General features: G+C 70.6%; 46 protein-coding genes, 1 tRNA gene and 5 pseudogenes (2 of these 52 running past the window's edge). 32 read left to right on the forward strand and 20 right to left on the reverse strand.

Going from position 1 to position 57214, the window contains the following annotated elements; translation table 11 throughout:
- A protein-coding gene (locus tag P3G67_RS19715) for a SpoIIE family protein phosphatase (RefSeq protein ID WP_276094617.1) crosses the window boundary here: on the forward strand, positions 1 to 1287 show its end. Its footprint begins 1344 nt before the window's first position; only the last 1287 of its 2631 coding nucleotides appear in the window; its start codon lies beyond the left edge, outside the window; its stop codon occupies positions 1285 to 1287.
- 31 nt (positions 1288 to 1318) lie between these two features.
- On the opposite strand, the gene P3G67_RS19720 is transcribed toward P3G67_RS19715, so the two are convergent.
- The 4 genes from P3G67_RS19720 to P3G67_RS19735 form a co-directional block, all read right to left on the reverse strand.
- Entirely contained in the window at positions 1319 to 1915 is a 597-nt protein-coding gene (locus P3G67_RS19720; protein ID WP_276094618.1) for an NADPH-dependent F420 reductase, read from the reverse strand.
- A gap of 14 nt (positions 1916 to 1929) precedes the next feature.
- On the reverse strand, positions 1930 to 2745 hold the full coding sequence (locus P3G67_RS19725) for an inositol monophosphatase family protein (protein ID WP_276094619.1): 816 nt from the start codon (positions 2743 to 2745) through the stop codon (positions 1930 to 1932).
- Positions 2746 to 2886: 141 nt separating this feature from the next.
- Positions 2887 to 3900: a zinc-dependent alcohol dehydrogenase family protein gene (locus P3G67_RS19730; RefSeq protein ID WP_276094620.1), complete on the reverse strand. Its 1014-nt coding sequence runs from the start codon at positions 3898 to 3900 to the stop codon at positions 2887 to 2889.
- Positions 3901 to 3907: 7 nt separating this feature from the next.
- The gene (locus P3G67_RS19735) at positions 3908 to 4759 is read right to left on the reverse strand and encodes a PhzF family phenazine biosynthesis isomerase (RefSeq protein WP_276094621.1); all 852 of its coding nucleotides are present in this window, start codon (positions 4757 to 4759) and stop codon (positions 3908 to 3910) included.
- 84 nt (positions 4760 to 4843) lie between these two features.
- On the opposite strand from P3G67_RS19735, the gene P3G67_RS19740 reads away from it, so the two are divergent.
- Positions 4844 to 5734, forward strand: coding sequence for a LysR family transcriptional regulator (locus tag P3G67_RS19740; protein ID WP_276094622.1), 891 nt, complete (start codon positions 4844 to 4846; stop codon positions 5732 to 5734).
- A 137-nt stretch (positions 5735 to 5871) separates the two neighbouring features.
- On the opposite strand, the pseudogene P3G67_RS36070 reads toward P3G67_RS19740, so the two are convergent.
- Positions 5872 to 6129 (reverse strand): annotated as a pseudogene (locus P3G67_RS36070) (DUF3089 domain-containing protein); the annotation flags it as partial.
- Positions 6130 to 6459: 330 nt separating this feature from the next.
- Complete coding sequence (locus P3G67_RS19745) at positions 6460 to 7017, reverse strand: DinB family protein (RefSeq protein ID WP_276094623.1); 558 nt, start codon at positions 7015 to 7017, stop codon at positions 6460 to 6462.
- Positions 7018 to 7112: 95 nt separating this feature from the next.
- Here P3G67_RS19745 and P3G67_RS19750 point away from each other — a divergent pair, with 95 nt between their 5' ends.
- Both P3G67_RS19750 and P3G67_RS19755 read left to right on the forward strand, forming a co-directional pair.
- The gene (locus tag P3G67_RS19750; RefSeq protein ID WP_276094624.1) at positions 7113 to 8072 is read left to right on the forward strand and encodes a helix-turn-helix transcriptional regulator; all 960 of its coding nucleotides are present in this window, start codon (positions 7113 to 7115) and stop codon (positions 8070 to 8072) included.
- A gap of 235 nt (positions 8073 to 8307) precedes the next feature.
- On the forward strand, positions 8308 to 8574 hold the full coding sequence (locus tag P3G67_RS19755) for a hypothetical protein (RefSeq protein WP_276094625.1): 267 nt from the start codon (positions 8308 to 8310) through the stop codon (positions 8572 to 8574).
- Positions 8575 to 8633: 59 nt separating this feature from the next.
- Here P3G67_RS19755 and P3G67_RS19760 read toward each other — a convergent pair whose 3' ends face one another.
- Positions 8634 to 10295, reverse strand: a complete 1662-nt coding sequence (locus P3G67_RS19760) for a sigma-70 family RNA polymerase sigma factor (RefSeq protein ID WP_276094626.1) — start codon at positions 10293 to 10295, stop codon at positions 8634 to 8636.
- 542 nt (positions 10296 to 10837) lie between these two features.
- Between P3G67_RS19760 and P3G67_RS19765 the strand changes: the two genes are divergently transcribed.
- On the forward strand, positions 10838 to 11821 hold the full coding sequence (locus P3G67_RS19765) for a C1 family peptidase (RefSeq protein ID WP_276094627.1): 984 nt from the start codon (positions 10838 to 10840) through the stop codon (positions 11819 to 11821).
- A gap of 771 nt (positions 11822 to 12592) precedes the next feature.
- Positions 12593 to 14467, forward strand: a complete 1875-nt coding sequence (locus P3G67_RS19770) for a hypothetical protein (RefSeq protein WP_276094704.1) — start codon at positions 12593 to 12595, stop codon at positions 14465 to 14467.
- Positions 14468 to 14752: 285 nt separating this feature from the next.
- On the opposite strand, the gene P3G67_RS19775 is transcribed toward P3G67_RS19770, so the two are convergent.
- Both P3G67_RS19775 and P3G67_RS19780 read right to left on the reverse strand, forming a co-directional pair.
- Positions 14753 to 15283 (reverse strand): DUF6083 domain-containing protein, encoded by a 531-nt coding sequence (locus tag P3G67_RS19775; protein ID WP_276094628.1) that lies wholly within the window; start codon positions 15281 to 15283, stop codon positions 14753 to 14755.
- A 275-nt stretch (positions 15284 to 15558) separates the two neighbouring features.
- Positions 15559 to 16002 (reverse strand): MarR family winged helix-turn-helix transcriptional regulator, encoded by a 444-nt coding sequence (locus P3G67_RS19780; RefSeq protein ID WP_276094705.1) that lies wholly within the window; start codon positions 16000 to 16002, stop codon positions 15559 to 15561.
- A gap of 239 nt (positions 16003 to 16241) precedes the next feature.
- Between P3G67_RS19780 and P3G67_RS19785 the strand changes: the two genes are divergently transcribed.
- Positions 16242 to 18251 (forward strand): MFS transporter, encoded by a 2010-nt coding sequence (locus tag P3G67_RS19785; RefSeq protein ID WP_391858301.1) that lies wholly within the window; start codon positions 16242 to 16244, stop codon positions 18249 to 18251.
- 129 nt (positions 18252 to 18380) lie between these two features.
- Positions 18381 to 19508, forward strand: coding sequence for an NADH:flavin oxidoreductase (locus tag P3G67_RS19790; protein ID WP_276094629.1), 1128 nt, complete (start codon positions 18381 to 18383; stop codon positions 19506 to 19508).
- Positions 19509 to 19701: 193 nt separating this feature from the next.
- On the opposite strand, the pseudogene P3G67_RS19795 reads toward P3G67_RS19790, so the two are convergent.
- The 4 genes and pseudogenes from P3G67_RS19795 to P3G67_RS19810 all read right to left on the reverse strand — a co-directional run.
- Positions 19702 to 19968 (reverse strand): annotated as a pseudogene (locus P3G67_RS19795) (PepSY domain-containing protein); the annotation flags it as partial.
- Positions 19969 to 20064: 96 nt separating this feature from the next.
- A complete protein-coding gene (locus P3G67_RS19800) occupies positions 20065 to 20280 on the reverse strand; it encodes a hypothetical protein (RefSeq protein WP_276094630.1) in 216 nt (71 codons plus the stop codon).
- Between the two features lie 273 nt (positions 20281 to 20553).
- A complete protein-coding gene (locus P3G67_RS19805; RefSeq protein WP_391858302.1) occupies positions 20554 to 21225 on the reverse strand; it encodes a sigma-70 family RNA polymerase sigma factor in 672 nt (223 codons plus the stop codon).
- Positions 21226 to 21418: 193 nt separating this feature from the next.
- Positions 21419 to 22222: a hypothetical protein gene (locus P3G67_RS19810; protein ID WP_276094632.1), complete on the reverse strand. Its 804-nt coding sequence runs from the start codon at positions 22220 to 22222 to the stop codon at positions 21419 to 21421.
- A 195-nt stretch (positions 22223 to 22417) separates the two neighbouring features.
- Here P3G67_RS19810 and P3G67_RS19815 point away from each other — a divergent pair.
- From P3G67_RS19815 to P3G67_RS19825, 3 genes and pseudogenes are all read left to right on the forward strand, one after another.
- Positions 22418 to 24094: pseudogene (locus tag P3G67_RS19815) on the forward strand (NAD-dependent malic enzyme); the annotation flags it as partial.
- Positions 24091 to 25557, forward strand: coding sequence for a class II fumarate hydratase (gene fumC, locus P3G67_RS19820; protein ID WP_276094634.1), 1467 nt, complete (start codon positions 24091 to 24093; stop codon positions 25555 to 25557). The pseudogene P3G67_RS19815 and the gene fumC, both read left to right, overlap by 4 nt.
- 316 nt (positions 25558 to 25873) lie before the next feature.
- Entirely contained in the window at positions 25874 to 28651 is a 2778-nt protein-coding gene (locus P3G67_RS19825; protein WP_276094635.1) for a hypothetical protein, read from the forward strand.
- Between the two features lie 306 nt (positions 28652 to 28957).
- On the opposite strand, the gene P3G67_RS19830 is transcribed toward P3G67_RS19825, so the two are convergent.
- Positions 28958 to 29028, reverse strand: a tRNA-Gly gene (locus P3G67_RS19830).
- Between the two features lie 464 nt (positions 29029 to 29492).
- Here P3G67_RS19830 and dcd point away from each other — a divergent pair.
- Together dcd and P3G67_RS19840 are read left to right on the forward strand one after the other, a co-directional pair.
- Complete coding sequence (dcd, locus tag P3G67_RS19835) at positions 29493 to 30068, forward strand: dCTP deaminase (RefSeq protein WP_269855553.1); 576 nt, start codon at positions 29493 to 29495, stop codon at positions 30066 to 30068.
- A 5-nt stretch (positions 30069 to 30073) separates the two neighbouring features.
- On the forward strand, positions 30074 to 30571 hold the full coding sequence (locus tag P3G67_RS19840) for a phosphoribosyltransferase (RefSeq protein ID WP_276094707.1): 498 nt from the start codon (positions 30074 to 30076) through the stop codon (positions 30569 to 30571).
- A gap of 66 nt (positions 30572 to 30637) precedes the next feature.
- Here P3G67_RS19840 and P3G67_RS19845 read toward each other — a convergent pair whose 3' ends face one another.
- Together P3G67_RS19845 and P3G67_RS19850 are read right to left on the reverse strand one after the other, a co-directional pair.
- Complete coding sequence (locus tag P3G67_RS19845) at positions 30638 to 31546, reverse strand: Yip1 family protein (RefSeq protein WP_313880774.1); 909 nt, start codon at positions 31544 to 31546, stop codon at positions 30638 to 30640.
- Between the two features lie 166 nt (positions 31547 to 31712).
- Positions 31713 to 34007 carry a (Fe-S)-binding protein gene (locus P3G67_RS19850; protein ID WP_276094637.1) on the reverse strand — a complete coding sequence of 765 codons (2295 nt, stop codon included), beginning with the start codon at positions 34005 to 34007 and terminating at the stop codon, positions 31713 to 31715.
- Positions 34008 to 34274: 267 nt separating this feature from the next.
- On the opposite strand from P3G67_RS19850, the gene dnaK reads away from it, so the two are divergent.
- The 4 genes from dnaK to P3G67_RS19870 are packed head-to-tail and all read left to right on the forward strand — an operon-like array spanning position 34275 to position 38462.
- Complete coding sequence (gene dnaK / locus P3G67_RS19855) at positions 34275 to 36134, forward strand: molecular chaperone DnaK (protein ID WP_276094638.1); 1860 nt, start codon at positions 34275 to 34277, stop codon at positions 36132 to 36134.
- Complete coding sequence (gene grpE, locus P3G67_RS19860; protein WP_269858627.1) at positions 36131 to 36793, forward strand: nucleotide exchange factor GrpE; 663 nt, start codon at positions 36131 to 36133, stop codon at positions 36791 to 36793. Before dnaK ends, grpE begins: the two co-directional genes overlap by 4 nt.
- 39 nt (positions 36794 to 36832) lie before the next feature.
- Positions 36833 to 38014 carry a molecular chaperone DnaJ gene (gene dnaJ / locus P3G67_RS19865; protein ID WP_269858628.1) on the forward strand — a complete coding sequence of 394 codons (1182 nt, stop codon included), beginning with the start codon at positions 36833 to 36835 and terminating at the stop codon, positions 38012 to 38014.
- 1 nt (position 38015) lies between these two features.
- Positions 38016 to 38462 (forward strand): heat shock protein transcriptional repressor HspR, encoded by a 447-nt coding sequence (locus P3G67_RS19870; RefSeq protein ID WP_269858629.1) that lies wholly within the window; start codon positions 38016 to 38018, stop codon positions 38460 to 38462.
- 112 nt (positions 38463 to 38574) lie between these two features.
- Here the strand turns inward: P3G67_RS19870 and P3G67_RS19875 are convergent, their stop codons facing one another.
- A complete protein-coding gene (locus P3G67_RS19875; protein ID WP_276094639.1) occupies positions 38575 to 38979 on the reverse strand; it encodes a pyridoxamine 5'-phosphate oxidase family protein in 405 nt (134 codons plus the stop codon).
- 151 nt (positions 38980 to 39130) lie between these two features.
- Here P3G67_RS19875 and P3G67_RS36335 point away from each other — a divergent pair.
- The 3 genes and pseudogenes from P3G67_RS36335 to P3G67_RS19885 form a co-directional block, all read left to right on the forward strand.
- Positions 39131 to 40637: pseudogene (locus tag P3G67_RS36335) on the forward strand (Clp protease N-terminal domain-containing protein); the annotation flags it as partial.
- 95 nt (positions 40638 to 40732) lie between these two features.
- A pseudogene (locus tag P3G67_RS36340) lies at positions 40733 to 41773 on the forward strand (AAA family ATPase); the annotation flags it as partial.
- Positions 41774 to 41843: 70 nt separating this feature from the next.
- The gene (locus P3G67_RS19885; RefSeq protein ID WP_269858632.1) at positions 41844 to 42380 is read left to right on the forward strand and encodes a type III secretion system chaperone family protein; all 537 of its coding nucleotides are present in this window, start codon (positions 41844 to 41846) and stop codon (positions 42378 to 42380) included.
- 79 nt (positions 42381 to 42459) lie between these two features.
- Here P3G67_RS19885 and P3G67_RS19890 read toward each other — a convergent pair whose 3' ends face one another.
- On the reverse strand, positions 42460 to 43551 hold the full coding sequence (locus tag P3G67_RS19890) for a glycosyltransferase family 39 protein (RefSeq protein ID WP_276094640.1): 1092 nt from the start codon (positions 43549 to 43551) through the stop codon (positions 42460 to 42462).
- A gap of 301 nt (positions 43552 to 43852) precedes the next feature.
- Positions 43853 to 45022, reverse strand: a complete 1170-nt coding sequence (locus P3G67_RS19895) for a pyridoxal phosphate-dependent aminotransferase (protein WP_276094641.1) — start codon at positions 45020 to 45022, stop codon at positions 43853 to 43855.
- Between the two features lie 140 nt (positions 45023 to 45162).
- On the opposite strand from P3G67_RS19895, the gene P3G67_RS19900 reads away from it, so the two are divergent.
- From P3G67_RS19900 to P3G67_RS19955, 12 genes are all read left to right on the forward strand, one after another.
- The gene (locus P3G67_RS19900; RefSeq protein ID WP_276094642.1) at positions 45163 to 45324 is read left to right on the forward strand and encodes a hypothetical protein; all 162 of its coding nucleotides are present in this window, start codon (positions 45163 to 45165) and stop codon (positions 45322 to 45324) included.
- 307 nt (positions 45325 to 45631) lie between these two features.
- A complete protein-coding gene (locus P3G67_RS19905; protein WP_269858636.1) occupies positions 45632 to 46183 on the forward strand; it encodes a DUF2617 family protein in 552 nt (183 codons plus the stop codon).
- Between the two features lie 131 nt (positions 46184 to 46314).
- Positions 46315 to 47841 (forward strand): polyamine aminopropyltransferase, encoded by a 1527-nt coding sequence (locus tag P3G67_RS19910; protein ID WP_276094643.1) that lies wholly within the window; start codon positions 46315 to 46317, stop codon positions 47839 to 47841.
- Between the two features lie 131 nt (positions 47842 to 47972).
- The gene (locus P3G67_RS19915) at positions 47973 to 48833 is read left to right on the forward strand and encodes a CoxG family protein (RefSeq protein WP_276094644.1); all 861 of its coding nucleotides are present in this window, start codon (positions 47973 to 47975) and stop codon (positions 48831 to 48833) included.
- 20 nt (positions 48834 to 48853) lie between these two features.
- Positions 48854 to 49657, forward strand: coding sequence for an aldose epimerase family protein (locus P3G67_RS19920; protein ID WP_276094645.1), 804 nt, complete (start codon positions 48854 to 48856; stop codon positions 49655 to 49657).
- 4 nt (positions 49658 to 49661) lie between these two features.
- Positions 49662 to 50207 (forward strand): orotate phosphoribosyltransferase, encoded by a 546-nt coding sequence (gene pyrE / locus P3G67_RS19925; RefSeq protein WP_269858640.1) that lies wholly within the window; start codon positions 49662 to 49664, stop codon positions 50205 to 50207.
- 185 nt (positions 50208 to 50392) lie between these two features.
- A complete protein-coding gene (gene fbaA, locus P3G67_RS19930; protein ID WP_269858641.1) occupies positions 50393 to 51415 on the forward strand; it encodes a class II fructose-bisphosphate aldolase in 1023 nt (340 codons plus the stop codon).
- Between the two features lie 111 nt (positions 51416 to 51526).
- Entirely contained in the window at positions 51527 to 51940 is a 414-nt protein-coding gene (locus tag P3G67_RS19935) for a DUF3151 domain-containing protein (protein WP_276094646.1), read from the forward strand.
- A gap of 188 nt (positions 51941 to 52128) precedes the next feature.
- The gene (locus P3G67_RS19940; protein WP_276094647.1) at positions 52129 to 52971 is read left to right on the forward strand and encodes a tryptophan 2,3-dioxygenase family protein; all 843 of its coding nucleotides are present in this window, start codon (positions 52129 to 52131) and stop codon (positions 52969 to 52971) included.
- On the forward strand, positions 52964 to 54178 hold the full coding sequence (gene kynU / locus P3G67_RS19945; protein ID WP_276094648.1) for a kynureninase: 1215 nt from the start codon (positions 52964 to 52966) through the stop codon (positions 54176 to 54178). Before P3G67_RS19940 ends, kynU begins: the two co-directional genes overlap by 8 nt.
- Positions 54175 to 54885 (forward strand): alpha/beta hydrolase family protein, encoded by a 711-nt coding sequence (locus tag P3G67_RS19950; protein WP_276094649.1) that lies wholly within the window; start codon positions 54175 to 54177, stop codon positions 54883 to 54885. Before kynU ends, P3G67_RS19950 begins: the two co-directional genes overlap by 4 nt.
- 29 nt (positions 54886 to 54914) lie before the next feature.
- Entirely contained in the window at positions 54915 to 56114 is a 1200-nt protein-coding gene (locus P3G67_RS19955; protein WP_276094650.1) for a cytochrome P450, read from the forward strand.
- Between the two features lie 4 nt (positions 56115 to 56118).
- Here P3G67_RS19955 and P3G67_RS19960 read toward each other — a convergent pair whose 3' ends face one another.
- On the reverse strand, positions 56119 to 57214 hold the 3' portion of the coding sequence (locus P3G67_RS19960; RefSeq protein WP_276094651.1) for an ABC transporter permease. It continues 497 nt past the right edge of the window; 1096 of the gene's 1593 nt are visible here — the last part of the coding sequence; its start codon lies beyond the right edge, outside the window; it ends in the stop codon at positions 56119 to 56121.

A 57214-nucleotide genomic window follows, 5' to 3' on the forward strand; every position in this document is an offset into this window, starting at 1 on the left:
TGCTACGCCGCCTTCGACGTGTACGCGAACCCGAAGTACGGCGTGACCTCGGTCCACGTACCGCTGGTGGGACAGGTCGGCGGGGTGACCGTGGTGGGCCTGGGCGCGCTGCTGCTCGGCGTCGTGCTGATGCTGGTCATCACCCGTGAGCACACCTCGGCGCTCAGGCTCCAGCGCAACCTGCTGCCGCAGCGGCTGCCGCCGCAGACGGCCGTGGAACTGGCCAGCCGGTATGTGCCCGCCGACAGCGGGTCCGGGGTGGGCGGCGACTGGTTCGACGTCATCCCGCTGTCCGGTACGCGGGTCGGCTTGGTCGTCGGCGACGTGCTCGGCCACGGTCTGCGCGCCGCCGCCACCATGGGCCGGCTGCGTACCGGCGTACGGGTGCTGGCCCGGCTGGACCTCGCCCCGGACGAGGTGCTGTCCAGGCTGGACGACCTGGTGGCGCTGAAGGACTCCGAAGACGGCGTCGCCGACGCCCGGCAGGGAGACGACGAGGCACGCGGGGTGACCTGCCTGTACGCGGTGTACGACCCGGTGTCCGGGCGGTGCAGCATGGCCCGGGCCGGACACACGCTGCCGGCGGTGGTCACCCCGCACAGCGGCGTCGCCAGCTATCCCGAGCTGCCGCCCGGGCCGCCGCTGGGCGTCGGCGGTCTGCCGTACCAGAGCACGGAACTCCAGCTTCCGCCGGGCAGTCTCATCGCCCTGTTCACCGACGGGCTGGTCCAGGCCGCCGACCGCACCGACACCGGGCTCGCCCAGTTGGCCGAAACCCTCGCCCAGCACAAGCGCCCACTGGAGGAGCTGTGCGACCGGGCGGTCGCGACCCTGCTGCCCGGGCCGGTGGACGACGACGCGGCGCTGCTCCTGGCACGCACCCGGGTGCTCGGCGAGCATCAGGTGGCGGTGTGGGAACTCCCCGCCGACCCCGAGAAGGTCGGTCGTGTCCGCTCCGCGGTCGCCGCCCAGCTCGCCCAATGGGGCCTGGAGGAGCTGGCGTTCACCACCGAACTCATCGTCAGTGAGTTGACCACCAACGCCATCCGGTACGCCGACGGCCCGATCCACGTCCGGCTGATCCGGGACCGGACCCTGATCTGCGAGGTCTCCGACACCGGCCACACTTCCCCCCACCTGCGCCATGCCGCCACCGACGACGAGGGCGGCCGTGGGCTGTTCATCATCGCCCAGATGGCCCAGCACTGGGGCACGCGTTACACACCCACCGGCAAGACCATCTGGGCCGAGCAGGGGCTGCCGGTGGGCGAGGCCGACGGCGCCTGAACCAGTACGCGGTGGGGAGCCGCCGCCGAGTTCAGTCCGCCACCGTGATCGCGAACGGCCGCAGCCCCCGGTTGCGCAGCAGAGCGGGTACGAGCAGCATCACCGCCTCGGTGCCGCGGGCCGTGGTGATGTCGCCCAGGTCCTCGATCCAGTCGGGAGGCCAGCCCAGGTCGGCGAGGAGCGCGGCGACGGCCGACTTGGCGGCCGGATCGTCACCCGAGACGAAGGCCCTGGGTGCGGAGTTCAGGGCGCGGGGGTCGGCCATGACGGCGAAGTGCATGGTGTTGAGCGTCTTGACCACGCGGGTTCCCGGCAGGGCCAGTTGGAGGGGTTCGGCGACGCCGCGGCCCGGCGCGTTGGAGACGTCGACGAGGATCCTGCCGTGCAGCGCCTCGCGTAGCGCGCTCAGGTGGTCCAGTGAACTGCCGCCCGGGGTGGCGTTGATGACGATCGGGGCGCGGCGTACGGCTTCCTCGGGGAGGGCGAAGGCGACGGGGCGGCCGGTCCAGGTGGCCGGTGCGGCGGTGGGGTTTCGGGTGCCGATGACGATGCGGTGGCCGGCGGCGGACAGCTTGTCCGCCAGTGTGGCCGCGACGCGGCCCGATCCCAGGATGGCGAGGGTGTTCACGGTGCTCCCGGTGGTCAGTTGACGGAGGACAGGACGCGGACGACGGCGGTGTGCAGGGCGGGCGCCGCCGCCAGGAAGTCCTGGCTGGCCACGGTCCAGGGGTCGCCGTGGGTGTCGGTGACCGTTCCACCGGACTCGGCCACCAGCAGCGCGCCCGCCAGCAGCCCGGAGCGCACGTCGCTGTACTGCCAGAAGGCGTCCATGCGCCCCGCCGCGACCTGGACGAGTTGCAGCGTGGCGGGCACCGACACCCGGGTGACCAGGGCGGATTCGAGCATCGCGGTCAGCGACCGGCCGATGCGCCGGAACGTCCGCGCGTCCTCACCGGGCTTTGCCTGGCCGGTGCCCACGTAACCGTCGGCCAGTCGTTCCTTCGCCGAGGCGCGCAGCCGCACCCCGTTGTGGAAGGCACCGCCGCCGCGCACCGCGGTGTAGGTGTCGTCGGTCAGCGGCAGGTGCACCGCGGTGACCACGGGCTGGTTGTCGCGCACCAACGTGGCGGTCACGGACCACTCCGGCATGCCGTGGACGTGGTTGATGTTGCCCTCGGCCGGATCGGTCACCCACCACTCGCCGTCCGGCAGCGCCCCGCCCTCCAGTTCGTTCACCACCCAACCGGCGTTCGGCCGGGCGGCGTGCAGCGGTGCCCGCAACTCCCCCAGTGACGCCTGGTCGTTGGCGAGCAGCGCGGCGATGAGTTCCTCGTGGCCGCCGGGGCGCGCGTCGGGGGTGAAGCGCTCGCGCAGCTTCGCGCCCGCGGCGCGGACCGCGGCGACGGCCTCGGGCAGCAGCGCCCGGTCGGTCGCGAGGGTTACGGCATGCGTGGACATGGGTGTCCCGTCCTTCGGAGTCGGGGAGTCACCGCGGGACGGTTCTCATCGCGGCAGATGCCACGCTAGGAAGGGCGGCACATATCGGCAAATGCATGTTCGTAAGCTCTGGTATTACTCGCGTGCAACTGGGCCCTCCGGTCATTCGTCCGTGATGACGACCTTGCCGAAGTGGCCCCTGCGTTGGAAGTGGCGGTAGGCGGCGAGGGTGTCCGAGAACGGGAAGGCGCTGTCGATGACCGGGCGGAGCCGGTGCTGCTCGATGGCGCGGTTCATCTGCTCGAACATCTCGCGGCTGCCCACGAACATCCCTTGCAGGGTGAGGCCCTTGCGCAGTACCGGGGCGGGATCGATCCCGCTGCCTTCGGCGAGTACGCCGATGAGGCTGATGCGGCCACCCGTGCGTACCGCCGTGATCGACTGCGGCAACGTGCCGGCGCCGCCGACCTCGACGACGTGGTCGACGCCGCCCCCGGTCAACTCGCTTACCACTGCGCCCCATTGGGGGGTGCGGGAGTAGTTCACCCCGTCCGTGGCGCCGAGTTGGCGCAGCCGCTCCAGCTTGGCGTCGCTGCTGGAGGTGGCGATCACGCGGGCGCCGGCCAGCGCGGCGAACCGCAGCGCGAACAGCGAGACGCCGCCGCTGCCCATGGTCAGGACGGTCTGTCCCGGGGCGGATCGGCCGCGGACCGCCACCGCGTGCCATGCGGTCACCGCGGCGCACGGCAGCGTCGCGGCCTCGGCGAAGTCCAGATGCGAGGGCGCGGCGACGATGGCGTCCTGGTCGAAGACCACGTACTGCGAGAGGACGCCGTCCGTGGTGGCGCCCAGCGCGCCCGAGGTCTTCTCCGCGGTGGGCGGGCCGCAGAGCCAGCCGGGCATGAAGACGCTCACGACCCGGTCTCCCGGCCGCCACCGTGTGGCCTCGGCCCCGGTCTCGACCACTTCGCCCGCACCGTCGGACAGGGGGACCACTCCGGGCTTCAGAGTGCGTCCGTAGACGTCGTCGGCGATCATCAGGTCGCGGTAGTTCAGCGACCACGCCCGCATCCGGACCAGCACCTCACGCGGCCCGGGAGCCCGCAGGTCGCGTTCGTCCAGCCGTAGTGAGTCGACTCCGGTGAAGTGCGGCAGGTGGTAGTAGCTCGTCCTCATCGTGGTCTCACTCCTGCGGGATCCGGACGGCCTGGCCGGTGACGCGGACGCGAGGGTCGTCAGCGGACACTTCCACCAGGAGGTCGCTGGGGCGGCCCATGTCCTCACCCTGACGGATACGGACCCGCGTCGGCTCGGTGACCACGCCCAGGGACCGCAGGTAACCGCCGAAGGCGGCGGCCGCGGCGCCGGTGGCCGGATCCTCCACGACACCGCCGACCGGGAACGGGTCACGTGCGTGGAAGTCGAAGGCGCCCTCCCGCCACACAAGGTGGACAGTGGTCCAGCCGTGCCGCCGCATGACCGCCTCCAGCGCCGCGAAGTCGTAGTCGAGGGCGGCGAGCCGCTCCCGTGTGCGAGTGGCGAGGACGAGGTGGTCGTTGCCCGCGAAGGCGACGTGCGCGGGGAGGGCCGGATCCAGGTCGCCCTCGGCCCAGCGCAGTGCGTCGAGCGTCTGCTCGATCTGCGTGCGGTCCGCCGGGCGGGAGCGGGCGGGGACGCTGGTGAGGGTCGCGCCGCCGCTGCCGGTTGCCACCGGGACGGCGCCTGCCCGGGTGTCGAAGACCAACTCGCCGTCACCGGCGTGTTCGGCGAGGGCGACGGCCGTGGCGACGGTGGCGTGCCCGCAGAAGGCGACTTCGGCGCGGGGACTGAAGTAGCGCAGCCGGTAGCTGCGCGCCGCGTCGTCCCGCGCCGTGACGAACGCGGTCTCGGAGTAGCCGATCCGGGCGGCGATGGACAGCATCTCGTCGTCCCCGAGGGTTTCGGCGTCGAGGACGACACCGGCGGGGTTGCCGCCCGAGGGGTCGGTGGTGAAGGCGGAGTAGCGCAGTACTCCGACGGTGTTCAGTGCGGTCATGGACCAACCGTCGCAGCCGTTGCGATATCGCGTCCAACGATTCTTTTCGCTTGGTGCGATCGGATATCCCGATACCATCGGAGGGTGGACACCCGACTCCTGAGAACGTTCACGGCCCTGGCGAAGACCGGGAGCTTCACTGCCGCGGCGGCCGAACTGCATCTCGCCCAGTCCACCGTCACCGTGCAGATCCGGTCCCTGGAACGGGAGTTGGGCACCCGGCTGTTCGACAGACTGCCCACCGGCGCGCTGCTGACCAGCACCGGACGGCGGCTGCTCGAGGAGGCCGAGGCGATGCTCGACGCCGAGGCCAGACTGCGCGCCGCGGCGACGGCCGGGAACGGCGGCGGAACGGTGGAGGGGCAGGTCACCGTCGGCGCGGGCGAGTCGCTGTGTTCGTCACGACTGCCCGGGGTGATCGCCTCGCTGCGGCGCACCCACCCCGGAATCGACGTCCATCTGCGCGCCGTTGGCAGCGCCGCGGCCGTGGAGGGGCTGCGGCAGGGGCGGTTCGACATGGTGCTGCTCCTGGAGCCCGAGGTGAACCTCGCCGACCTGGCCGCTCGGCCCATCGCCCGCGAACCGCTGGTGTACCTGGCGTCCCCCGACCACCCGCTCGCCGGGCGCGAGGCCGGTTGGGACGAACTGGCCGGAGAGAGCTTCTTCGTGCACGAGGAGGGCTGCTCGTACAGCGACCACCTTGTGCGCACCCTGCTGGCACTGCCCGGGGCCCGGCCCCGGCTCACCCGCTTCGGCAGCATCGAGGCCGCCCGCTCCTGCGTGGCCGCGGGACTCGGGCTCACCCTGCTGCCTCGGGCGACGGTCGACCGGCAACTGCGCGACGGGGTCCTGGCGGTGGTCCGGGGGCCGGAAGTTCCCCCGGTACCGGTGCAGTTGACCCGGCACCGGCGGCGCTGGGTGGCCCCGGCGGCGCGGGTCGTAGCCGACGAGATCGCGCGGCTGGTCGGCGGTTGAGGCCGCGCCAAGAGCGAGGGGGGCGTACCGCGCGGACGCGGACGGCGGGCCCCGGCGTCGAGGGTGCGCCCGGTGGGCATGTAGGCGTCGAGGGGGTGCCGCTGGCCGTTCGGCCTGCCGTCGAGGAGCGCGGCGGGATCGACGCACAGCACATGGTCGTCCGGCGAGCCGGTGTGGCCGAACATGTCCTTCGCGGCGGGGGGTTGGGCGTAGCTGGAGTAGGCCACGACGCAGCCGGTCGGCATCGGTGCGCTGCTGCCCGTCCGCTCGCAGGCGGGGATGTGGCGGAACGTCGTGGTCGTCACGTCGCCGCCCAGCAGGAACGCGGAGACCAGGGTTGCGGGTTTCCCCGGACGTCCTGGTCGCACGGGTTGTCGGCCAGTCCGGGCCTGCACAGCCAACTGGTCGATGACGGCGACCGGTTGGGCGCTGCGGCGGTCGCGGACGTACCCGAAAGCAGCGCGAGGGACAGCAGGGTGAGGGACAGCCGGGAGTGCCGCCGCATGTTACGCCGCCCCCAACGAGAGCCGATGCCGCCAGGTGGCGGTTCGCACCATTCCGTCACCCTTGCCGGGGGCCCGGGTGCCCTCGCGGAGTCGCGTTCGTTGACCCCCGCTCCGTGACACGTGAACGGCTGGACCGCGAGGGCCGGTGGCATCCCCAAGGCCGTCAGGTGTGGGACGCAGTACCACGGCGGGAGTGGCAGCGGTGCGTCGTGCCGGCGGTCAGCCCATGCTCTTGGCGCCGTCCAGGGACTCGCGGATGATGTCGGCGTGGCCTGCGTGCTGGGCGGTCTCGGCGATGACGTGCATCAGCACCCGGCGGGCCGACCACCGCGCGTCCGGCTCGAACCACGGGGCCTTCGGCAGCGGGTGCGACGCGTCCAGGTCGGGCAGGGTGGTGACCAACTCGTCGGTGCGGCGGGCCACTTCGGCGTATTCGGCCAGCACACCGGCCAGCGTCTCACCGGGCAGCATCCGGAACTGGTCGGCCCGCCGGGCCCAGTCGGCCTCGGTCATGGCGGTGTAGTCGGGCATCGCCGACGCGCCCTCCACGATGAAGTTCGCCCAGTTCCGCTCGGCCGCGGTGACGTGCTTGATCAGGCCGCCCAGGCACAGCTCGCTGGCGGTGGTCCGCTGCCCGGCCTGCTCGTCGGTGAGGTCGCGGGTGGTGAAGCGCAGGAAGTGCCGGTGCTTGGCCAGGACCGCCAGCAGGTCGGCACGCTCGCCGGTGGCGGCCGGGGCGCCAGCCTGGTCCTGGTTGGTCAGCTCGTTGACGGTCATGTTTCGCCTTCCGTTGTTCCTCTTCCTCGGACAAGCACCACGCTAGGAGCCATAGCGGCCAGTTTCTGACCTGAATTCGAGAGAGAATCGCAGGTATGGCGAACACCAGTAACCGGACGCTGCGGCTGCTGTCCCTGCTCCAGACCCACCGGTACTGGCCGGGCACCGAACTGGCCGAGCGGCTGGGGGTCTCGGTCCGCACCCTGCGCCGGGACGTCGACCGGCTGCGCGAGCTGGGCTATCCGGTCGAGGCGCAACGAGGTGTGGACGGCGGCTACCAGCTCGCCGCGGGCGCGGCGCTGCCGCCACTGGTGATCGACGACGAGGAGGCGGTCGCCCTGGCGGTGGGCCTACAGGCCGCCGCCCAGGGCGCGGTGGAGGGCATCGCCGAGTCCTCGGTCCGGGTGCTGGCCAAGGTGGCGCAGGTGATGCCCGCCCGGCTACGGCACCGGGTCGAGGCGCTGCGCGCGATGACCGTGCCCGCCGACTGGGGCGGCCCGCCCAGGGCGGCCATCGACCCGGGGGCGCTCACCGCGGTCGCGCTGGCCTGCCGGGACGGCGAACAACTCCGCTTCTCCTACACCGCGGCCGACGGCCAGTACACCGACCGGCACGTCGAACCCCATCGGTTGGTCTGCCTCGGCCGCCGCTGGTACCTGGTCGCCTACGACCTCGCCCGGCACGACTGGCGCAACTTCAGGGTCGACCGGCTCACCGCCCCGCACGGCACCGGGTCCCGGTTCCGCCCCCGCGACCTGCCCGCCGCCGACGCCGCCGAGTTCGTCCGCGCCAGCCTGGAGAACCTACCGCGCCCGTACCAGGTGGAGGCTCTGGTGGACGCCCCGGCGGCCACCGTGCGCGAACGGATCGGCCGATGGAGCACGGTCGAGGAGGTCGACGCCGAACACTGCCGGGTACGCATGACCACCGACTCCCTAGACTGGCCGACCATGGCCCTGGGCGTACTCAACGCCGACTTCCGGGTCCTCTCCCCACCCGAACTCCTCGCCCAGGTCCACGACTGGGGCGCCCGCTTCAACAGGGCGCGGGGGTGAGGGGTAGAAGGCCAGGCGGCCAAATCCGCAGGGCGCGGCTGGGCGTGAAGGAGGGCACCCTCATGACGGTGGGCGAGCAGGGCCGGGCCGCTGAGCCTGGTGCGGGCGAGGCGGCGGGCTCCCTGCCGGAACGGGCCGCCGCGCTGGTCGAGTTGCTTCGGAGCAATGCCGACCGTACCGAGCAGGGCCGACGGGTTGCCGAGGAGAACATCGCGGCACTCGACGAGGCCGGGCTGTGGTCCTGGCCTCACTCGCGAAGGGGCGGAACCGGACCCGGGTACGCATGGACATCGCCACAGTCGCCCGCCGCTCACGAGAGGCGCTCGACATCCTCCTCAGCGTCGAAGGCGCCAGGAGCTTCGCCGACGAGAACCCGCTGCAGCGCATCTGGCGGGATCAGGAGACCGCCAGCCGACACGCAATGATCAACCCGGCCATCGCGACCGAGATGTACGGCCGGGCCCTGCTCGGCATCGAGGACCAGATCACCCCGATGGTCTGAGAGTGCTTTCCCCGGACGCCGCTTCGCCGCGGCGCCCGGCAACCCCCCGAGGCGCGCGGTCAGTTGGAGAAGTCCTGGGTGAGCCAGACGGTGCCGTTGGGGTCGCGGTAGACGGCGATGCCGACATGGGTGAACGTGCTGCTGAGGATGTTCTGACGGTGGCCGTCGTTGGGTGGTTGCTCGTCCAGCATGGACTGCGTGAGGCTGACGGCGGCCGTGGCGATCTGCTGGGCGTCCGTTCCCGCGGAGGCCTGCCCGATGTTCTCTCCCGCCGCGCCCCACTGGACGCCCGCGGCCGTCTCCCTGTCTCCAAGTTGGGCTTCGCCCGGGCACTGGTGGGACAGGCCGCATCCGTTGTCCATGGCGGCGTTGTGCCCGGTCGCGCTGTGGGTGAGGCCGGTGGTGATGGTGTACGCCGGCAGCCCGTGGGCGGCCCGTGCCTGGTTGATCAGGGCGAGGACCTGCGCGACGGCGCCGGATTCGGCGGGCGGTCGCGGGGCTGACGTGTTCGAGGGGGTGGGAGTCGGTGTGGTGGGGGAGGGCTCGGCTGTGCGCGGCGCGGGGATCGGGGTCCGGCGCGGGGAGGCCGTGGGCGGGTGGCTGGCCGGGTGCGAAGGGGTGTGCGGTGGCGGGCTGGCTATCGGCACTGTCTTCACCAGCACTGGCTGGGCGGCGGTGCTGGAGGAGTCGGCCTGGCGGGTGTCGGCCGGTGAGCCGAGGGCCACGGATATCACCGTGGCCGCCGCGGCCGTCGCCACGGCTCCGCCGGCGAGCATGTGCGCGCCTCGGGGCCGGATCCGTGGACGCCGGTGGCCGCCGAACTGCCTGCCGCCCCGGCCGTTCGGACGGTGTGCCGCATGCCGCGCCGCCGTGGGGAGCTTGGTGGTCGAACCGCTCAACTGGACCGCCGGGCCGAAGGACGGCGCGCCGTGGCCCGCCTGGGCCGCGGACCAGGCCAAAGCGGCGGTCGGCGGTACCAGAGCGATGCCGACGAGGAGGCTTTGCGCCGGTATCAGGCCGCTGCGCCGACCTGAGCACGTCCTGCAGTCGCGGACGTGGCGGGATATGCGCTTGCGCCACAGAGCGGAGGGAACACCGTCCCACCGTGCCACGACGGGCTCCAGCCGCGGACAGCGCGATGTCGCCGACAGCGCGCGCACCACCAACCGGGCGGTCTCCAACTGCGCCTTCATCCGCTGCACCCGGACCGCGACGAACCGCGACGGCGACTTCAGGGCGGCGGCCACTTCCGAGCGGGTCAGCTCACCCGCGGCCTCCAGCCACCACAACGACAGCAGTGCTCGATCGTCCGGGTCGAGCCACCGGGTCGCCTCGGCGACCTCCCGGCGCTGGCCGGAAAGCCCCAGGCGGATGATGGTCAGGTCCACGAAGTCCGCGCCGGGATCGGCCAGTTCGACCACCTCGTCGACCCTGGTATCGCCGGCCGACACCTGTTTGCTGTGCCAGTGCCGACGTATCTCGTTCATCGTCACGGCCACCAGCCAGGCCCGGAAGCGGTGGGGTTTGCGCAGGCCGGCCAGTCCGTCCAGTGCGCGCAGCATGGTCTCCTGCACCACGTCGTCGACATCCGCGTGGCCGCGCAGCGCGCGGCCGACGATGTTGTAGACCAGCGGCAGGTATTCGGCGACCAACTCGTCCTGCGCCCGCTGGTCCCCTGCCTGCGCGGTCGCGATGACCGTGGCCTCACGCTCTGGTGTCATGTCCGTCCTCGCTCCCTGCCGCAACGTTTCCGCATGCCTTCGATACCTGGGAGACCCTGCCAGGGCGGCTCGGATAACAGAAACCCAGAAAATTCTTCTTCGGGCTTCTCCAGGACCCGTCGACCGGTCACCTGACAAGGCGGCCAGCAAGCCCTCGTGAGCTGCGGCGTTGCCGGAAGCGCGGTGCGCCCCGTGGGCCGTGTTCCGGCCAACCGTGGTGTGAGGAAGGCCACTTGGGGCTTGATCGCGGCGGCTTACCGGGCTAACTTCCTCTGCCCATTGGACATGCCTTCGAAAGCGTCCAGTTCACAGAGCTTCGGCAGCCCTGAACTCCTCTGAGTTCGCTGCCGACTTCCCCCACCCTCCGGGACCGCGAGCGAAGCGTTCGCCGTTGTCGAGCGGGTGGATCGCGCCCCCGAGGGCGCAGCTGTCTTCACCGACCGACCGGCTCTGGGACAACCGTCCCGGTCGGCTCGCAAGGGCGCTGTGGAGGCGCCCCCAACCAGAACTGTCAGGCTCATGCCCATCCAGGGAGAACGCCAATGTCTCGTGCTGCCCACAAGTGGAAGACCCTCAGTGGTAAGTCACGCGCTGCCGTCGCGCTTGCCTCGGCCGGAGCGATCGCGGCCGTGACCGTCGGGGTCTCCTCGGCGAGCACCGTCGCGCCCGGTCACGACCACGCCCCCGTCCGGGCGCCGCAGTCCGCGAGCGGAAAGAGGCACCCGTACGGTCTCGGCGCCGTGCCGTCCAAGTCGTCGTGGCGCCAGTCCATGCTGCGCCAGTCCGTCGAGCCGCGGCTGGAGGCCACCGCTCCGAGTCCGAATGGCGAGGCCGCCAAGCCGAGGAAGAAGAAGCGCCAGGCCCTTCCCGCCAGCGTCGATCTGACCAAGTACGCCGCAGCACCAGGCGATCAGGGCCAGGTCGGTTCCTGCGTCGCGTGGTCCATCGACTACTCCGCCTACAGCATCCTGGAGCGCGAGCAGGGTATCTCCGGCGGACCCCAGGCACCCATGTACACCTACTCCCAGATCGTCCAGGGGCAGAACGTGGGCACCTCGCCGGAGCAGCACTTCCAGATCGCCACCACGCAAGGTGTCGACGCCAAGTCCGACTACCAGCAGGGCGACTTCGACTACACCACCCAACCGACCACGAGCGAGATAGCCAACGCGGCGAAGTGGAAGCTGTCCGGATTCACTCCGCTGCACACGGGCAAGCAGATCAAGAACGATGTGGAATCGGCCCTCAGCCAGGGCGAGCCGGTCACCATCGCGATTCCGGTGTACGACAGCTTCTTCTACCTCACCCCGCGGCAGGCCGCCTCCTACACGTACTACCCCGCCTCCGGCGAACAGTACGCGGGCGGCCACGAGATCACCATCGTCGGCTACAACAGCAAGGGTGTGCGGGTCGAGAACTCCTGGGGGAAGGGCTGGGGTGACCGCGGATACGTCAACCTCTCCTGGAACTACCTGGCCAACCAGGTATGGGAAGCCAACGCCGTCGGCAAGCTCGTCAAGCGGTGAGGGCCCGGTAGGACTGACCCGGCTGAACGGGGCCGCCCTCGTCGGGCCTGCCGCATCGCCGCGGGCTGCCCCGACCGGTCGCGGCTCAACCGCACGCCAGCCCCGGCGAGACCGATGTCTCCGGCCGGGGACTGGCGTTGCGTGCCGGTGCACGGCACGGCGGTGGTCCGCAGCGCCGGTGGCCGGCGGGCATCCAGCGACAGTCGATTCCAGGCCGTCTGACCTGGGATTCCCCTCTTGGCTGGGGAGGGGGACAGCCGTGCCTCCTTCGCATCTTCCGCCGCGGACGGACATGCGTTAGCCTCCAGCCCATCGCACGGGGGGTGGGGTGGTCGGGGGCTTCACACTTGACTGACCGGACGGCGGCAACCGTCGTCCCAGCCGTGTCCACGCATGTCTCCATCGCTCCGCACGGGAGGAACCGGGTGCCTCAACGCGCCCTCGGCCGCGGCGGGTTCGCCTTAGCCGCAACGCCTCGTCCTCGTCCGCGAGCCGGAGCGGAACGCCACCGCCTTCGCGCCGCGCTCATCACCGAGCGCTGACCGGCAGCACCTTCCCCGTTCATCCCGCACCCACCGCTGCCCTGTCATGGGCAGGGCGAGCATGGGCCGCGTCACCAGCACACAGAAGGGCGGTTCCTTGCGCGCAAGGACTGAACACCGCAAGGCAGGGCCGTACAACAGACACAGACGACGGGCGGGCACCGCCGCGACCGCGGTGCTGTCCACCGCGGCGCTGGTGTCCGGCGGACTGCTCACGGCGGCCCCGTCCGTGGCGTCCGTTCTCCCGGCCGCCGCCTCCACGACACACGTCAAGCACCTTTGCGACCAAGCCAGCGAGCCCGGCCGGATGGCCTGCTTCGCCGAAGCCCGCACCGACATCGTCCAGCACTTGAGCGTCAGCCCGAACGCCACACCGTCCGGCTACGGCCCCTCGGACCTGCAGAGCGCCTACAACCTGCCGTCCACCACCGCCGGTTCCGGCCAGACCGTGGCCATCGTCGACGCCCAGGACGACCCCAGCGCCGAGTCGGACCTCACCACCTACCGCTCGCAGTACGGCCTGCCCGCCTGCACCACGGCGAACGGCTGCTTCCGCAAGGTCGACCAGACCGGAGGCACCAACTACCCGTCCGCTGACGCGGGTTGGGCGGGCGAGATCTCCCTCGACCTCGACATGGTCAGCGCCGTCTGCCCGCAGTGCCGCATTCTGCTGGTCGAGGCCGCTTCGCCGAGCCTGTCCAACCTCGGTACGGCCGAGAACGAGGCCGTCTCGCTCGGCGCGAAGTACGTCTCCAACTCCTTCGGTGGCACGGAGAACCCGGCGGAAGCCACCGTGGACAACCAGTACTTCAACCACCCCGGGGTCGCCATCACCGTCAGCGCGGGCGACGGCGGCTACGGTGCCGCGTACCCGGCCGCCTCCCAGTACGTCACCTCCGTCGGAGGTACCTCGCTCAGCCGCGCGGGCAACACCCGTGGCTGGACGGAGTCGGTGTGGAGCACCAGCGGCACCCATGGCACCGGGTCCGGCTGCTCCGCGGACGAACCCAAGCCCTCCTGGCAGACCACCGACACCGGCTGTTCGCACCGCACCATCGCCGACGTCTCGGCCGTCGCCGACCCGGCCACCGGCGTCGCGGTCTACGACAGCTACGCGGCCTCCGGCTGGAACGTCTTCGGCGGCACCAGCGCCTCGTCCCCGATCGTCGCGGCCACCTACGCCCTGGCGGGCACCCCGGCCGCGGGCACCTATCCGGCCTCGTACCCGTACAGCCGGACATCGGCGCTGAACGACGTCACGACCGGCTCCAACGGCACCTGCTCACCGGGCTATCTGTGCACCGCGGGTCCCGGCTACGACGGTCCGACCGGCCTGGGCACCCCTGACGGCACCGCCGCCTTCACCAGCGGGCCGACCACCAGCACCACGCTGCGGCCGGGCCAGCGGCTCATACCCGGACACAGCCTGACCAGCGCCAGCACGACGGTGGTGATGCAGTCCGACGGCAACCTGGTGGCCTACCTCAAGACCGGCGGCAGCGGCACCGGTCCGGCGGTGTGGGCCAGCGGCACCTCCGGGCACTCCGGCGCCTACGCGTACATGCAGAGCGACGGCAACCTGGTCGTCTACGCGAGCGGTGGCGGTCCGGGCAGCGGCGGTGCGCTGTGGGCGAGTGGCACCTCAGGCAACTCCGGTGCCTACACCGTCCTGCAGGACGACGGGAACCTGGTGGTCTACAAGAGCACCGGCGGCACCGGCAAGGGCGGTGGGCTGTGGGCCGACGGCACCTACGCGCGGTCCCGGACCATCGGCTCAGGCCAGAAGCTGCAGGGCGGTTGGTGGACCCAGGCCCAGTACACCCGGCTGGTGATGCAGTTGGACGGCAACCTCGTGATGTACCGCCAGAGCGACGGCAAGGCCATCTGGTCCAGCCGCACTTCGGGCCACTCCGGCGCCTACGCGTCCATGCAGAGCGACGGGAACCTGGTGGTCTATCCGACCTCCGGCAGCGCGCTGTGGGCCACCGGCACCTCCGGGCACTCGGGCGCCCACGCGTCCATGCAGGACGACGGCAACCTGGTCGTCCTCACGAGCAGCGGCACCGCGCTGTGGTCCAGCAACACGGGGCAGTACGTGCCCTGACCCCGCCGAACCACCGATCCGCCCCGACAGGACCCGTGCGCCGAGCGGGGCGGGTCGGGAGGCTTCCGGGGCCTGGCCAGCGCGACGGCCGTGACAGGCCCGTACGACAATCGACCCCAGGTCCACGTGGCCTGGCGTTTCCCGCCTCGCCGAGCCGAACCGCCGCTGGGTGGCCACGCCGCGATTCCGACGGACGCTGATCACCGTGACCGTGGTGCCCGGCATCGGCTCGCTGGCCGTCGTTCACCGCCTGATCCGGCACCGGCCGATGCCGGGAGCCAACGGTCAGGGGCCCTCGCACCCCGGGCTGTACCGCTCCCGCATGAGGTCGGTCAGTCGTTCCCGCTCGGTCTCCCGCACGGCATCCGGCGTCGGGCACAGGGCCCGGTGCGCGGGAGTGATCAGTTCCGCTGGCATGGGTTCGATCGCGCTGACCTTGACCGCGATGACATCGACAACCGTCCCTGAGTACCTGGTGCGAAGCGGTTGCAGTCGCCAGCGGTAACGGCGTGGGACGTCCTTGGCCGGCCTGTCCACCGGGCTCAGGCACACCCAGCGGTCGTAGTTCGTGGGCATGATCCGCACGAGGCCGCCGCACTCAGGGCAGGTGGGCGGTTCGGTCCACATCACGTCATCCGAGTCCGGCTCCGGCCACGGCGGCGCCGTCGCTCCCTCCAACTCGGCGATCTCGTTCGCGTACTGCTCCCAGCACTCGTCACAGAGCACCGCCAGCTGGATTCGGCCGCGTTCGCGTGCGGGTCGCCAGAGGTCTTGGCAGCGCTGGCAGGCGACGTGGCGGTTCCCTATGGCCCCCATATGTCCGATAGTGAGCGAGTACATGCGCCGCTCAATAGGGCGAGATTTCGCCTTTATTGCCTGGTGAACAGTTTCACCTTGAGAGTCTTCGCCTTGCCCTCCCGCAGCAACCTGCTTGTTTCGCCGCAGCCTTGACGGCCCATCCGCGCCACTGGCCGATGGTCGGGCAGGGGCGGTGTCCTTGTGCACGGTGTCGTCCGTCCCGGCTGCGGACCAGCTCGGCGTTCGTTCCGGTCCACCGGCGGAAGTCAGCGGTCCCAGGTCCCCGGATCCCGCTACCGGCCCTCGTGCTCGCGTTCGGTGTCCTCCGAGCGCGGCCAGTGCCGCCCCTCCAGCGCTTCGGCGCTGCGGTTGAGCCGGACCAGTACGTTCTCCAGCTCCCGCACCTCGTCCGCCGACCAGTCCGCGACCACCCGGGCCAGGCACGAGCGGTTGACCTCGCGGTCGGCGGCGAGCCTGCGGCCGCCCTCGTCGGTGATCCGCAGCTTGCGGGCCATGCCGCCTTCCGGGTCCGCGACGCGTTCGGCCAGACCGCAGCGCAGCAGCGCCGCCGTCTGCCGGTTCACCGTCGAGGTGTCGAGCCCGAAGGCCTCCGCCAACTGTCCGATGGACATGGGGCCTTGGGTGTCGATCCGGCTGAGGAGCAGGTAGGCCGAACGTTCCAGGCGCTGAGCGTCCCGCTCGCGGCGAGCCATCACCTGGTGCCGCGAGAGCAGCATCAGCTCCCGCTCCAGTCTCTCCAGCACCGCGCCTCCCGCTCCTTCCCGGCTGCGTTGTCCGGCTCCGACCGCGGCGATGGGGGTCTCCCGCTCCCGCCCGGTGATGTGTACGATACACATCATCGTGCGATGTGCACGATGCACAAGTTGTGCATCGTGCACTTCTCTCTGTCGGCCCCAGGCCGTTCTCTCGGCCCCGGCCTGAAGCGAGCCCGAGCCTGAACCTCTAGGCGGTAAGCGTGTCATCCCCCATAACCGAGCCCTCCACCGCGCGCTCGCGCACCGGAGGCCCGATCGTCGCGGTGCTCGCGTTCGCGGGCATCGTCGTCGCCGTGATGCAGACCCTTGTGGTGCCGCTCATCGCCGAGCTGCCGCGGTTGCTGCACACCACGACCTCCAACGCCTCCTGGGTGATCACCGCCACCCTGCTCGCCGGAGCCGTCGCCACCCCTGTCATGGGCCGGCTCGGCGACATGTTCGGCAAGCGGCGGATCCTGTTCTGCAGCCTCGGGCTGCTCGTCGTCGGCTCGCTGGTCTGCGCGTTCACCTCGGACCTGCTGCCGATGGTGGTCGGCCGCGTCCTGCAGGGCGGCGCGATGGGCGTGATCCCGCTCGGCATCAGCATCATGCGGGACGAGGTGCCCGCCGAGCGGATGGGCTCGGCCATGGCGCTGATGAGCTCCTCGCTGGGCGTCGGCAGCGCACTCGGCATGCCGGCCGCCGCCTTCGTGGCCGAACACGCCGACTGGCACGTGCTGTTCATGGGGTCGGCCGGGCTGGCCGCGGTCGCGCTGCTGCTCGCCGCACTGTTCGTACCGGAGTCGCCGGTCCGCACTCCCGGGCGCTTCGACGTCATCGGGGCGGTCGGGCTCTCCGCGGGCCTGGTCTGTCTGCTGCTGGGGATCTCCAAGGGCAGTGACTGGGGTTGGGGGAGCGGCACCACGCTCGGACTGTTCGCCGCCTCGGTGGTGATCCTTCTCGCCTGGGGCGCCGTCGAACTGCGCGTGCGGCAGCCGCTGGTCGACCTGCGGACCACCGCACGCCGCCAGGTGCTGCTGACCAACCTGGCCGCGATCGCCGTCGGTTTCGCGATGTACGCCATGTCGCTGGTGCTCCCGCAGTTGCTCCAGCTACCGAAGGCCACCGGGTACGGACTGGGGCAGTCCATGGTCGTCGCGGGGCTGTGCGTCGCCCCCGGCGGAGTGGTGATGATCCTCCTCAGCCCGGTGTCCGCCAAGATCTCGGCGGCCCGCGGACCCAAGGTCTCCCTGATGCTTGGCAGCGTCGTCATCGCCATCGGCTATGCGTCGGCGCTCGGCCTGACGCACGCGGTATGGCAGACGCTGATCGTCTCCGCCATCATCGGCGGCGGCATCGCACTGGCCTACGCGGCCATGCCCGCCCTGATCATGGGGGCGGTGCCGTCCTCGGAGACGGCCGCGGCCAACGGCCTCAACACCCTGATGCGGTCCATCGGCACCTCAACCGCCAGCGCGGTCCTCGGAGTTGTGCTCTCCCACATGACCCAGCCGCTGGGCGGTGTGCCGCTGCCGTCCATGAACGGCTTCCGCACCTCGTTCGTCATCGCGTGCGCGGCGTGTGCGTTGGCGCTGCTGATCGCCGCGTTCCTGCCGGGGCGGGGCACGCGTTCACGCACCCCGGCAACTCCCGCCGGGGAGACGGCCGTTGGTGAGCCGGGCGCTGAGCCCGCCGCCCCGGCCGGGGCCGGGTTCCACGGCCTGGTGCGCGACGCCGACGGCGAACCGCTGGGCGGTGCCGCCCTCACCCTTGTCTCGCCCGACGGACGGCAGGTGGGCCGCGCGGTCTCCCGGGCCGACGGCCGCTACGGGCTGGACGCCCCAGCCGGTGGCCCGTACGTCCTGATCGCGGCCGCCGACGGCCACCAGCCGCAGGCCGACACGGTCATGGCGGCGGCCACCCCGGTCACCCACGGCATCAGGTTCCCCCGCGCCACGGAACCGGCGAGCCTGCGGGTGCGGGGCACCGTACGCGCCGCGGAGGGCGGCCGTCCGCTGCCGGATGCCCGGCTGACGCTGGTGGACGCCGCCGGGAACGTGGTGCGCACCACCATCACGGCCGCCGACGGCGCGTACACCTTCACCGACCTGGCCCCGGGCGAGTACTCGCTCATCGCCAGCGGTTACCCGCCCGTGGCGTCGGCGCTGGCCGTCGAGGGCCGCGGTACGGACGGGTTCGACCTGGAGCTGGCTCACCCCGCGGCGCGGTAGGTGACGGTGTCCGGGATCACGGGACGGTTCGCCGTACAGGCGGAATGCCGCGCTCGCCCGGGCGGTTGCCCGCTACGACGAATTCATTGCCGTTTCACATACCGACTGGTACCTACAAGGAGAATCCCCGTGACCGTCACCGATTCCTCCGCCTCCCGCGCGGCCGAGATCCTTTCCCGGCCCGTCGCGCTGAACGGCCTGACCGTCCCGAACCGCATCGTGATGGCGCCGATGACGCGCATGTTCTCCCCGGGCGGCGTCCCCGGCGAGGACGTGCGGTCGTACTACGCCCGTCGCGCCGCCGCGGGTGTGGGCCTGATAGTCACCGAGGGGACCTACGTCGGCCACGAGTCGGCCGGGCAGAGCGACCGAGTGCCACGGTTCCACGGTGAGGAGCAGTTGGCGGGGTGGGCGAAGGTCGCCGAGGACGTACACGCGGCGGGCGGCACGATCGTGCCCCAGCTGTGGCACATCGGCATGGTGCGCAAGCAGGGCGAGCCGCCCTACGCCGACGCCCCCGCCGTCGGCCCCTCCGGCATCCGCGTCGACGGCACCGAGGGCACCGGCAAGGCGATGACCCAGCGCGACCTGGACGACGTCGTCGGCGCCTTCGCCGAGGCCGCCGCGGCCGCCGAGCGCATCGGCTTCGACGGCGTCGAACTGCACGGCGCCCACGGCTACCTCCTCGACCAGTTCCTGTGGTCGAGGACGAACCGCCGTACCGACGCCTACGGCGGCGACCCCGTGGCCCGCACGAAGTTCGCGGCCGAGATCGTGGCCGCGGTCCGCGAGGCCGTCGCGCCGGACTTCCCCGTGATCTTCCGCTACTCGCAGTGGAAGCAGGAGGCCTACGAGGCCAGGCTCGCCGAGACACCGGAAGAACTGGAGGCGATCCTGGCCCCGCTCACCGCGGCCGGAGTCGACGCCTTCCACGCCTCCACCCGCCGCTACTGGCTCCCGGAGTTCGAGGGCTCGGACCTGAACCTGGCGGGCTGGACCAAGAAGCTCACCGGTCGGCCCACCATCACCGTCGGCTCGGTCGGCCTCGACGGCGACTTCATCCGCGCGTTCGCGGGCGAGGGCGCCGCGGTCGGCAGCCTCGACAACCTCCTCGACCGCCTGGAGCGCGACGAGTTCGACCTGGTCGCCGTCGGCCGCGCACTGCTCCAGGACCCGCAGTGGGCGGCGAAGGTCCTGGGCGACCGGTTCGAGGAGCTCCAGCCGTACGACGCGGCGGCGCTCAAGTCGCTGAGCTAGGCGTACCGTTTCGAATCCGTGTGACGTCCGTCCATCGACCACGCCTCGGCGGCAGACGCAGCGGCCCCGCACGACGGAGGGCACCGGTTCTCACCGGTGCCCTCCCGCCGTTCCAGGGCCGCAGCTTGTACGGGGCCGTACCGCTAGGGGCGAACAGCGCTTGTCCGGGCCGGTGTTGACCGCTGTCGCTGCTCCGCCGCCAGGCGCCGCGGGCCGGTGCCCTGCCGAAGGCCGCCCCGGTGGAACGGGTCGGCCTGCGCAGCCACCACATCCGGTACCCCCACAGGATCATGGCGATGAGGCCAGCGGCGAGCAGCGCCAGCGCGATCTGGTTGGGGAGGCCGAACAGCAGTCCCATGTGGGCGTCGATGCCCCAGCGGGTGAGCTTGGCCAGCAGGGGGTAGTCGGCGAACCGCAGCTTCGCGGTGACCTTGCCGGTCGCCGGGTCGACCGCGACCCCCGCTGATCGGCAGGCGGAACAGCGCTTCGTCCAGTTCGCGGCGGTGGCCCTGCCGCCGGAGCGGCAGGGCGCCCGTGACCGCGGCCCGGTACCGCCTCAGGCCGTGATGACGCCGTCCAGCCTTCCGGCCTTGGCGTCCTCGACGAGGGAGGAGAACTGGTCGGCGCTCATCTGGACGCGCTGGCCGAAGTCGTCGGTGAGTACGACCCGGCGGTCGGCCGTGGCCGAGGGGTCGACGAAAAGCTGGGGGCAGCCGCAGTTGCACTTGCCGCAGAACGTCGCGACCTGCTCCAGACCTTCTGTGCCCGACATCTCAACCTCCCGATGGTTATTCGGCCTTGGGCTGCGCCGACTGTCCTGGTCATACCCGGCGGGTCGGTCCAGAAGCCCAAGGTCGCGGGATGCGGGAGCACACCGGCGTTGCGCTGTGCTTCCGGCGCTCCTCCCGATGCTTCGACGGTGCCGCGCCTGCCGGGAACCAGCGGGTCCTGTAACCCGACTACTTGGGGAGGGCCCCCTCCCGTGCGGTCGCTCCGCCAGGGGTGGGCCGACACAGGAGCGACGGCCCACCCTCGGAACAGCGGGTCAGACGGCGGCCTTGAGGGTTGCGGTCCTACGCCAGCCGTTCTCCCGTTCGGATGCCTCGATCGCGTCGATCAGGGACGTCCGGGCCCGCGCGACGCGGGAGCGAACGGTGCCGACGGGACAACCGGTCGCCGCGGCGGCTTCCGCGTACGGCAGGCCGAGTAGGCCCGTGAGGACGAACGCCTCCCGGCGCTCGTCGGGCAGCTCGTCGAGTAGTTCGGCCAGCGCTATGCCTTCCTCGAACCCGGGCAGTCCGCGCGGTTGGGCCAGCTCGGCGGCCAGTTGCCAGTCGGCGGTGTCCGAAAGGCGGGGCCTTGCCGCGGCGAAGCGGAAGCGGTCTATCACCGTGCGTCGGGCGATCGACAGCAACCAGGTGCGGGCCGAGGAGCGGCCTTCGAAACGGGGCAGGCTGCGCAGCACCCGAAGGTACGTCTCCTGTGTCAGGTCGTCGGCGGCCTGCGGATCGGCGCTCAGATGCGCGACGTAACGCAGTACGTCCTGGCGGGTGGCGCGGACGAAGCGTTCGACGGCGTCGGGGTCGCCGTCCCGGGCGGCAAGCGCCAGCGCTGTCGTTGACTCGTCGTCACGCGCCGGAGTCGTTCGTTTCGATGCGGGCGTGCCCGTTGGAAGTGATCGCCGATCGGGCGGGACGGGCGTCAGGGCAGGGGTCATCACCTGGGGTCCTTCGCTGAATCCGGGCAGCACTCAGCAGCCCGGTGACATGGTGAGACGGCCGCGGTCGGGCGTACACGTACCTACGGAGTACGCCTCGCGGCGGTCGCGGGGATTGACGCGGGCGCACGACAGCGTCGGCGCGCCCGTGCGGGGGCGCCGCTGCACGGCATGGCGTCAGTGGCTTCGGCTGTCAGGCGACAGCGATCCCGCGAGGTGGACCTCGGGTGGTGATGGCGTGGACGAGAAGCAGTGACCGCAGGCGTGGGGCCGGTTGACGGCGGTCGGTACGGATTCGCGGCCGGTGTGGCGGCTCGGCGATCCGGAGAAGCAGCAGGAGCGGTGTGAACAGCCGGGCGGCCAGGGCGCGGCCGATCCGGAAGGCGGCGCGTTCGCCGTGGGCGAGCCACAGGCCGCACAGCAGCGCGGCCAGCAGGTGGGCCGCCAGCATTCCGTAGGCACTGCCGTAACCGGCCATGTGCGGCATGCCCATTGAGGTCATATGGCTCATCGAGCCCATTCCCGGCATCGAGCCCATCGAGCCCATCGAGCCCATCGAGCCCATGGAACTCATGGAGTCCATGCCGGGTGGAGGACCGCCCAACTGGTGGCCGAGTCCAGCGGCCCGGACGATACGTTCGGCATCAGCGGATGACAGCTTGGTCGCCGGGTCCATGCCGCACAGCAGCACTCTCGCCCACTGCTGGGCCAGGGACTCGCCGCCGCGCGAGGTCCCCCCAGCCGCGACCTGGCTCACCGCGAAGAGGGAGTGCAGGGCCAACTGGGTCGCCACCGTGACCGCCGTGACGAAGGCGGGGCCGCGCTCCCGGCCCGCGAAGCACCAGCCCACCGCCCCCGCGGCAGTGAACGCGCCGGTCAGGGCCCACCACGGGACGCCGACGCCGGACATCATCACGTGACCGAGGGCGGCGAGCAGCACACAGACGGCTGCGAACATCGCAGCCCGTGCCGCCCGAGAGTCCAGCCCCGCATCCATGACGGCCTCATCGTTGCATCAGTGTCTCGCGCCTCGACACCGGGGCGACGCGAGAATCTGCCGCCGGTGGCCTGTTGACGGTCGTCTCGGGCCTGATGTCGCAGGTCGGCGGACCAGCGTCCGGCGAGTGGCCTACGTCATCCTTCTGGCCGACAATGGAGGCGGGCCCGGCAAACGCATGATGTCGAGAGCGACGGAGAAGTCGTCATGCCCATGCACACGCCCCCCGTCCTCCTGAACCCGCTCACCAATCGCGGCACCGCGTTCACGGCGGAGGAACGCGAGCGTCTCGGGGTGGTGGGCCGCTTGCCCGACGCGGTGCTGACGCTGGACCAGCAGGCTGAGCGCGCCTACGAGCAGTTGCGGGAGGAGCCGACCAACCTGGCGAAGTTCGTCAATCTTGAGCAACTGCACGACCGTAACGAGGTGCTGTACTACCGGGTCCTTCGGGACCATCTGGCCGAGCTGCTCCCGGTCGTCTACGACCCGACGGTGGGCGAGGCGATCAAGCGGTTCAGCCACGAGTACCGGCAACCCCGCGGGGTCTTCCTGTCCATCGACCGACCACAGGATGTGCGTCGCTCGTTCGAGACACTCCAGCTCCACCCCGACGAGGTCGACTTGGTCGTGGTCACCGACGCCGAGGAGATCCTGGGCATCGGCGACTGGGGAGTGCAGGGCATCCAGATCTCGGTGGGCAAGCTCGCCGTCTACACCGCCGCAGCCGGCCTGCACCCCGGCCGCTGCGTACCAGTGGTCATGGACGTCGGAACCGACAACGAGATCCTCCTCAACGACCCCCTCTACCTGGGCATACGCCACAGCAGGGCACGCGGTAAGCAGTACGACGCGTTCATCGAGACCTATCTGGAGACGGTCTCCGAGCTGTATCCCAACGCACTGCTGCACTTCGAGGACTTCGGGCCGGGGAACGCCCGCCGGATCCTGGAGGCGTACCGCGACCGCTACCGGATCTTCAACGATGACATGCAGGGCACCGGCGCCATCACCCTGGCCGCCGCGGTGTCGGCGCTGAAGGTCACCGGCGTGCCGTTCCGCGAGCAGCGCGTCATCGTCTTCGGTGCGGGCACCGCCGGGGTGGGCATCGCCGACCAGTTGCGCGACGCCATGGTCCGTGACGGTCTTGACGCGCAGGAGGCCACGCGGCGGGTGTGGCTGATCGACAAACAGGGGCTGCTGGTGGAGGGCATGCCGGACCTGCGCGATTACCAGGTCCCCTACGCGCGGCCTGTCGCCGAGGTCCGAGGCTGGGCAGAGGGCGGGATCGACCTGCTCACCACCGTCCAGCATGTCCACCCGACCATCCTGATCGGTACTTCGACATCGCCGGGCGCCTTCGACCGGCAGGTGGTCACCGCCATGGCCAAGGGCGTCGAACGGCCGATCATCTTCCCGCTGTCCAACCCCACGGAGAAGATCGAGGCCATGCCGGCAGACCTGCTGGCCTGGACCGACGGCAAGGCCCTGACCGCGACCGGCATCCCTGTGGACCCCGTCGAGTACGGCGGCGTGCGCCACTCCATCGGCCAGGCCAACAACGCGCTGCTCTACCCCGGCCTCGGCCTGGGCACCGTCGTCGCCGGCGCCGACCGGCTCACCGCCGGAATGCTGCTGGCCGCCGCCGAGGCGGTGGCCGGGCAGGTCGACGCCCGGGCTCCCGGCGCGCCCCTGCTGCCCCCGGTGAAGAACCTGCGCGCCTCCTCGGCCGTCGTCGCGAAGGCGGTCGTGCGTGCCGCGGTTGCGGACAAGGTCGCCAACCGCCAGCCGGACGATCTTGCCCAGGCCGTGCACGACGCCATGTGGCAGCCGGCCTACGGGCCACTGCCCGATGGGCAGGAGGCATCGACATGACCACCGGGCACCGGCGCGCCGACACCGGGCAACCGCCGAAGGTGCGGGACGTCCCGATCGGCATCGACGCCACAGGGACCCGGCGGGAAACGGACTCGATGGGCGCCATCGAGGTACCCGCCGACCGGTACTGGGGCGCCCAGACCCAGCGGTCCCTGATCCACTTCTCCATCGGCGACGACCGCATGCCCAAGGCCGTCTATCACGCCTACGGCTACGTCAAGAAGGCCGCCGCACTCGTCAACGGCCGCGAGGGCCGCCTCCCTCAGTGGAAGGCCGACCTCATCGCCCGCGTCGCCGACGAGGTGATCTCCGGCGCGCTGGACGACCACTTCCCGCTGTACGTGTGGCAGACCGGCTCCGGCACCCAGAGCAACATGAACGTCAACGAGGTCATCAGCAACCGCGCCGTCCAACTGGTCGGCGGCGCCCTGGGATCCAAGACGCCGATCCACCCCAACGACCACGTCAACATGGGCCAGTCCTCCAACGACACATTTCCCACCGCGATGCACATCGCCGCGGTCCGCCAACTCCACGAGCACCTGCTCCCTCAAGTGCGGGAACTCCAGCGGGCCGTGGAAGCCAAGTCCCACGCGTGGTGGGACATCGTCAAGATCGGCCGCACCCACCTGGAAGACGCCGTGCCACTGTCCGTTGGCCAGGAGTGGTCCGGCTACGCCGCCCAGCTCACCGACGCCATCGCCCGCATCGAGGCCACCCTGCCGGGCCTCCACCAACTCGCCGTCGGCGGCACCGCCGTGGGCACCGGCCTCAACACCCCCGAATCCTTCGGCGCCCAGGTAGCACGGGAGATCGCGACGCTGACCGGCCACCCCTTCCGCAGGGCGGCCAACTCCTTCGCCGCCCAAGGCGGTTTGGACGCCATGGTGGCTGCCTCCGCGGGGCTGCGCGCCCTCGCCGTCCCGCTGATGAAGATCGCCAACGACATCCGCTGGCTCGCCTCCGGCCCCCGATGCGGCATCGGCGAACTCGCCCTGCCCGCCAACGAACCAGGCAGCTCCATCATGCCCGGCAAGGTCAACCCGACCCAGTGCGAAGCGATGGTGATGGTCTGCATCCAGGCCCTGGCCGAGGACAGCGCCATCGCCTTCGCGGGAAGTCAGGGCAACTTCGAACTCAACGCCATGCGGCCCGTCATCATCAACGACTTCCTGCACTCCGCCCGCATCCTCGGAGACGCCAGCGAGAAGCTGCGCACCTACTGTGTTGAAGGCGCCGAACTGCACCGCGACCAGATCAACGAGTACCTCTCACGCTCCTTGATGCTCGTCACCGCGCTGTCCCCCGAGATCGGCTACGACAAGGCCAGCCGCATCGCCCACAAGGCGGACGACGAGGGAACCACCCTCCGCGAGGCCGCCCTCGCCAGCGGCTACATCAGCCCCGAGGACTTCGACCGCATCGTCGACCCCCAGCACATGGCTCACCTCAGCCACTGACAGAACCACCCCGGTCCGCCAACCGCCTACCGCGGCCCGGCGCTGACCGTGAATGGCACGTAGTTGGCACGGGCGTCCCGGCGCGAGGGGAGATCGCCAGGCCGGGCTGACGGGCGTCGGCAAGGCCAGTTGGACCGAGCAGTCACTGCCGCGTCTTCCGCGGTAGTTGAAAGTGCTGCTACTGTCCCGCCACTTGCATGGGCTGGCTGACCGCAGCTGCCGGGGGCTAAACACGACGAGCCGACAGGACGGCCATCGCAGGGCGTCATCGATGCTCGCCCTCCCCATGCCTTCAACGCCTTCAGGGGAGGAATGGGTGGCTCAACCCGCCCTCATACGCGGCTCGATCGCGATAGCCGCGACTTTCGCCATGGCATCGGGCTTCGCCTGCGCCACCGCGCCGTCCGCGCTCGCGGACACCCCCACCGAGACGGTCATCCCGGCCGCCACGGATTACTATCCGCCGCAGGAGTGGATCGCGCTCGCGGGGCCCGGTGGGTTTCTGCACACGCAGGCGGGCAAGCCCGGGTGGATATGGACGAAGTACTCAGGAGGCCCCGACATCCCCATGCCGGGGCGTCACACCCTCCAGCCCGGAAACTCGGGGGCGGGCTCTGACGTGGTGGCAACGCAAACCAGCTTCACCACCGTCAGGCTCCAGGACATGGACTCCGGCACCACGACGACCGTGACACTGCCGACCGGCCAGTACTACCTGGGCACCTTCGGGTCAAAGGTCCTCACCTTCACCAGGGCCGCGGACGGGAGCGTGTCCCTCCACGTCCTGACCGTGTCGAGCGGGCAACTGACCGATACCCAGGTAACCGGCTGGCCCACCGGCGCGACCGTCGGAACGGAGGTCGCGGTCGGCGACGCGAACTCCGTGGTGGTGAAGTACACCGACAGCACCGACGGCACCAGCGGTCGGCTCGCGCTCATCGACCTGGCGAGCGGGCACATGACCCCGGTCTTCGGCGAAATACCGTCCAATGCCAACGTGGTTCTGTTGGACAAGTACGTCGGGTGGTACCTCGGGGGAACGACCCTGCATCTGCTGTCACGACCGAACCTCACCGCGCCGGAGACCGCTGTCCAGGTGCCGACGCCGTACGGTGCCTTCGATGTGCGTCATCTCGCCGTCGTCGGCGACTCGTTGCTGGTCAACTACGACTGGAACACCTCCGCTTCGACCCCCGCCGACCAGCAGCTCGGCCACGGGCTGTACGTGGCACCGCTTACGGGCGGGACCGCGACCCCGGTCGTCGACCACGTCCAGACGGACTGGGCCTTCGGCGCGTCTTCGGACGGTGCCGTGGTGCTCGGCGGTTCGTCCCTCAGTGACTGGGGCGACCGTCGCATCACGCCGAGCTCCGACGGAACCACAAAGCCCACCACCGTCTTCTCCGATCCGGGCGGCGGTCCCGCACCGCTCAACGGCCTGTCAGTAGCCGACGGCCAGCTCGTCACCGTGGAGTCCGGGAGCGATCCCGACGCGGACGTGTTCACCCGAACGATCCAGCTCGGCGGTACACCGTCGTACGGGCCGCACACGGCCTTCGGGAAGGCTCTCGAACCGAGCGACTGCTCCGCCGGCCCGCACAGCTCAGCCGTCTCTTGCGCGCCGCCTCTGGCAACCGGGGACGGCCGGATTTCGCAGGGGATCCCGAGCTCACCGAACGACTACGCCACCGTGCAGAGCCGCACCGGCTCTTCCGAGGTCACCGTCGCCGGGCCGGGCGGTACGCTCGTGGACTCCGACGGCCGGTACGTCATCTACGACAGCAGCGGCACGGGCACGCAGTACATCGGCGATGTCGATCTCGGCACCGGTACCAATGTGCTGTTCTCGCGTCCGATCAGCGGGGCCGCGCTGTGGGAGTCCACGCTGTGGGTCGCGAACCCCACACCCGGATCGCTCAGCGCGATCAGCCTTCCGACGCAGCGGACCACAAAGACCGTCAGCACCGGGGCGCCGTGCGTGCCGAGCGAGTTGCAGGCGGCCGCGGGCCGGTGGATCTACTGGTCGTGCGGGACCTCGGGCCCGGCCGGCGTCTACGACCTCGTCACCGGCGCCCACATCTCCGTCCCGCCCTCCGGGCTTGCCCAACTCGGGGACGGCTACCTGGTCGAGCATGACACCGGCTCGGGGAAGCTGGAGCTGACTGATGTGCACGCCGATACCGCGGTGACCAGCGACCTCGCCACGCTGCCCGCTCAGAACTGGCTGACCGATGACCGACGGGTGACCTGGGCGGTGGACAAGTTCCCGGGTGGCGGGATCGCGTACACCGACGCACAGGAGAACATCCACATCTTCGACCCGCACGTTCCCGCCTCGCCCGCCTCCGGCGGCGTGCTGCTGCCGAACCAGCGCCTCAACTCCGGCGACAGCCTGACCAGCGGCAGCGTGCGGCTGGTGATGCAGGCGGACGGGAACCTCGTCGCGCACCTGAAGACCGGCGGCACCTCCGCGCCCGCCGTATGGGCCAGCGGTACCCACGGCCACCCCGGCGCGTACACGGTGATGCAGCCGGACGGCGATCTGGTCGTCTACGGACCGAATGACGGGCCCGGCACTGGAGGCGCGTTGTGGTCCAGCAACACCGGGGGCAATGCGGGCGCTTACGCCGTTCTGCAGGACGACGGGAACCTCGTCGTCTACCGACAGGCCAGCGCCGATTCGCGCAATGCGCTGTGGTCCAGCGGATCGTACGCACGGCCGCAGACCATCGCCTCGAACGCGACACTGAAGTCCGGTTGGTGGACGCGGAGCCAGCGCACCTTCCTGGTGATGCAGTCGGACGGCAACCTGGTGATGTACCGCAAGCGCGACGGCGCGGCCATCTGGTCCAGCGGCACCTATGGCCATCCGGGCGCCTACGCGATGATGCAGAAGGACGGCGATCTCGTGGTCTACCGCTCCGGCGGCGGGCCCAGCACCGTGGGGTCGCTGTGGGCCAGCGGCACCCACGGCCACCCCGGGGCCTACGCGATCATGCAGGATGACGGAAACCTGGTGATCTACAAGAGCGGTGGCGGGCCGAGCACAGGTGGCTCGCTGTGGGCCAGTAACACCTGGCGCAACGCCTCCTGAGCGGCGCTTGGCGCCACCCCTGTGCCCGCCCGATCACAACCGGGCGGGCACAGGGGTGGCTCCTCCGGGTCACCGTTGGTCGAAGTCCCCGCGGTTCGGCAGTAAACGGCGAGGGGCAATGCCTGACCCGGAAAGCGGCGGTAGGCGAGGTAGCCGGGGACAGGGGCGGCAGGAGCCGTAGACCCCGCACGGCGCTATGTATGCGGCCTCCGGCGGGTACATGGTGAGTTAGGGCGCGGCACGGTGCCCCGCGACAGGTCCAGAAAACAACAAACCCCAGGCCACCCGACCTGGGGTTTCTCTCTGAGCGGGTGACGGGAATCGAACCCGCGCTCTGAGCTTGGGAAGCTCATGTTCTACCATTAAACTACACCCGCGTAAGTCGCCCTCATGGGGCGGCTCGTCGTCGCTCACTGTACCCCATCGTTGGCCCCTGGTGCATTTGCCCCGGGGGTTTTGTCGTGTGGGGTAAGGGGGTTGGGGCGGTACGGTGAGGGGTCGGAGTGCCGCGTGAGGTGCGGGGTGTTCATCCCCTAATGTGGCTTTCGTCCGCTGCCGCGGTTGGGCGGCAGGGCGAGTCCGTGGGGAAAAGAAGGGGAGCGATGGAGCGCACCGTCGTTCGTTGTGCCGATGGGCACCAGTTCAGCACCACTACGTTCCCGCTGCAGAACCTGGGCGCCGACCGGCTTGGGCCGGGGCGGTTGATCCGGTGTCCGCGCTGTGCGCGGCTGCGGCACGCGGTACCTGTCGAAACGGTTCGGCAGGCGCGCTGACCAGGCCCGGGGTCCGGCCCTGGACGGGCCGGACCCCGGAGGTCCGGTTCTCCACGTATCCTCGTGGCGTGCTTCTCTCAGACAAGGACATCCGGGCCGAGATCGACGCCGGGCGGGTGCGCATCGACCCGTACGACGAGTCCATGATCCAGCCGTCGAGCATTGACGTGAGGCTTGACCGGTTCTTCCGGGTGTTCGAGAACCACCGCTACCCGCACATCGACCCGGCGGTCGAGCAGCCCGACCTGACGCGGCTGGTCGAACCGGAAGGGGATGACGCGTTCATCCTGCACCCGGGGGAGTTCGTGCTCGCCTCGACGTACGAGGTGATCAGCCTGCCCGAGGACGTCGCCTCGCGGCTGGAGGGCAAGAGCTCGCTGGGGCGGCTCGGGTTGCTGACGCACTCGACGGCCGGGTTCATCGACCCGGGCTTCTCCGGGCACGTGACGCTGGAGCTGTCCAACGTCGCCACACTGCCGATCAAGCTCTGGCCGGGGATGAAGATCGGGCAGCTGTGCATGTTCCGGCTGACCTCGGCCGCCGAGTTCCCCTACGGTTCCGGCCGGTACGGCTCCCGCTACCAGGGGCAGCGCGGCCCGACGCCGTCCCGGTCGTATCTGAACTTCCACCGGACGCAGGTGTGACCGACGTGACGCAGGAGCGGGAGAACCTGACCTACCCCCTGTTCGGCGAGGCGGTGCGCGAGCTGGCGCAGACCATCGCGGACGACGGGTTCGAGCCGGACATCATCCTGTCGATCGCGCGCGGCGGGCTGTTCGTCGCGGGCGCGCTGGGCTACGCGCTGGGGGTCAAGAACCTCCATGTGATGAACGTGGAGTTCTACGACGGGGTGGGCAGCACCCTCGACATGCCCGTCATGCTGCCGCCGGTGCCCAACGTGGTCGACCTCAGCCGGAAGAAGGTGCTGGTCGCCGATGACGTGGCCGACACCGGGCGCACCCTGGAGCTGGTGCACGACTTCTGCGCCGGCCACGTCGCGGACGTACGGTGCGCGGTGATCTACGAGAAGCCGCAGTCGCTGGTGAAGTGCGAGTACGTGTGGAAGCGCACCGACCGGTGGATCAACTTCCCGTGGAGTGTGCAGCCGCCCGTCGTGCGTCGTAAGGGCCAGGTGCTCGACGCGTGACCGGTCGTGCGCCGTACGGGCCAGGTGCTCGACGCCTGACCCGTACCGCGCGTACCGGCGGAGGCGCTACAGCGTCGGCAGCTTGAACAGCACCAGCAGTGCGATGAGTTGGATCGACGCGGACCCCAACGCCTTCTGCCAGGGCAGGTCGTGGGACTTGCTCACCATCGAGGTGAGCAGTGCCCCGCAGGCCAGCCAGGTCGCCCAACCCAGCACCTGCACAAGGCCGTTGCCGCCGCCGAGGAAGATGGCGAACAGCAGCCGTGGGGCGTCGGTGAGCGAGGTGATCAGCATGGACAGGCCGATGGTCGGCGCCCAGCCGCCGTCCCCGCCGAGCTGCCGGGCCAGCGCATGGGTGACCGCGCCCATCATCAGACCGCTCAGCACCACCGCGACCGCGGTGCTCAGCACCCACGGGATGCTGTTGGAGAAGGCGGAGTTGAGGACGTCCTTGCGCGCGGTGTCGAAGCCGAAGACGGCCAGCAGGCCGTAGACGAACGTGACGATCAGCGCCGGGCCCCACACCTGGTAGTCGCGCATCTGCCAGAAGGTCTGGCCGGGGCGCAGCGCTATGCCGCTGAGCAGTTCCTTCCAGTGCAGCCGGGGTCCGGCGGGCGGGGCACTCGCCTGGCCCGCGCGGTAGGTGGCGACGTGCCCGTCGTCGTACTGGCCGGCACCGTACTGTCCGCCGTCGTACTGCTGGTACGGGCTGCCCTGGCCGTACGCGTCCGGGGCCTCGCCGATGGCGAACGACTGGGTGTGTCCGGGGGCGTCGTCGTACCCGGAGGGCCTGCCGAACGACGTGCGCGTGTCACCGAAGTACTCCGGCTGGCCGGACGGGGGCATGTCAGGCCGGTACGCGGTCTGGGTTGGCTGCTGGTGCGGGGGCGGCGGGTAACCGCCGTTCTGCTGCGTGGGACGGGGCCGCTGGGCCTCGGCCTGGCTACGTCCGCGTCCGATCCTGAATCCTGCCACGCTCCCGAACGTACCCGTTCGCGGCGTCGGGCGTATCCCGTCCCCCGTTTTCGGCCGGGGTTTACTACCAAGCTGTGACAAGTCAGGGCAGGCGGCCGAGTGCCGCCAAGGCAACGGCCGGGACCGCGAGTTAACGCGGTCCCGGCCGTGTCGGCCTCGCGGAGTGCTACTTGGCCGGTTCGGGCTCCGGCTGCTTGGTGGACTGCGGGTCACCGGCGGGCGGGTCCGCCGGGGCCTTCACCGAGTCGAGCAGCAGCTGGGCCACGTCCACCACCTGGACGGACTCCTTGGCCTTGCCGTCGTTCTTCTTGCCGTTGACCGAGTCGGTCAGCATGACCAGGCAGAACGGGCAGGCGGTGGAGACGATGTCGGGGTTGAGCGACAGCGCCTCGTCGACGCGCTCGTTGTTGATGCGCTTGCCGATCCGCTCCTCCATCCACATCCGTGCGCCGCCCGCGCCACAGCAGAAGCCGCGCTCCTTGTGGCGGTGCATCTCCTCGTTGCGCAGGCCCGGCACCTTGGCGATGATCTCGCGCGGCGGCGTGTAGACCTTGTTGTGGCGGCCGAGGTAGCACGGGTCGTGGTACGTGATGATGCCCTCGACCGGGGTGACCGGCACCAACTTGCCCTCGTCCACGAGGTGTTGCAGCAACTGGGTGTGGTGGATGACCTCGTACTCGCCGCCGAGCTGCGGGTACTCGTTGGCGATGGTGTTGAAGCAGTGCGGGCAGGTCGCGACGATCTTCTTCTTGGACTTCGGCTTCTTGGTCGCCGGGGCCGAGCCCGCGCCGGAGGCGCTGTCGTCGGCAGCCTCGCCGAACGCCATGTTCAGCATCGCCACGTTCTCGGCGCCGAGCTGCTGGAACAGGAACTCGTTGCCCAGGCGGCGGGCGGAGTCACCGGTGCAGTTCTCCTCGCCGCCCATGATCGCGAACTTGACGCCCGCGATGTTCAGCAGCTCGGCGAAGGCCTTGGTGGTCTTCTTGGCCCGGTCCTCCAGCGCGCCCGCGCAGCCGACCCAGTACAGGTACTCGACCTCGGTGAGGTCCTCCACGTCCTCGCCGACGATCGGCACCTCGAAGTCGACTTCCTTGACCCAGGCGAGCCGCTGCTTCTTCGGCAGGCCCCAGGGGTTGCCCTTCTTCTCCAGGTTCTTGAGCATCGTGCCCGCCTCGGACGGGAACGAGGACTCGATCATCACCTGGTAGCGGCGCATGTCGACGATGTGGTCGACGTGCTCGATGTCCACCGGGCACTGCTCGACGCAGGCGCCGCAGGTGGTGCAGGACCACAGGACGTCCGGGTCGATGACGCCGTTGTCCTCGGCGGTGCCGACCAGCGGGCGTTCGGCCTCGGCGAGGGCGGCGGCGGGCACACCGGCGAGCTGCTCGGCGGTGGCCTTCTCCTCGCCCTCCGCGTTCTTGCCGCCGCCTGCCAGCAGGTAGGGAGCCTTGGCGTGCGAGTGGTCGCGCAGCGACATGATCAGGAGCTTGGGGGAGAGCGGCTTGCCGGTGTTCCACGCCGGGCACTGCGACTGGCAGCGGCCGCACTCGGTGCAGGTGGAGAAGTCGAGGATGCCCTTCCAGGAGAAGTGCTCGACCTGGGAGACGCCGAACTGGTCGTCCTCGCCCGGATCCTCGAAGTCGATCGGCTTGCCGCCGGAGACCATCGGCTGCAGCGCGCCCAGGGCCACGTCACCGCTGGACTCGCGCTTGAACCAGATGTTGGGGAACGCGAGGAAGCGGTGCCAGGCCACACCCATGTCGGTCTTGAGGGAGACCGTGATCATCCAGATGAAGGAGGTGGCGATCTTGACCATCGCGACCAGGTAGGTCACGTTCTGCAGCGTGCTCAGGCTCAGGCCCTTGAGGGCGGCGGCCAGCGGGTACGAGACGAAGTACGCGGCCTGGTAGCCGTCCACGTGGTGCAGCGCGCCCTCCAGGGCGCGCAGCGTCATGATGCAGATGCCGATGATGAGGATGACGGCCTCGACGAAGTACGCCTGGCCGAAGTTGGAGCCCGCGAAGCGGGACTTGCGGCCCGGGCGGTTCGGCTTGCTGATCTGCCGGATGATGATCAGGGCCAGGATGCCCAGAGTCGTGGTGGTGCCGATGAACTCGACGAAGATCTCGTACGGCAGCCAGTCACCGATGATCGGCAGCACCCAGTCGGCCTGGAACAGCTGGCCGAAGGCGTTGACGATGGTCAGGATCAGGGTGAAGAAGCCGACGGCCACGAACCAGTGCGCGACGCCGACCGCGCCCCAGCGGTTCATACGGGTGTGGCCGAGGAACTCCTTGGCCACCGTGACGGTCCGTTGCTTCGGGTCGTCGGTGCGGGTGCCGGCGGGCACCGGCTGACCGAGCCGTACGAAGCGGATGATCTGCGCGATGGCTCGGGCGAACAGCGCAACGCCGACCGCGGCTAGCACCAGCGAAACGACGATCGCGGCGAGTTGCATGAGGGCTCCTCGGGCCTGCGAGAGCGGGGTCGATAAAGGGTGATTACTAAGCAGTAACTTAAGTGGTCTTCCGAGATTACCCGTTCTGTGCTGGGTCATACAGTCGCTCACTCGGTGATCTGTGTCGCTGGGGACACCGGGTGGACGATCCTTATGCGCCGCTTATTCGCAGAAGACTTGAGTCCGGCCGACTCATGTCTGTTGACACCCGTCTGAGTGTCCGGCACTCTTGAGTCAGTTCCACTCAAGTAGCTGGAGGATTCCACCATGGCACGTGCGGTCGGCATCGACCTGGGCACGACGAACTCCGTCGTCAGTGTTCTTGAAGGCGGTGAGCCCACCGTCATCACCAACGCCGAGGGCGCCAGGACCACGCCGTCCGTCGTCGCCTTCGCCAAGAACGGCGAGGTGCTCGTCGGTGAGGTCGCCAAGCGGCAGGCGGTGACGAACGTCGAGCGGACCATCCGCTCCGTCAAGCGTCACATGGGTACCGACTGGAAGATCGGTATCGACAGCAAGGACTTCACGCCGCAGCAGATCTCGGCGTTCATCCTGCAGAAGCTGAAGCGGGACGCCGAGTCGTACCTGGGCGAGAAGGTCACCGACGCGGTGATCACCGTCCCGGCGTACTTCAACGACTCCGAGCGCCAGGCCACCAAGGAGGCCGGTGAGATCGCGGGCCTCAACGTCCTGCGCATCGTCAACGAGCCCACCGCGGCCGCGCTCGCCTACGGCCTGGACAAGGACGACCAGACGATCCTGGTCTTCGACCTCGGCGGCGGCACCTTCGACGTCTCGCTGCTGGAGATCGGCGACGGCGTTGTCGAGGTGAAGGCCACCAACGGCGACAACCACCTCGGTGGCGACGACTGGGACCAGCGCATCGTCGACTACCTGGTCAAGCAGTTCCAGTCCGGCCACGGCGTGGACCTGGCCAAGGACAAGATGGCCCTCCAGCGGCTGCGCGAGGCCGCGGAGAAGGCCAAGATCGAGCTGTCCTCGTCCACCGAGACCTCGATCAACCTGCCGTACATCACGGCGTCCGCCGAGGGCCCGCTGCACCTGGACGAGAAGCTCACCCGCGCCCAGTTCCAGCAGCTCACCGCAGACCTGCTGGAGCGCTGCAAGACCCCGTTCCACAACGTGATCAAGGACGCCGGCATCCAGCTGTCCGAGATCGACCACGTGGTGCTGGTCGGTGGCTCCACCCGTATGCCCGCCGTCGCTGAGCTGGTCCGCGAGCTGACCGGCGGCAAGGAGGCGAACAAGGGCGTCAACCCGGACGAGGTCGTGGCGATCGGCGCCAGCCTCCAGGCCGGTGTGCTCAAGGGTGAGGTCAAGGACGTCCTGCTGCTGGACGTCACGCCGCTGTCGCTCGGTATCGAGACCAAGGGCGGCATCATGACCAAGCTGATCGAGCGCAACACCACGATCCCGACGAAGCGTTCGGAGATCTTCACCACGGCCGAGGACAACCAGCCGTCGGTGCAGATCCAGGTCTACCAGGGTGAGCGCGAGATCGCCGCGTACAACAAGAAGCTCGGCATGTTCGAGCTGACCGGTCTGCCCCCGGCGCCGCGCGGCGTGCCGCAGGTCGAGGTCACCTTCGACATCGACGCCAACGGCATCATGCACGTGGCCGCCAAGGACCTCGGCACCGGCAAGGAGCAGCGGATGACCGTCACCGGTGGCTCCGCGCTGCCGAAGGACGACATCGACCGCATGATGCGCGAGGCCGAGCAGTACGCGGAGGAGGACCACAAGCGCCGCGAGGCGGCCGAGACCCGCAACCAGGCCGAGCAGCTCGTCTACCAGACCGAGAAGTTCCTCAAGGACAACGAGGAAAAGGTCCCGGGCGAGGTCAAGACCGAGGTCGAGACCGCCATCGGTGAGCTGAAGGAGAAGCTCAAGGGCGAGGACGTCGCCGAGATCCGCACCGCCACCGAGAAGGTCGCCGCGGTCAGCCAGAAGCTCGGCCAGGCGATGTACGCCGACGCCCAGGCCGCCCAGGCCGCGTCCGGCGCCGGTGAGAACGTCAACATGTCCAAGGACGAGGCGCACGACGATGTCGTGGACGCCGAGATCGTGGACGAGGAGCCGAAGAAGCGTGAGGGTGGTGCCGCGTGACGGAGGAGTCGCAGGGCTTCCCGCAGGAGCCTGCTGACGTCCCCGTCAACGCCGCGACGGCTGACGCAGACGACGCGGCGCAGGGCGCCGGGCCCGCCGAGCAGGCGGGCCCGGCGGCCCCGGCCGGGGACGCAGAGCAGGGCGCGGACCAGGACCTGAACAAGCAACTGGGGTCGCTGCGCGGCCAACTGGCCGAGCGCACCGCCGACCTCCAGCGCCTCCAGGCGGAGTACCAGAACTACCGCCGCCGCGTGGAGCGCGACCGGATCGCGGTCAAGGAGATCGCGATCGCCAACCTGCTGAGCGAACTGCTGCCGGTGCTCGACGACATCGGTCGGGCGCGGGAGCACGGTGAGCTGGTCGGCGGGTTCAAGTCGGTCGGCGAGTCGGTGGAGACCGTGGTCGCCAAGCTCGGTCTGCAGCAGTTCGGTAAGGAGGGTGAGCCCTTCGACCCGCTGGTGCACGAGGCGCTGATGCACAGTTACTCGCCGGACGTCACCGAAACCACGTGCGTGCAGATTCTGCAGCCGGGGTATCGGATCGGCGAGCGGACCATCCGTCCGGCCCGGGTCGCGGTCGCCGAACCGCAGCCGGGCGCTCCGGGCAAGGAGGCCGCGGCGGACTCTGACGAGGAGAGCGGTGGCCCGGAACAGGGCTGACGCGTCGGCAGTTGAGGTAGGAGAGGAGGGACGCCGGGGATGAGCACCAAGGACTTCATCGAGAAGGACTACTACAAGGTTCTCGGCGTCCCCAAGGACGCGACCGAGGCGGAGATCAAGAAGGCGTACCGGAAGCTCGCCCGCGAGTTCCACCCGGACGCCAACAAGAACAACCCCAAGGCCGAGGAGCGCTTCAAGGAGATCTCCGAGGCCAACGACGTGCTGTCGGACCCCAAGCGCCGCAAGGAGTACGACGAGGCGCGCACCCTGTTCGGCAACGGTGGCTTCCGGCAGGGGGGTCCCGCCGGACCGGGCGGGTTCAACTTCGATCTCGGCGACCTGTTCGGCGGCGCCCACACCGGTACCGGCACCACTACCGGCGGTGGGGGCTTCGGCGGCGGTCTCGGTGACGTGTTCGGGGGACTTTTCGGGCGCGGGGGCGCCACGCGTACCCAGCCGCGGCGTGGTCAGGACATCGAGTCCGAGGTGACGCTGAGCTTCACCGAGGCCGTGGACGGGGCCACCGTGCCGCTGCGGATGTCGAGTTCGGCACCGTGCAAGAGCTGCGCGGGCACCGGTGACAAAAACGGTACGCCGCGGGTCTGCCCGACCTGTGTGGGCACCGGGCAGGTCTCCCGGGGTTCCGGCGGCGGGTTCTCGCTCACGGATCCCTGTGTGGACTGCAAGGGCCGGGGCATGATCGCCCAGGACCCCTGTGACGTCTGCAAGGGCAGCGGCCGGGCCAAGAGCGCGCGCACCATGCAGGTGCGGATTCCGGCAGGTGTCAGCGACGGCCAGCGGATCCGGCTGCGCGGCAAGGGCGCGCCGGGCGAGCGCGGCGGCCCGGCGGGGGACCTCTACGTCGTCGTACACGTCGACGCGCACCCGGTGTTCGGGCGCAAGGGGGACAACCTGACGGTCACCGTTCCGGTCACCTTCCCGGAGGCGGTGCTCGGTGCCGAGATCAAGGTGCCGACGCTGGGCGGTCCGCCGGTGACGCTGAAGCTCCCGCCGGGTACCCCGAACGGCCGTACGCTGCGGGCCCGTGGCAAGGGCGCGACCCGCAAGGACGGTACCCGCGGTGACCTGCTGGTCACGGTAGAAGTGGCGGTTCCGGAATCGGTGGACGGCAAGGCGCTGGACGCGCTGGAGTCGTATCGAGAGGCGACCGTGGATCAGGATCCGCGGGCAGAGCTGTTCAAGGCCGCGAAGGGAGCTTGAGATGGACGGCCGGGGCGCACGCCGCAACCCGTACGAGCTGACGGACGAGTCACCTGTGTATGTGATCTCGGTCGCCGCTCAGCTGTCGGGGCTGCACCCGCAGACCCTGCGGCAGTACGACCGGTTGGGACTGGTGTCCCCGGACCGTACCGCCGGACGTGGCCGCAGGTACTCGGCGCGGGACATCGAACTGCTGCGCCAGGTACAGCAGTTGAGCCAGGACGGCATCAACCTCGCCGGAATCAAGCGCATCATCGAGCTGGAGAACCAGGTGGCCGTGCTCCAGGCGCGGGTCGCCGAACTCCAGTCCGGCCTTGAGGGCGCCGCCGCCGCGATGCGCCAGCGCGAGGCGGCGGTACACGCCTCGTACCGCCGGGACCTGGTGCCGTACGAGGACGTGCGGCAGGCCAGCGCGTTGGTGGTCTGGCGGCCCAAGCGGCAGGACTGACGCTTCCTCATGCGCAAGGGGGCCCGGGGTTTCGCCCCGGGCCCCTTCGCGTTGGCCCGGCCTCGCGTTCGGCCGGGCGCGGCCGAGCCGCCTTGGGCGCGGCCGAGCCGCCTCAGGCGCGGCCCATCGCCGAGGTGAGGGCGATCTCGATGACCACGCGGTCCGGGTTCGGCGTGGTCTGGCGCTGGTAGCGCTCCTCGTAGCGGCGCACCGCCTCCGCGACGGCGGCCGGGTCGGTGGAGACGGTGGCCAGGCCCTCCAGGGTGGCCCAGCGGGCGCGGTCGATCTGGCAGAGGGCGACGCGGGTGCCCTGCTCGCCGGCAGCCAGCACGTTGCGGACCTTCACGCTCTGCTTGCGGGTGATCACGCGGGCCAGGCCCGCTTCCGGGTCGTACGTCGCTCCCACCGCCACCACGTGGGGGGTGCCGTTGGGGCGGGGGGTGGTGAGGGTGGCGTAGTGAGCTTCGCGCCAGAAGGCGATGAAGGCCTCGCCGGGGTGCAGGGGGTTGATCGGCATCCGGTGATCTTCCCATCCGATCCGTCCCGCGTGGTCGATGACCTTTCGGCGCCTACTTCGTTCCCCAGAAAGAATTGAGTCTCATCGACTCAAGTTGTCTTACACTTGATCTGGCAGGATGATGGCGACGCCATGGAGGAGGTCCGCGCACGTGAACGCAGAGCTGACCAACAAGAGCCAGGAGGCGCTGAGCGGCGCCAACAGTCGGGCGGTGTCCGCGGGCCACGCGGACCTGGCCCCGGCGCATCTGCTCGCCGCGCTGCTTGAGCAGCCGGAGAACGACAACCTCAAGGACTTGCTGGCCGCCGTGGGCGCCGATCCGGACGCCCTGCTCAAGGGCGCGAAGGCACAGTTGAGCGCACTGCCCACGGTGCAGGGCTCCACCGTCGCCCCGCCGCAGGCGAGCCGCGACCTGCTCTCGGTGATCGCCGACGCCTCGCAGCGCGCCAAGGAACTGGGCGACGCCTACGTGTCGACCGAGCACCTGCTGATCGGGCTGGCCGCCAAGGGCGGCAACACCGCAGAACTACTGGACCGCCAGGGCGCCACGGCCGCCAAGCTGCTGGACGCCTTCGAGACCGCCCGCGGAGGCACCCGAGTGACCACCCCTGACCCGGAGGCCACCTACAAGGCCCTGGAGAAGTACGGCACCGACTTCACCGCCATCGCCCGCGAGGGCAAGCTCGACCCGGTCATCGGCAGGGACAACGAGATCCGGCGGGTCATCCAGGTGCTGTCCCGCCGTACCAAGAACAATCCGGTGCTGATCGGCGAGCCGGGCGTCGGTAAGACCGCCGTGGTCGAGGGGCTTGCCCAGCGGATAGTGAAGGGCGACGTGCCCGGCGCGCTCAAGGGCAAGCGGCTGGTCCAGCTGGACCTGGGCGCGATGGTCGCGGGCGCGAAGTACCGCGGTGAGTTCGAGGAGCGGCTGAAGGCCGTGCTGGCCGAGATCAAGGAGAGCGACGGCCAGATCATCACGTTCATCGACGAGCTGCACACCGTGGTGGGCGCCGGCGCGGGCGGCGACTCGGCGATGGACGCGGGCAACATGCTCAAGCCGATGCTGGCCCGCGGTGAGCTGCGGATGGTCGGCGCGACAACGCTGGACGAGTACCGGGAGCGGATCGAGAAGGATCCGGCGCTGGAGCGCCGCTTCCAGCAGGTGCTGGTGGCCGAGCCGAGCGTGCAGGACACCATCGCCATCCTGCGCGGCCTCAAGCCGCGGTACGAGGCGCACCACGAGGTGCGGATCGCCGACTCCGCGCTGGTGGCCGCCGCCAACCTGTCGCACCGTTACATCACCTCGCGCTTCCTGCCCGACAAGGCCATCGACCTGGTCGACGAGGCCGCCTCCCGGCTGCACATGGAGGTCGACTCCTCGCCGGTGGAGATCGACGAACTCCAGCGCGCCGTCGACCGGTTGCGGATGGAGGAGGAGTCGCTGCTCGCCATCTCCGGCGCCAAGGACAAGAAGGCCAAGAAGCAGGCCGAGAAGGAGGAGGCGCTCGCCCCCGACGCCCGCGAACGCCTGGAGGCGCTGCGCAGGGCACGGGAGGAGAAGGAGGAGGCACTGCGCGGGCTGACCGCGAAGTGGAACAAGGAGCGCGAGGTCCACAACCGCGTCGGCGAGCTGAAGAAGCGGCTGGACGAGCTGGAGAGCGAGTTCCAGCGGGCCGAGCTGAAGGCCCCCGAGACCGGAGACTGGGTCACCCCGGGCCGGATCAGGACCGAGCAGATCCCGCAGGCGGAGAAGGAACTGGCCGAGGCGATCGAGGCGCAGCGGCAGCTGGAGGGCATGGTCGGCGAGGAGGTCACCCCGGACGACATCGCCCAGGTCGTCGCCTCCTGGACCGGCATCCCGGCCGGGCGGCTGCTGGAGGGCGAGACCCGCAAGCTGCTGCGCATGGAGGAGGAACTGGGCAGGCGGCTGATCGGGCAGAGCGAGGCGGTCTCCGCGGTTTCGGACGCGGTGCGCCGGTCGCGTTCCGGCATCGCCGACCCGGACCGGCCGACGGGCTCGTTCCTGTTCCTCGGCCCGACCGGTGTCGGCAAGACCGAGCTGGCCAAGGCGCTGGCCGACTTCCTGTTCGACGACGAGCGGGCGATGGTCCGCATCGACATGAGCGAATACGGCGAGAAGCACTCGGTGGCCCGGCTGGTCGGTGCCCCGCCCGGCTACGTGGGCTACGAGGAGGGCGGCCAGCTCACCGAGGCGGTGCGGCGGCGGCCGTACACCGTGGTGCTGCTGGACGAGGTGGAGAAGGCGCACCCCGAGGTCTTCGACGTGCTGCTCCAGGTGCTGGACGATGGCCGGCTGACCGACGGCCAGGGGCGGACCGTTGACTTCCGCAACACCATCCTCATCCTCACCTCCAACCTCGGCTCGCAGTACCTGGTCAATTCGGAGCTGTCCGAGGCGCGCAAGCGCGACGCCGTACTGGAGACGGTGCGGGCGTCCTTCAAGCCGGAGTTCCTCAACCGGCTGGACGACATCGTGGTCTTCAGCGCGCTGGGCGAGGACGAGCTGGGCCGGATCGCCGGACTCCAGCTCGACCGGCTGCGCGACCGCCTCAAGGACCGCCGCCTGGAGCTGGACGTCTCCGCCGGGGCGCTGGCCTGGCTGGCCCGGGAGGGCAACGACCCTGCGTACGGCGCCCGGCCGCTGCGCCGCCTGGTGCAGACCGCCATCGGCGACCGGCTGGCGAAGGCGATCCTCGCGGGTGAGGTGCACGACGGCGACACCGTTCGTGTGGACCGCGAGGGTGAAGGGTTGACCGTACGGCCGGTCCGATGAGGGCTGGGCTTGCCAGACGGGGGCCGGGATGGGGGAGGATGGCGGCAATCGTCGCGAAGGGAACCACACGGTGAGCATCGACCCGTCCTCCATCCCGAACTTCGGCCAAGGCCCGTCCGACCAGCCCCCGGCCGGGCCCCCGGGAGGAGGCGTGATCCGGCCGAACCAGGACCTGGTCAAGCAGCTGCTGGACCAGATGGAGCTGAAGTACGTGGTGGACGAGGAGGGAGACCTCGCCGCGCCGTGGGAGGACTTCCGTACGTACTTCATGTTCCGCGGTGAGGGGGAGCAGGAGGTCTTCGCGGTCCGCACCTTCTACGACCGCGCCTACTCCATCGAGGACAAGAACAAGCTGCTGGAGATCGCCGACGGCTGGAACCGGCAGACGCTGTGGCCGAAGGTCTACTCGCACACCCACGACGACGGCTCGGTGCGGCTGATCGGCGAGGCCCAGATGCTGCTGGGGCTCGGCGTCGGCCTGGAGCACTTCGTGTCGTCCACGGTGAGCTGGGTGCGCGCCTCGGTCGACTTCGACAAGTGGGTCACCGAGCAGCTCGGGCTGGAGAAGGACGCCGAGTCCGACGGTGACGACGGCGACGAGGACTGATCCCGACACCTCGTTGAAACGCCGACGCCGCGGTGGGGAGGAGATCCCCGCCGCGGCGTCCGTTTCGTTCAGAGCCCGTTCACAGCGCCAGTGGCGCGATGGTGAGCAGATACGTTCCGTAGAAGAACGAGAACCCGGCCAGTGAGATGACCGCCACCCAGGCGGTGCGCGGCCTGGCCCTGGCGAGCGCGATCGCGGCCGGGATCAGCAGCGGGAACGCGGGCATCAGGAACCGCGGCTTGCACTGGAAGAAGCCCGCGCCGCCGATACCGATCAGCATCAGCACCCCGCAGTACGCCAGCAGCGCCACCGGGATCCGGTCGGTGATGCACAGCGCCAGCAGGATCACCGCGGCGGCCACGATGGCCGCGGCGACGTAGTACGCGAAGTAGTCGGTGCCGGTCACCAGGTGCTTGAAGAACCGCAGCGCGCTCCAGCCGAAGTCGAACCGCGAACCCCAGCGCGCCTGGACCTTGAAGTACCCCTTGATGTCCCCGGTCTGCCAGCCGACCCACAGCACGTAGCCGAACCAGCCGAGCGGCGCGATCGCCGCGCCGATCCAGGCCCGCCAGTCGATCGGCTTGCCCGCCCGGCGCCGCCGCCAGTAGTCCATGGCCACGCCCGCCACCACCGCGGCGGCCACCGCCACGCCGTTGGGCCGCGTGCAGCCCGCCAGGGCGGCCAGCGTGCCCGCGTAGAGCCAGCGGCGGGTCAGCACGGCGTACAGCGACCAGGCGGCCAGCGCGGTCATCACCGGCTCGGTGTACGCCATGGTCTGGATGATCGCGTGCGGCAGCAGGCCGTAGAGCAGCACCAGGGCGATGCCGACGCGGCGGCTGTAGAGCCGGGCGCCGATCAGGTAGATCGCCCACACCGACAGCAGCGTGGCGATCCAGGCGACCAGGATCGCCACGTTGATCACGCCGATCGGGATGATGTGCGAGACCACCCGCACGGTCATCGGATACAGCGGGAAGAACGCCAGGTCGTTGTAGAGGATCGTGTGCTGGGTGGCGGACGGGATCAGGGTGCCGTAGCCGTACTCGGCCACCCGGAAGTACCAGCGCGCGTCCCAGGCGAGGCCCAGGATGCTGCGCGGATGCTGGCCCGCGTACCAGGCGTACGCGGACAGGAACAGCAGGCCGGTGGCCCGCACCGCCGCGTACACCATGAGCGCGGGTGCCGCGCGCCGCAGTGAGGCCCTCGCCCGCTCAAGGCGGGAGCGGACCTCGGGTCTCGGGGCGGTGGTTCCCCCCGCCGCAGCACGAGGAGGGGTCGAGACCGGCTCGGCCGTATACACCTGTTCCGCTCCTCCCGGGGCGTCCGTTCATCGGCACCGTACTTGACGACAAGCCTGAATGACTCTGTTCTTGCCTTGCGCGCATTGTCGGGTTGTACGGGTCCGTCGTGCCGAGTAGCGCAGCAATCCACCCCCACGGGTGAAAGACGATCGAAAGTCAGGATGGGTTGCCTCAGGAGCGTAGCTGCTTCAGACGCGAGATCGCATCGTTGAGCACCTCTGTTCGCTTGCAGAACGCGAAGCGTACGTAGGGAGTTCCCCTTTCCTTCGCGTCGTAGAACACCGCGTTGGGGATCGCGACCACCCCGCAACGTTCCGGCAAGGAGCGGCAGAAGTCGAATCCGTCGGTTGCGCCGAGTGGGCGAATGTCGGTGGTCACGAAGTACGTGCCGGCCGGGCGGAAGACCCCGAAGCCGGCCTCCCGCAGACCTCCCACCAGCAGGTCCCGTTTGGTCCGCAGGTCGGCGGCAAGATCGAGAAAATAGCTGGTCGGCAGCCGCAGCGCCTCGGCCACCGCGTATTGGAACGGGCCGGCCGAGACGTACGTGAGGAATTGCTTCGCTGTTCGCACTGCGTTCACCAGATCGTGTGAAGCGGTGACCCAGCCCACCTTCCAGCCGGTGAACGAAAACGTCTTGCCCGCGGAACTGATGGTCACAGTTCGGTTGCGCATTCCTCTGAATGTGCTCAGTGGCAGGTGTTCGCCGTCGAAGACCAGGTGTTCGTACACCTCGTCGGTGATCACCAGAAGATCGCGTTCCACCGCCAGCTCGGCGACGGCGGCCAGCTCGTCGCGGGTCAGTACGGTGCCGGTGGGGTTGTGCGGCGTGTTGAGAAGGATCAGCCGGGTGCGGTCGGTGACCGCGGCACGCAGCTCGTCCAGGTCCAGCATGAACCTCGACCCCTCGGGACGCAGCGTGACCGGCACCCGGGTGCCGCCCGCCATCGCGATGCAGGCGGCGTACGAGTCGTAGTACGGCTCCAGGGCTATCACCTCGTCGCCCGGCTCGACCAGGGCGAGCAGCGAGGCGGCGATCGCCTCCGTCGCGCCCGCGGTCACCAGCACCTCGGTGTCCGGGTCGAACTCCAGCCCGTACCGGTCGCGTTGGTGGTCGGCGATGGCGGTGCGCAGCTCCGGGATGCCCGGACCCGGCGGGTACTGGTTGCCGCGGCCGTCCCGTAGCGCCCGTACCGCGGCCTCGCGCACCTCCTCGGGGCCGTCGGTGTCGGGGAAGCCCTGGCCGAGGTTGATGGACCCGGTGCGGGCGGCGAGCGCGGACATCTCCGCGAAGATCGTCGTGCCGAAACCGTCGAGGCGCCGATTGAGCAGAGGCCGAGTCATGCCAGCTATCCTCCGGCGAACCTCTGGACTTCCTCAACTCCCCATTACCGGCGCGCCGTCGCGGGCATGACCCGGAGCACGGATCGAAGCGCCTCGTTTCGGGGGAGTTCGGGGGAGTTGGGGAAGGTGAGGTGGGCGACATGCCCTACCTGGTGGGACTGGTCATCTGTGCGTGCATCGCGTTCATGGTGGTCGCGGCCATAGCGTCGGCCACCCGGCCGGATCTCGACGGCGCGGCGTCCCGCCGGGGGCGCACGGAGGCGCGCGGGGGGTCTGCCGACGGGGCGTCAGAGGAGCGGTAGCGGCCGGGCGAGCACAACTGCGCGTGGCGCTTGCCGCTTCGCATATGCGGCTGGAGCGGATGTGGTGAACACCTGAACAGGTACGTGCCCGTGGGGATGTAAACCGCACTTGGATGGGTAAAACCGCTACGCGCGCTACGAAATTCATGATTCCGTATTGATTCCCGGACCCCCGTGGACACGAACCGGTGGACGTCCCCCTGGGCCGGTCCTCCACATGCCCTCCCGCGCGTCCCCGCGAGGGAGCCAGGGGACGGGCCGGCCCACCAGCCCCTGCGTGACCCTCGCGTGCTTGCGGAGCCGACCCATGCTCAGGACCCTTCAAACCGCCTATATCGACACCCGCGCCGGGGATCTCGCCTGGCGGCTCGGCAAGGAACCGCTGCCCGCGCTCGCCGTCGTCAACCTGGAACTCGACTTGGGGCCGCGTCCTTCGCGTACCGCGGGCAATTGCCGAATTCAGGTGCAGATGCGGCTGCTTGGCGCCTCCCACCAGGTGCTGCTGAACGCTTCGAACGGCGGTTGCTCGGAGACCGTGGCCTGTATGCCGGGCAGCAGGACGCCGCTGCCGCTGGGCGTCGCGGAGCGCATCGGGGACTGGGAGTACGAGTTCGCGGCGCGCGTGGAGACGCTCTCCCGCGGCTCGTTCGCGGGCCGTGCCCAGGAGCTGCTGGCGCTGGTCGCCGACCATCCGCACGGGCTCGCCGGGCGCTTCCCCGGCGACCCCAACGCCTTCACCGCGATGCTGGTGCAGCGCGACCCGGACGGCGGCGGCGAGGTGCACTGGCGCACCTGGCACGCCTACCCGACGGAGGGGCGGCTGGTGACCACGAGGTCACGGGTGACGGGGTTGCGGTGAACGGTTCCGCGGCCGGGCGTTGCGCGGGGCGCGACCGGTGGTGCGGCCGACCGTCAACGCGCCGTCGGCAACTGCCGATTGCACCCCTGTGGGTGACCGGGGCGACGCGCAGAGTGACGTAGCGTGCACTCATGATCGACGTGCCCCCGTCCTTTGCCCGGTTGCCGGTCTCGGTCAGCCTCGGGCGTGCGCTGGTGCTTGGCTCGGTCTTCGTCTGCGCCGCCTGTGGACTCGTCTACGAACTCGAACTCGTCGCGCTCGCCTCGTACTTGGTGGGCGACTCGGTCACCCAGGCGTCCGTCGTGCTCTCCGTGATGGTCTTCGCGATGGGGATCGGCTCGCTGCTGGCCAAGACCATCCGGTGCCGGGCCGCGGTCGGCTTCGCGCTCATCGAGTCGCTGCTGGCGCTGATCGGCGGGCTGTCCGCGATGGCGCTCTACGCGAGTTTCGCCTGGCTCGGGCAGTCCAGTTCGGCTCTCACGGTGTTCGCCTTCGCGATCGGGCTGCTGATAGGCGCCGAGGTGCCCTTGCTGATGACGCTCATCCAGCGGATCAGACGGCAGGACGCGGGCGGCGCGGTGGCCGAGCTGTTCGCCGCGGACTACGTGGGCGCGCTGGTCGGGGGGTTGGCCTTTCCGTTCGTCCTGCTGCCGTTCCTGGGGCAGGTGACGGGCGTGCTGCTGACCGGGGCGGTGAACGCGGGGGCTGGCGCGGCGACGGTGCTCGGGTTGTTCCGGCGTGATCTGAGCGGACGGGCACGCGGCTGGCTGATGGGGGTGAACATCGCGGTGCTGGTGGTGCTGGCGACCGCCGCGGTGTTCGCGGGGCCGTTCGAGCGGGCCGCGCGGCAGGCGGTCTACGGGGGCGACGTACGGCTGGCGGTGCGCACGGACGTACAGGAGGTGGTGCTCACCGGCTCGCCCGCGGGGCGTCCGCTGCGCCTCTTCCTCGACGGGCGGCTGTCGGCCTCCGGGCGCGACGAGTACCGGTACCACGAGGCGCTGGTCCACCCCGCGATGGCCGGGCCGCACCGGCGGGTGCTGATCCTCGGCGGCGGCGACGGGCTGGCGCTGCGCGAGGTGCTGCGGTACCCGGATGTGGCGGCGGTGACGCTGGTGGAGGTGGACCCGCAACTGGTGGACCTGGCGCGCGGTGACCCCGGCCTGAGCGCGCTGAACCGTCACTCCTTCGCTGACCCGCGGGTCCGGGTGGTGACCGCGGACGCCTTCGACTGGCTGTGGGAGCGGCGCCGGCCCGGCACGTACGACGTGGTGATCGAGGATCTGCCGGACCCGGGCATCTCCCGTAGCGCCAAGCTGTATTCGCAGGAGTTCTTCGGACTGGCGGCGGCGGATCTGGCCCCCGGCGGGCGTCTCGCGGTGCACGCGGGCCGCCCGCAGCGGTTCTGGACGGTCGACGCGACGGCTCGCTCCGCGGGTCTGCGCACCACGGACTACTGGGTCCCGGCGGGCGCCACGCCCTGGTGCTTCCTGCTGGCCGCCCGTGATCCGGTCGCCGCCCACCTGTCGGCAGACGCCCCGCCCCTGCGGTCCCTGACCCCGGCCACCCTGCGCGCCGCCGTCCGCCTGGCCGCGATTTCCCGCCCGCCAACCCCTTCCTCCCCGTCCACGCTGATGCGACCCCGGTACGGAGACTGACCTGCCTCCAGCGCGGCGGTTGAGACGGCAACGACTTCCCGCCGCGGCGGCGCGCGGCCGCCGCCCCGTGACCCCGGGGCAGAACCCGGGACGCTGCCCATGAACGCGGCGTCCCGGTAGGCTCCGGCGGTATGGAGCACGAGTCGTACGTCCCATTCCCGGTCGAGACCGTGCGGCGGGCACTGAGCGAGCCCGACAGGGTCGCCCGGTGCGTCTCCGCACTACAGCGCGACGCGGCCGCCGCCGTGCCCGGCGGGCTCGCGGGACGGCTGCGGCTGCGCATCGGCGGCTCCACCATCACGTACCGCGGCAGCCTGCGGATCGCCGCCTGTGACGGCGGCTTCGAGATCGAGGGCGAGGGCGCCGAAGCCCGCGGCGGTGGCACGGTGAAACTGGCGCTGGTCATCGGGCTCGACCCGGAAGGCCGCGGCACCCGGCTCGGCTTCTCCGGCGCCGTGCAGGCCGAGGGCCGACTCACCGAGTACGACCAGCCGACCGTGGAAGCCGCCGGTCGCCGTCTGCTGGATCGTTTCGTTTCCGACCTCACAACGGATCTGGAAGCCGAACCCCCCGCCGAGTTCGCCCCGCCCGCGCAGGAGGCGTCCGCGCAGGGCGTGCTGCTGCCGGGCGATGTCGACATGGACGACATGGACGACGCCGAGGACGTGGAGCTCTCCGAGCTGCCCGAACTCTCCGAGGAGGGTGAGGAGTTGGAGCTGGTCGAGGTCGACGTACCGGAGACCCCCGCCGGTCTGGAGGACGACCCGCATCCACGCGCCGACGTGCCCGCCGAGGCCGCGCACGCGCGCCGCACCATGATCGGCCGCAGTGCGGAGGAGGTCGACCACGCGCCGCCGCGCGGCCGTTACGCCCCGGTGGCCGCGCCGACCACCAGCTCGACCGGCGACACCCTGCGCTGGGCCGCACCGGCCGCCGCCGCGCTGCTCGCCTCGGCCGTGGTGGTCGGCCGGGTGCTGCGCCGCCGCCGCTGACAGGCCCTAGATTCGAGGGCATGCACCAGACACCAGAACCGGTCCGGCTCACGGCCGGAGACGTCGAACTGACCGTGCGGCCGGACGCCGGCTGCGGCATCAGCGGCCTGCGCGTCGGCGGTACCGAACTGCTGCGGCAGGGCCCGCGCTACGGCTCGTTCGTCATGGTCCCGTGGTGCGGCCGCACCGATAACGGGCGGTTCCGCAACGGCGGCGTGACCCACCAACTGCCCATCGACGCCGCCCCGCACGCCATCCACGGCACTGGACGCCATGCGACGTGGACGCAGTCCACACAGGGGGAGCGCACCGCCTCGTTCTACTACGACCTCACCGACCCCTGGCCGTACGAGGGCCGCGTGACACAGGTCTTCGAGCTCACCGAGAACGAACTGCGGCTCACCCTTGGAGTGGAGACCGCCGAGGTGTCCTTTCCGGCACAGGCAGGCTGGCACCCGTGGTTCCTGCGCAATCTCGGCGCGGGCGGCCAGGACGCCACCATCGACTTCGCGCCCGCCTGGCAGGAGGAGCGCGGCGACGACCACCTGCCGACCGGCCGCCGGATCGACCCCCAGCCGGGCCCGTGGGACGACTGCTTCGGCATGCCGGACGGCGTCGATGTGACCCTCACCTGGCCGGGCCAGCTGAGGGTCAAGGTGACCAGCCCCGCCGAGTGGGTGGTGGTCTACGACGAGCAGCCGGAGGCCATCTGCGTCGAGCCGCAGTCGGGGCCGCCGAACGGCCTCAACACCCATCCGCGGCTGGTCACCCCGATCGATCCGCTGGAGATCACGACGGTCTGGGCGTGGGAGCGGCTCGGCTAGTCTCATGGGCATGACTGACGCCCGTGACGCCCTGCTGCAGCAGATCAAGGACAAGGCCGTGGTGCACGGCAAGGTGACCCTCTCCTCCGGCAAGGAGGCCGACTACTACGTCGATCTGCGCCGGATCACCCTCGACGGCGAGGCGGCGCCGCTGGTCGGCCAGGTGATGCTGGACCTGACCGCCGACCTCGACTACGACGCGGTGGGCGGGCTGACCCTCGGCGCCGACCCGGTCGCCGCCTCGATGCTGCACGCCGCCGCGGCGCGCGGGCGCAGGCTGGACGCGTTCGTGGTCCGCAAGACCGGCAAGGCGCACGGGCTCCAGCGCCGGGTGGAGGGTCCGGACGTCAAGGGCCGCCGGGTGCTGGCGGTCGAGGACACCTCGACCACCGGCGGTTCGGTGCTGACCGCGGTCGAGGCGCTGCGCGAGGAGGGCGCCGAGGTCGTCGGTGTCGCGGTGATCGTGGAGCGCGGTGCGGCCCCGGCCATCGCGGAGACCGGGCTGCCGTACTTCCAGGCGTACAGCCTGGCCGACCTCGGCCTGGATTGATCGCTGGCGCACGCTCCTGACCTGCGCTTATCGGGAAGCGGTGGCTGTTTCACGTGAAACGGCCACCGCTCACGCGTAAGTGTGATAGCTGCCGTATGGAGGTTGAGCGGGAGTCTGCGAAGATGAGGGCGACGATGACGTAGCCACGTCTGTACGAGACCCGCGGACCCCCAAGGAGCGGACACATGCCCATCGCAACCCCCGAGGTCTACAACCAGATGCTCGACCGGGCGAAGGCAGGCAAGTTCGCCTACCCGGCCATCAACGTGACCTCGTCGCAGACGCTGCACGCCGCGCTGCGCGGCCTCGCCGAGGCGGAGAGCGACGGCATCATCCAGATCTCCACCGGTGGCGCGGAGTTCCTGGGCGGCCAGTACAAGAAGGACATGGTGACCGGCGCGGTGGCGCTGGCCGAGTTCGCGCACATTGTCGCGGAGAAGTACCCGGTCAACGTGGCGCTGCACACCGACCACTGCCCGAAGGACAAGCTGGACGGCTACGTCCGTCCGCTGCTGGCCATCTCCCAGGAGCGGGTGGCCAAGGGCCTCAACCCGCTGTTCCAGTCCCACATGTGGGACGGCTCGGCGGAGAACCTGAACGACAACCTCGCCATCGCGCAGGAACTGCTCGCCGAGGCCGCCAAGGCGAAGATCGTCCTTGAGGTCGAGATCACCCCGACCGGCGGCGAGGAGGACGGCATCTCGCACGAGATCAACGACGAGCTGTACACGTCCGTCTCGGACGGCATCCGTACCGCCGAGGCGCTCGGCCTGGGTGAGAAGGGCCGGTACCTGCTGGCCGCGTCGTTCGGCAACGTGCACGGTGTGTACAAGCCGGGCAACGTCGTGCTGCGGCCGTCGATCCTGAAGGAGCTTCAGGTCGCGGTGGGCGAGAAGTACGGCAAGCCCAACCCGTTCGACTTCGTCTTCCACGGCGGCTCCGGCTCGACGATCGAGGAGATCAACGAGGCGCTGGAGAACGGCGTGGTGAAGATGAACATCGACACCGACACGCAGTACGCGTTCACGCGGCCGGTCGCGGGGCACATGTTCAAGAACTACGACGGTGTGCTGAAGGTCGACGGCGAGGTCGGCAACAAGAAGGCCTATGACCCGCGCACCTGGGGCAAGGCGGCTGAGGAGGGCATGGCGGCGCGTGTCGGCGTCGCCGCGCAGAACCTCCGCTCCGCGGGCAACAAGCTGAAGTAAGGCCCGGTTCGGGGGGCCGCGGCCCCCCGAATCCCTCGGGGCCCGCGCCCCGGACGCCGAAACCCCCATCTCCCCGGCCGCCCGCGGTCGGGGAGCGGGCAGACTGGGGGTATGGCCATTCATGAGAACCTGCTCGGGGGGCCGCCCCCGACCCATCTGCCCGACGATCCGGAGCCGCGTGAGCTGCTCGCCTCGGGCACCTCGCCGGCGGACGTCGCCGCGAAGTACCCCTCCTCCTCGCTGGCCTGGGCACAGCTCGCCGATGACGCCTTCGAGGCCGGCCGGGTGGTGGAGTCGTACGCCTACGCCCGTACCGGATACCACCGCGGCCTGGACGCACTGCGCCGCAACGGCTGGAAGGGCCATGGGCCGGTGCCCTGGGAGCACGAGCCCAACCGCGGCTTCCTGCGCTCCCTGCACGCCCTCGGCCGCGCCGCACAGGCGATCGGCGAGAACGAGGAGCACGAGCGCTGCGCCGCCTTCCTGCGCGACTCGTCCCCGACGGCAGCTGACACGCTGAGCTGAACCCCGTACGCCAAGACCTGTCTGGCCCCGCCGCCAGGCAGGTCTTGCCGTATCCCGGTCACTGCCCGCATGATGCGCATGGGCCGGGCGGCACGTCGATCGTGTGCGCGGGTCCGAGGGGACCGGGGCTCCGACGCCGATCGGGAAGGAGCAGACCGCTACCCGGTGGCGCAAGCAAGGAGACAGCGATGTCCCACCACCCCGACTCCGACGAAGCGGGGGCGCAGACACCCAACCTCGACTTCGAGGGCACCACCCCCTACGACGACTACGTACAGGCCGACGTCCTCACCCATCTGCAGCACCCGCTCTCCGACGACCCGGGCGAGATGGTCTTCCTGGTGACCACCCAGGTGATGGAGCTGTGGTTCACCGTCATCGTCCACGAATGGCAGACCGCCGCCGAGGCGCTGCGCCAGGACGACCTGCCGACCGCCCTCGCGGCGCTGCGGCGCAGCACCTATGAGCTGGAGTCGCTGAACGCGTCCTGGAAGCCGCTGGCCCATCTCACGCCCGTTCAGTTCAACTCGTACCGCAGCGCGCTGGGCGAGGGATCCGGGTTCCAGTCGGCGATGTACCGGCGCCTTGAGTTCCTGCTCGGTGAGAAGTCCAGCTCGATGCTCGTCCCGCACCGCGGTGCCTCGCGGGCGCACGCCGAACTGGAGAAGGCGCTACAGGAACCGAGCCTGTACGACGAGGTGCTGGGCTTCCTGGCCCGCCGCGGCCACCCGGTCCCGGCCGCGGCGCTCGACCGCGACGTCGCGCAGCGCTACGAGGCGGACCCGGCGGTGGAACGGGTCTGGCAGCGGATCTACGCGGGACCGCAGGACAGCCCGGAGGCGCGGCTCGGCGAGGCGCTGACCGAGGTCGCCGAACTGGTGTGGCGCTGGCGCAACGACCACCTGGTGGCCACCCGCCGCGCGATGGGCGCCAAGCCGGGCACCGGCGGTTCCGCGGGCGTGGCCTGGCTGGAGAAACGTGCCCGCAAGAACGTCTTCCCCGAGCTGTGGACGGCCAGAAGCCATGTCTGACGCACTGCTTAGCCGTGCTGAACGGCTGGACGCCGATGACCAACTGGCCAAGATCCGCGAGCGGTTCGCCCTTGAGGCCCCATCTGATCAGGCGGCCGGCGACGCGGGCGTGTACCTGGACGGCAACTCGCTCGGCGCGCTGCCGCACGGCGTGGCCGCCAGGCTCCAGGACGTGGTGGAGCGCGAGTGGGGGCGGCTGCGCATCCGCTCCTGGGACGAGAGCGGCTGGTGGACCGCGCCCGAGCGGGTCGGCGACCGGATCGCCCCGCTGATCGGTGCCGCGCCGGGCCAGGTGGTGGTCGGCGACTCCACCAGCGTGAACGTCTTCAAGGCGCTGGTCGGCGCGGTGCGGATGGCACCACAGGACCGGGACGAGGTGCTGGTCGACGCGGCCACCTTCCCCACCGACGGCTACATCGCCGCGTCGGCGGCGCGGATGACCGGCCGTACGGTGCGCCCGGTCCGCGCCGTCGACATGGCGGCCGAGATCGGGCCGCGTACCGCCGTGGCGCTGGTCAACCACGTCGACTACCGCACCGGGCGGCTGCACGACCTGCCCGGCACCACCGCCGCCGCGCACGCCGCGGGCGCGCTGGTGGTGTGGGACCTGTGCCACAGCGCCGGGGCGCTGCCGGTGCGGCTGGACGCGGACGGGGTGGACCTGGCCGTCGGCTGCACGTACAAGTACCTCAACGGCGGGCCGGGCGCGCCGGCCTACCTCTACATCCGGCGGGAGCTGCAACCGCGGTTCGACTCCCCGCTGCCCGGCTGGAACTCGCACACCGACCCGTTCGGCATGCGACCCGACTACGAACCGGCGGACGGTGCGCCGCGCGGCAGGGTGGGTACGCCGGAGATCCTGTCGATGCTCGCGCTGGAGGCGGCACTTGAGGCGTGGGACGGGGTGGCGATCGAGGAGGTGCGGCGCAAGAGCCTGGCGCTGAGCGACTTCTTCCTGGAGTGCGTCGCCGCGCTCGTGCCGGACGGCCTGGTCGAGTCGATCACGCCCGCCGAACACGCGCTGCGCGGCAGCCAGGTGTCGCTGCGCTGCGAGCGCGCGGGCGAGGTGATGGCGGCGCTGATCGAACGGGGTGTGGTGGGCGACTACCGGCGCCCCGATGTGCTGCGGTTCGGTTTCACCCCGCTGTACACGCGGTACGTGGACGCGCTGCGCGCCGCGCGCACCCTCGCGGACGTGCTGCGGTGACGCCGCCGGACGAGGAGGCGGCGCTGCTGGCGCTGCCGCCCGCCCCGGCGGAGCGGAGCCTGCGGTACGGGCCGCATCCCTCGCAGGTCATCGACTACTACGGGCCGGGTGGCGGGCGGCGGCTGACCGTGCTGCACGGCGGCTTCTGGCGGGAGGCGTACGACCGCGCCCATCTGTCGCCGCTGGCCGCTGAGTTGGCGCGGCACGGCTATGCGGTGGCGCTGGCCGAGTACCGCCGGGTCGGCGGGGGCGGTGGCTGGCCCGCGACGTTCGACGACGTGTCCCAGGCGGTCGAGACCGCGTGGGACGGCGCGCCGCAGGTGCTGTTGGGCCACTCGGCGGGCGGTCAGCTCGCCCTGTGGGCCGCCGCGCGGGGCGGGGCGAGCGCGGTGGTGGCGGTGTCGCCGGTTGCGGACCTCGGATACGCGCGGGAGTCGCGGCTCAGCGGAGGGGCGGTGGACGAACTCCTGGGCGCCGAAGGCGAGTTGGCGTCCGTCGACCCGATGCGGCTGCTGCCGCTCACCGCTCCGACGGTGCTGTTGCACGGTACGGCGGACCGCGACGTTCCCGTCGAGGTCTCACGCCGGTACTCGGGTGCCTCCGGCGCGGTGCTGCACGAACTGGCGGGCGTCGGCCACTACGCGCCGCTGATCCCGGGGTCCCCGGCCTTTCCGCGGCTGCTGGCGGCCCTGGCCGAGGTGGCTTAGGGGCGAGCCCCCCGATGGAAGGAGCCCGCATGGATTTCGACCCCCGGTCGCCCGAGTTCATCGCCGACCCGTACCCCGCCTACCGGCGGCTGCGGGAGCGGGGGAGAGCGATCTGGTACGAGCCGACACGCCAGTGGCTGGTCCCGCACTACGCGGACGTCAGCGCCGCCCTGCGGGACCGTCGCCTGGGGCGGACGTACCTGCACCGCTTCACGCACGAGGAGTTCGGCCGCACCCCGCCGCCCGCCGCACACGAACCGTTCCACACGCTCAACGGCAACGGGTTGCTCGACCTTGAGGCCCCGGACCACACCCGGATCCGGCGGTTGGTCGCCAAGGCCTTCACCCCGGCGACGGTGCGCCGTCTGACCCCCACCATCGACAAGCTCGCCGCGGAACTCGTGGACGCCCTGTGCGCCGACGGCGGCGGCGACCTGCTGGCCGGGGTGGCCGAGCCGCTGCCGGTCGCCGTCATCGCCGAGATGCTGGGCATACCGCCCGCCGACCGGGGGCTGCTGCGTCCCTGGTCGGCGGCGATCTGCGGCATGTACGAGCTGAACCCGGACGACGCCACGGCCACCGCCGCTGTCCGTGCCAGCCTGGAATTCTCCGCCTATCTGCGGGAGTTGATCGCCGCGCGGCGGACCGCCCCGGGTGACGACCTGATCAGCGCGCTGATCGCCGCGTACGACGAGGGGGACCGGCTCTCCGAGCAGGAGATGGTCTCCACCTGTGTGCTGCTGCTGAACGCGGGCCATGAGGCTACCGTCAACACCACCGCCAACGGCTGGTGGACGCTGCTGCGCCACCCCGACCAGCTCGAACTGCTGCGTGCCGAACCGGGGTTGCTGCCCACCGCCATCGAGGAGCTGCTGCGGTACGACACCCCGTTGCAGTTGTTCGAGCGCTGGGTGCTGGACGACATCGAGATCGGCGGCACCACCATCCCGCGCGGCAGCGAGGTCGCGTTGCTGTTCGGCTCGGCGCACCGGGACCCGGTCCGCTTCGCCGACCCGGACCGGCTGGACCTGGCCCGCGCCGACAACCCGCATCTGGCGTTCGGCGCGGGCATCCACTACTGCCTGGGCGCACCGCTGGCCCGCATCGAACTCGCCGCGTCCTTCGGGGCGTTGCTGCGTTCGGCGCCGGGCCTGCGGCTGGTGCGCGAACCGGAGTGGCAGCCGGGCTACGTCATCCGGGGGCTGCGCGAGCTGCTGGTCGAGGTCTGACCCGTCACCCGATGTCGCGGCGGCGCAGGGCGGCGAGCCCGGCCGCCGTCAGCACCGCGGCCAGCGCGGTGAGCCACACCAGTGGCGCCGCGGCCACCGGCGCGGACGGCACCCTCGGCAGGTGCGTGAAGGCGGACAGGTCGAGCGCCCACCGGCTGAGCCTCAGCAGCGGCCCGTACAGCCCGAGGGTGAGCGTCAGCGAAACCACGGTCCAGCCGGCCAGGGCCAGTCTCGGTACCGCGCCGAGGATCAGCACCGCGACGGCGGCGACGAACAGCACCGCGGGCAGCTGGACCAGCCCGGCCCCGGCCATCCGCGGCAGTTGGCCGCCCACGTCGCCGACCGCCGCCCCGTAGCCGACGCCCAGCGCCAGCCCGCCGACGGCCAGCAGCGCGGCGGATCCGGCCGCGGCGACCAGCAGCTGCGCGGCGGCCCAGCGGATCCGGCCGACCGCCGCGGCGAGCACCGGTTCCGCCCGCCCGCCGGTCTCCTCGCCGCGCAGCCGCAGCACCGCCTGGACGGCGTAGACGGCGGCGAGCATGCCCAGGAAGCTGACCATGGTGGCCAGGAAGGAGTCCACCAGGTTGTGCGTGCCGCCCAGGCTGTTCAGCTCGTCGGCGACGGACTTGTTGCCGTTGCCCAGGGACACCGCGCCCTTGGTGATCGCCCCCAGCACCAGGCCCGCGACGGCGTAGCCGGACAACCAGCCGCACAGTGCCCCGCGTTGCAGCCGCCAGGCCAGCCCGAACACACCGGTCAGCCGCCGCCCGGCGCCCTCGGGACCCGGCCGGGACGGCAGCAGTCCGGCGTCCAGGTCCCGCCGGGCGACCAGCGCGTGCGCCAGCGCGACCAGGGCCGGCACCGCACCGGCGAACAGTCCGAGCACCCACCACCGCTCGCCCGCGTACGGGCGCAGCCGCTCCGCCCAGCCCAGCGGGGAGAGCCAGGCGGCCCAGCCGGGACCGCCGGGACCGGCGGCGTCGCCGGTGGCGCGCAGCAGATAGCCGACGCCCAGCAGGGCGCCCGCGATGCCCTTGGCGGCCCGTGCGCTCTCGGTGAGCTGTGCGGTGACCGCGGCGACGGCCGCGTAGCAGCAGCCC

This window comes from Streptomyces silvisoli, from assembly GCF_029269905.1.
Lineage (GTDB): Bacteria > Actinomycetota > Actinomycetes > Streptomycetales > Streptomycetaceae > Streptantibioticus_A > Streptantibioticus_A silvisoli_A.

What these genes read in the sequence shown, in the direction of transcription:
- P3G67_RS19850 (WP_276094637.1), bottom strand. Translation starts at nt 34,007, where the DNA reads ATGCAACTCGCCGCGATCGTCGTTTCGCTGGTGCTAGCCGCGGTCGGC.
- P3G67_RS19735 (WP_276094621.1), bottom strand. Translation starts at nt 4,759, where the DNA reads ATGACCGCACTGAACACCGTCGGAGTACTGCGCTACTCCGCCTTCACC.
- P3G67_RS19890 (WP_276094640.1), bottom strand. Translation starts at nt 43,551, where the DNA reads ATGGTGTACGCGGCGGTGCGGGCCACCGGCCTGCTGTTCCTGTCCGCG.
- P3G67_RS19780 (WP_276094705.1), bottom strand. Translation starts at nt 16,002, where the DNA reads ATGCTGCTCTCGCGGCACCAGGTGATGGCTCGCCGCGAGCGGGACGCT.
- P3G67_RS19730 (WP_276094620.1), bottom strand. Translation starts at nt 3,900, where the DNA reads ATGAGGACGAGCTACTACCACCTGCCGCACTTCACCGGAGTCGACTCA.
- P3G67_RS19915 (WP_276094644.1), top strand. Translation starts at nt 47,973, where the DNA reads ATGGAGCACGAGTCGTACGTCCCATTCCCGGTCGAGACCGTGCGGCGG.
- P3G67_RS19810 (WP_276094632.1), bottom strand. Translation starts at nt 22,222, where the DNA reads ATGGATGCGGGGCTGGACTCTCGGGCGGCACGGGCTGCGATGTTCGCA.
- P3G67_RS19725 (WP_276094619.1), bottom strand. Translation starts at nt 2,745, where the DNA reads ATGTCCACGCATGCCGTAACCCTCGCGACCGACCGGGCGCTGCTGCCC.
- P3G67_RS19800 (WP_276094630.1), bottom strand. Translation starts at nt 20,280, where the DNA reads ATGTCGGGCACAGAAGGTCTGGAGCAGGTCGCGACGTTCTGCGGCAAG.
- dnaK (WP_276094638.1), top strand. Translation starts at nt 34,275, where the DNA reads ATGGCACGTGCGGTCGGCATCGACCTGGGCACGACGAACTCCGTCGTC.
- fbaA (WP_269858641.1), top strand. Translation starts at nt 50,393, where the DNA reads ATGCCCATCGCAACCCCCGAGGTCTACAACCAGATGCTCGACCGGGCG.
- P3G67_RS19920 (WP_276094645.1), top strand. Translation starts at nt 48,854, where the DNA reads ATGCACCAGACACCAGAACCGGTCCGGCTCACGGCCGGAGACGTCGAA.
- P3G67_RS19910 (WP_276094643.1), top strand. Translation starts at nt 46,315, where the DNA reads ATGATCGACGTGCCCCCGTCCTTTGCCCGGTTGCCGGTCTCGGTCAGC.
- kynU (WP_276094648.1), top strand. Translation starts at nt 52,964, where the DNA reads ATGTCTGACGCACTGCTTAGCCGTGCTGAACGGCTGGACGCCGATGAC.
- pyrE (WP_269858640.1), top strand. Translation starts at nt 49,662, where the DNA reads ATGGGCATGACTGACGCCCGTGACGCCCTGCTGCAGCAGATCAAGGAC.
- P3G67_RS19955 (WP_276094650.1), top strand. Translation starts at nt 54,915, where the DNA reads ATGGATTTCGACCCCCGGTCGCCCGAGTTCATCGCCGACCCGTACCCC.
- P3G67_RS19765 (WP_276094627.1), top strand. Translation starts at nt 10,838, where the DNA reads ATGTCTCGTGCTGCCCACAAGTGGAAGACCCTCAGTGGTAAGTCACGC.
- P3G67_RS19875 (WP_276094639.1), bottom strand. Translation starts at nt 38,979, where the DNA reads ATGCCGATCAACCCCCTGCACCCCGGCGAGGCCTTCATCGCCTTCTGG.
- P3G67_RS19775 (WP_276094628.1), bottom strand. Translation starts at nt 15,283, where the DNA reads ATGGGGGCCATAGGGAACCGCCACGTCGCCTGCCAGCGCTGCCAAGAC.
- P3G67_RS19750 (WP_276094624.1), top strand. Translation starts at nt 7,113, where the DNA reads ATGGCGAACACCAGTAACCGGACGCTGCGGCTGCTGTCCCTGCTCCAG.
- P3G67_RS19905 (WP_269858636.1), top strand. Translation starts at nt 45,632, where the DNA reads ATGCTCAGGACCCTTCAAACCGCCTATATCGACACCCGCGCCGGGGAT.
- P3G67_RS19935 (WP_276094646.1), top strand. Translation starts at nt 51,527, where the DNA reads ATGGCCATTCATGAGAACCTGCTCGGGGGGCCGCCCCCGACCCATCTG.
- P3G67_RS19745 (WP_276094623.1), bottom strand. Translation starts at nt 7,017, where the DNA reads ATGACCGTCAACGAGCTGACCAACCAGGACCAGGCTGGCGCCCCGGCC.
- P3G67_RS19760 (WP_276094626.1), bottom strand. Translation starts at nt 10,295, where the DNA reads ATGACACCAGAGCGTGAGGCCACGGTCATCGCGACCGCGCAGGCAGGG.
- P3G67_RS19805 (WP_391858302.1), bottom strand. Translation starts at nt 21,225, where the DNA reads ATGACCCCTGCCCTGACGCCCGTCCCGCCCGATCGGCGATCACTTCCA.
- P3G67_RS19940 (WP_276094647.1), top strand. Translation starts at nt 52,129, where the DNA reads ATGTCCCACCACCCCGACTCCGACGAAGCGGGGGCGCAGACACCCAAC.
- fumC (WP_276094634.1), top strand. Translation starts at nt 24,091, where the DNA reads ATGACCACCGGGCACCGGCGCGCCGACACCGGGCAACCGCCGAAGGTG.
- dnaJ (WP_269858628.1), top strand. Translation starts at nt 36,833, where the DNA reads ATGAGCACCAAGGACTTCATCGAGAAGGACTACTACAAGGTTCTCGGC.
- P3G67_RS19895 (WP_276094641.1), bottom strand. Translation starts at nt 45,022, where the DNA reads ATGACTCGGCCTCTGCTCAATCGGCGCCTCGACGGTTTCGGCACGACG.
- P3G67_RS19870 (WP_269858629.1), top strand. Translation starts at nt 38,016, where the DNA reads ATGGACGGCCGGGGCGCACGCCGCAACCCGTACGAGCTGACGGACGAG.
- P3G67_RS19900 (WP_276094642.1), top strand. Translation starts at nt 45,163, where the DNA reads ATGCCCTACCTGGTGGGACTGGTCATCTGTGCGTGCATCGCGTTCATG.